The following is a 56,143-nucleotide window of genomic DNA, read 5'->3' as shown; positions in this document are numbered from 1 at the left end:
TACCGGTTCCTGCTGACGCCCCGCTGGTGGGGGATCAACGTCTTCGTGCTGCTCGCCATCCCGTTCTGCGTGTTCATGGGCTCCTGGCAGCTGGGCCGGTTCGAGGAACGGCTGGACAACCACCGCAGCGCCGGCGAGCGGGCGCAGGAGGACCGGCGGCAGCAGGCCCGGCCGCTGGCCGAACTGCTCCCCGTGGACAAGGCGACCTCCGGCGACCAGGCCACCGCCACCGGCCGCTACGCCCACCAGCTGCTGGTCCCGGACCGCGACCTGGACGGCAGGAGCGGCTACTACGTGCTGACGCTGCTGCGCCCCGACGAGGGCGGCAAGGCCCTGCCCGTGGTGCGCGGCTGGCTGCCCGGGACGCCCGATCCGGCGAAGGCCCCGGCCCCGCCGTCCGGCGAGATCACCGTCACCGGCGCGCTCCAGGCCTCGGAGACACCCGGCGACAACGGCGTGAGCGACCGGGGCGGCCTGCCGTCCGGGCAGACCGCCGCGATCAGCTCGGCCTCGCTGGTCAACCTGGTGCCGTACGGCGTCGAGGACGCGTTCGTCACCCTCAACCGGGGCGACTCCGGCATGACGGCGGTCCCCCCGAGGGCGGCGGCGCAGACCGGACTGGACGCCAAGGCGTTCCAGAACCTCGGCTACACCGCCGAGTGGTTCGTCTTCGCCGGCTTCGTCGTCTTCATGTGGTTCCGGCTGCTGCGCCGCGAGGCGGAGACGGCGCGGGACGCGGAGCTGGGGCTGCTGCCCGAGGACCCGCGGCCGACGGCCGCTCCCGGCACCCCGGCCACGGCGGACGACGCCCCGGCGCAGGACGTCCGGGCCTAGGCCCTGTCCCGCTGCCCCGGCATCCTTCCGTCGCCCGGATTTCAGGCCCTACGACCCCGACAGCATGCCCGTCCGGTAGACCGTCCCCGCGCAGGCGTCGGGCACGGTCGTGGACACGCTCGGCCCCCCGGCCTCGGCGGTGTAGGACACCCCGACGCTGCCCGCGGTGCCCCCGTCCTCGGTGAGGAGCTGCGTGGACATGCCCGGCTCCCCGGTCGTGGTGGTCCCCTCGGTGGTGCTGCCGGTGCTGTCGGTCGGGGTGGGCGTCGGCGTCGCTCCGCCGGTGTCGCCGCCCCCGGTGCCGCCGCCGCTGCCGGTCCCCGTGCCGCCGCCGGTGCCGCCGCCGCTCCCGGTGTCGGTGGAGCAAGCCTCGGAGGGCACCCAGGCGAACTTCACCTCGTAGGCCGCGCCGGGCAGCAGGACGAGCCGGCCGACCTCCAGGGAGGGGTCGGGCAGGCCGCCCGCCGCGTCCCCGGCGGCGTGGTTCGCGAGGGAGACGCGGGTGGGGTCGGTGGCGCCCTGTGCGACGGGGGTCACCGTGCCGGCGCCGCCGACCTGGCAGCTGCCGTCGGAGACGTTGGTGACGCGGAAGCCGCCGTAGACCGCGCCCGTGGAGTCGGGGGCGCCGGTCTGGCTGCTGGCGGAGAGCTGGTCCGCGGTGCACGCGGGCGCGTCCGCCTCGGCGCTGGCGGTCGGGTCGGCGCTGCTGCCCGAGCCGGGGGTGACGCCCTGCTCCTGCTCGTTCGAGGCGGTGTCGCCGTCGGGGCTGCCGTCGGTGCGTCCGCCGGTGCCGCCCCCGGAGGCGTCGCCGCCGCCCTGGCTCTCGCCCTCGCCCGCCCCGCCCTGGGCCGCCGAGCCGTGCCCGGCGATGGAGGGGTTGGCGTCGGGGCCGGCGACCCCGGTGACATGCACCAGCGCGGGCACGGCGGTGCCGAGGAACAGCGCGGCGGCGGCCATGCCGACGGCGGCCTGGCGCTTGCGCGCCCGGCGCGCGGGGACGGCCCGGCGCAGATGGTCGAGCGTGCCGTCGCGCGGTTCGACGTCCTGCACGGCGTCGTGCAGCATCCGGCGCAGGGCCAGCTCGTCCGACCCGAGCCCCTCGGAGCTCTGTTCGTCGAGATGGTCGTTCACAGTTCGGTTCCCAGCGTGCGGTTGCTTCGGCTCCTGCTCCGGTTGCGGAGCCCGGCCCGGCGCATGGTCCCCCGACCCATGACGTGACACGGCGTCCTCGCCGCGCTCCCTGCCCTCCCGGCCGTCCCGGCCGTCCAAGCTCTCGGCGTTCTCGCTCATTTCGTCGACGCCTCCATCGCGAGGCGCAGGGCCGCGATGCCGCGGGAGCCGTACGCCTTCACGGAGCCCAGGGAGATGCCGAGCGTCTCGGCGACCTGGGCCTCGGTCATGTCGGCGAAGTAGCGCAGCACCAGCACCTCGCGCTGACGGCGCTGGAGGCCCTTCATCGCCTTGATGAGGTCGCGCCGCTCCAGGGAGTCGTACGCGCCCTCCTCGGCGCTGGCCATGTCCGGCATCGGCTTGGAGAGCAGCTTCAGGCCGAGGATGCGGCGGCGCAGCGCGGAACGGGAGAGGTTGACGACGGTCTGCCGCAGATAGGCGAGCGTCTTCTCCGGGTCGCGGACCCGCTTGCGGGCGGAGTGGACCCGGATGAACGCCTCCTGGACGACGTCCTCGCAGGAGGCGGTGTCGTCGAGCAGGAGCGCGGCGAGTCCGAGCAGGGAGCGGTAGTGGGCGCGGTAGGTCTCGGTGAGGTGGTCGACGGTGGTGCCGGCGGCCACGGCCTCGTCGGCGCCGTCGCGCTGGCTGGGGATGCGGGCGGGCCGCGCTGCGGGCATGGGCGCGATCACCGGCATGCCGCGGGGCGCGCCGGACGCGCGGGGGCGTTGGGGCCGGCGGACGGGCGGCCGCAGGGCCGTGCCGCGCGGGGCCACACTGAAGTCGAGTACCTCTGCCACGCCAGTTGGACACGCTTCCCCCCGCGGGGGTTGTACGTGCCGGGCGTCACTTTTGCGCCGGCCGGTCTCCGTGACGGTGCGCCCGACAACGTTCTCACGCCGGCCGGCGCGGCCGACGGAGCCTCAGATGCCCACATGCGTCCCGCTCTTCCCCTATGTCCGAGCGAGCGGCCGTCCCCACGCCCGCTCTCGGCGTCCCCACGCCTGGATGAATGCGTCTCCACACCCGCAAGGGCGACCGCAAAGACGCTCCCCGCCCTCCGCGTGGTTGCGGTGGACGGGGAGAAAATCTTCGAACGCCCCCGGTATCCGGATCAAGTGGCCCGGACCATCGTCCGGATCACATGCTCACGCAGATCCTACAAATCGAACACAGAAGATCGACAGAGTTTTCGGGAGCGGGCGCCTACGACGGGAACTCCGCCGCGACCAGCTCGGCGATCTGGATGGTGTTCAGGGCCGCCCCCTTGCGCAGGTTGTCACCGCAGACGAACAGCTCCAGGGTGGTCGGGTCGTCCAGGGCCCGGCGCACCCGGCCGACCCAGGTCGGGTCGGTGCCGACCACGTCGGCGGGGGTCGGGAACTCCCCGGCGGCCGGGTTGTCGAAGAGCACGACACCGGGCGCGGTCGCGAGGATCTCGCGGGCGCCGGAGACGGTGACGTCCTGCTGGAAGCGGGCGTGGACGGTCAGCGAGTGCGTGGTGACGACGGGGACCCGTACACAGGTCACGGCGACCGGCAGCTTCGGCAGGCCGAGGATCTTGCGGGACTCGTCCCGCACCTTCATCTCCTCCGAGGACCACCCGTCCTCGCGCCAGGTCCCGGCCCACGGCACCACGTTCAGCGCGACCGGCTCGGGGAACGGCCCGGTGTCGTCCCCGACGGCCCGCCGTACGTCACCGGGGTGGGTCCCCAGCTCCGTACCGGCGACCAGGGACAGCTGCCGGCGCAGGGTGTCCACCCCGGCCTTCCCGGCCCCGCTCGCCGCCTGGAACGCGGTCACCACCAGCTCGCGCAGGCCGAACTCGGCGTGCAGCGCGCCCAAGGCGACGATCATGGACAGGGTCGTGCAGTTGGGGTTGGCGACGATCCCGCGCGGCCGCATCCGTACGGTGTGCGGATTGACCTCGGGCACCACGAGGGGCACCTCCGGGTCCATCCGGAAGGCCGCGGAGTTGTCGACGACCACGGCGCCGCGCGCCACGGCGACGGGCGCCCACAGCGCGGCGATGTCGTCGGGCACGTCGAACATCGCGATGTCGACCCCGTCGAAGACCTCCTCCGACAGCGCCAGCACCTCGATCTCCTCCCCGCGCACGGTCAGCTTGCGGCCGGCCGAGCGCGGGGAGGCGACGAGTCGGATCTCGCCCCAGACGTCCTTGTGGTGCGACAGGATCTGGAGCATGACCGTGCCGACGGCTCCGGTCGCCCCCACGACCGCGAGCGTCGGTCGTCCGGTCATCGCCCGGTGCCTCCATAGACGACGGCCTCGTCGCTGTCGGAGTCCAGTCCGAAGGCGGTGTGCACGGCGCGCACGGCCTCGTTGACGTCGTCGGCCCGCGTGACGACCGAGATGCGGATCTCGGAGGTCGAGATCAGCTCGATGTTCACGCCGGCGTCGGACAGCGCGGTGAAGAAGTCCGCGGTGACCCCGGGGTTGGTCTTCATGCCCGCGCCCACCAGCGAGATCTTCCCGATCTGGTCGTCGTAGCGGAGGGACTCGAAGCCGATGCCGGCCTTGGACTTCTCCAGGGCGTCGATGGCCTTGCGGCCCTCGGCCTTGGGCAGCGTGAAGGAGATGTCCGTCAGGCCCGTGGCCGCCGCCGACACGTTCTGCACGATCATGTCGATGTTGACCTCGGCGTCGGAGATCGCGCGGAAGATCGCGGCGGCCTCACCCGGCTTGTCCGGCACGCCGACGACCGTGATCTTGGCCTCGGAGGTGTCGTGCGCGACACCGGAGATGATGGCCTGCTCCACCGTCTTGTCCCCTTGCTTGATCGGCTCACTGCTCACCCACGTGCCCTGGAGCCCGCTGAAGCTGGACCGCACGTGGATCGGGATGTTGTACCGCCGGGCGTACTCCACACAGCGGTGGAGCAGCACCTTGGACCCGGACGAGGCGAGCTCCAGCATGTCCTCGAACGAGATCCAGTCGATCTTCTTGGCCTTCTTCACCACACGCGGGTCGGCGGTGAACACTCCGTCGACGTCGGTGTAGATCTCACAGACCTCGGCGTCGAGGGCGGCGGCGAGCGCCACGGCCGTCGTGTCCGAACCACCGCGCCCGAGGGTGGTGATGTCCTTGCTGTCCTGGCTGACTCCCTGGAAGCCCGCGACGATGGCGATGTTGCCCTCGTTCAGCGAGTCCCGGATGCGGCCCGGCGTGACATCGATGATCCGGGCTTTGTTGTGGACCGAGTCGGTGATGACACCTGCCTGGCTGCCGGTGAAGCTCTGGGCGCTGTGGCCCAGGCTTTTGATCGCCATGGCCAGCAGGGCCATGGAGATCCGCTCTCCGGCGGTCAGCAGCATGTCGAGCTCGCGCCCGGCAGGGATCGGGGATACCTGCTCGGCGAGATCGATCAGCTCGTCCGTCGTGTCGCCCATCGCGGAAACCACGGCCACCACCTGGTGGCCGTTCTTCTTCGCTTCCACGATCCGCTTGGCGACGCGCTTGATGCCCTCGGCATCGGCTACGGAGGAGCCTCCGTACTTCTGCACGACAAGGCCCACGTGCGCTCCTCGCTCAGTCCGTCGTTTTTCCCGCATATACGCCCGTGTACTGCGGGTCGGTTCAGTCTATCGAGCGCCCGAAATTCACCCTCGGGGTATCGCATGGTGAGATCCCGGCGCGCCGCTCAGGACCCTGCCCTGTGCGAGGCCCGGCACTCGGGAAAGTGGCTCAGCTCACTCGCGGGGTCGTGGGGGGGCGCAGGGCGGTGGCAACGGCGGAGGCGGCGGCCCGGTCCGGAGGGCCGCGCACGGTGACGAGAGTCCGGCCTGCGGGGATCGATGACGGGGACGTCGGTCGCGGGAACGTCGGCGGCCTCGGTCGTCACCTGCTGTGCGTCGCGCCGCGGGTCACTCCCGGCCGAGGCCCAGTGGGCCCGCGATCTCCTCCGTCATCACCCGGCCCGCCTCGAACTCCAGCGTCTCGTCGCCCATGGTCTGGTCGGTGTCGAGGCCGTCCAGTTCCTCGAGCGGCTGGTTGAGGCGGATGTGGGCGAGCACCGAGTGCAGTGCGCGCAGGGTCGCCGAAGCAGTGGAGCCCCAGTTGGAGAAGTAGGAGAACTGCCACCACCACAGGGCCTCGGTGGTGCGGCCCGCGCGGTAGTGGGCCATGCCGTGGCGCAGGTCGGTGATGACGTCGGTGAGGTCGTCCGAGATCCGGGCCGGGACGGGCGCCTTGCGGGGCTCGTAGGGGTCGAAGACCTCGGAGTAGACGTCGACCGGGTCCAGCATCCGGGCGAGGTTCTCACGGAGCTCGTCCACGTCCGGCTCGAAGCCGGGGTCGGGCTCGTAGCGCTCGTCGGGGACGATGTCCTCGTGGGCGCCGAGGCGGCCGCCGGCCAGCAGCAGCTGGGAGACCTCCAGCAGCAGGAAGGGCACCGCCGACTCCGGCTCGTCGCCCTTGGCCACCTCGGAGACCGCGACCAGGAAGCTTTCCACCTGGTCCGCGATCTGGACCGCGAAGTCGTCCGGGTTCTGGCCGGTCGCGTGCAGCGTGGCGTCAGACATCTAGAAGTCGTCTCCCCTCGAAGGCGCGGCCGAGGGTGACCTCGTCCGCGTATTCCAGGTCGCCGCCCACCGGGAGGCCGCTGGCCAGGCGGGTGACCTTGAGGCCCATGGGCTTGATCATGCGGGCGAGGTACGTGGCCGTGGCCTCGCCCTCCAGATTCGGGTCCGTGGCCAGGATCAGCTCCGTGACCGTCCCGTCGGCCAACCGCGCGAGAAGTTCTCGTATACGCAGGTCGTCCGGGCCCACGCCCTCGATCGGGCTGATCGCCCCGCCGAGCACGTGGTACCGGCCGCGGAACTCACGTGTGCGCTCGATGGCGACGACGTCCTTGGGCTCCTCGACGACACAGATCACCGTCGCGTCGCGGCGGGCGTCACGGCAGATGTTGCACAGCTCCTCCTGCGCGACGTTCCCGCACATCGCGCAGAAGCGGACCTTCGCCTTGACCTCCATCAGGGCGTGGGCGAGGCGCCGTACGTCGGCCGGTTCGGCCTGAAGCACATGGAAGGCGATCCGCTGCGCGCTCTTGGGACCGACGCCGGGCAGCCGACCCAGCTCGTCGATCAGGTCCTGGACCACGCCTTCGTACAACGGACTGCCGTCCTTCCTTGTGCCTTCACTACGTACGGTAGATGCCGTCCCCCTGTCTTAGAAAGGCAGACCGGGGATCCCGCCGCCGAGACCCTGGGCGAGCGGGCCGAGCTTCTGCTGCTGGAGCTGCTGGGCGTTCTCGTTCGCCGCGTGGACCGCCGCGACGATCAGGTCGGCGAGGGTCTCGGTGTCCTCCGGGTCCACCGCCTTGGGGTCGATGCGCAGCCCGCGCAGTTCGCCGGAGCCGGTGACCGTCGCCCGCACCAGACCGCCGCCCGCCTGGCCGTCGACCTCGGTCCTGGCCAGTTCCTCCTGGGCCTTCGCCAGGTCCTGCTGCATCTTCTGGGCCTGCTGGAGCAACTGCTGCATGTTGGGCTGGCCGCCACCGGGGATCACGATCTGCTCTCCTCTGTCGTCTCTGCGGACGGGGGCTTCTTCCCGTTCGGCACGAGCCTACGTGGTCGGCGAGGCCATCGCCCCGTCACTCTTTCGAGTGAGTCGGCTGTCGGTCCTATACCTGATCAAGGCCCACTTCCGGGCGGAAAAGCTGCGAAACCCTCCACTTCGCCACCCATTGGGCGGTAGGAAGGATCCGGCGCATCAGCATCACGTGTCACGTGAGCGCCGTCGGGGGTGTCCTCCACGCCGTGCGGACCGTGGGAGAGCGTCACGCACCGTGATCACCGTGATCAGTAGGGAGTGCCGGGTGGGTCAGCCGGAGATGCAGCCCGAGGGGCCGCCGCAGGACGGGCGCGGCGACGGTGCGGCGGCACTGCGGCCGGGCGATCTGACCGGCCGGATCTTTCCCCACGGGGACTGGGGGGAGCCCGCCGAGCGGCTCGACGAGCTGTACCGGTGGGTGGAGAAGGGTGCCCTGGAGACCGCCGCCTGGTATCTCGGCGACCGGGTGTGGAAGCGGCGGAGCGCCCGCGCGCTGCGGACGGGCGCGGCCGTGGGGGCGGTCGCCGGGGCGGCGCTGCCGCTGCTGGACCTCACGGGCGTGGTGGGCGGGGTCGCTCCCTGGGGCTATCTCGCCCTGCTGGTGGCGGTCGCCTGCGTGGGCGTCGACCGGTTCTTCGGCGTCACCTCGGGCTGGATAAGGGACGTGGCCACCGCCCAGGCCGTGCAGCGGCGGCTCCAGGCCCTCCAGTTCGACTGGGCCTCGGAGAGCGTGCGGGAGGTGCTCGGCCCCGCCGACGGCACCGCCGGGGAGGCCGCCGAGCGCTGTCTCGCCGTGCTGCGCCGCTTCTCCGAGGACGTCACCGAGCTCGTCCGCGCCGAGACCGCCGACTGGATGGTCGAGTTCCGTACGGGTCCGGCGCCCCTGGGCATCCAGTCCGCCGTCCCCGCCGGGGCCCGGCCGCAGGACACCAACGTCCTCAACGGCCGTTTCCCCCTCCCCCCGAACGGCCCGGCCCGCCCGAACATGCCCCGGCAGCGGCCGCCCGAGCCCAGGTGAGCGACGCCGGGCCCGGCACCCGGACGGGCCCGGCACGCGAGGCGCGCCCCCGCCCCGGACCTCGTCAGGCGCAGGCCTCCCGGCGGCTCGCGCACGGCAGATGGCCCTGGTCGCGGATCACCCGCAGGCTGACCGGCTCCGAGAGGTAGGCGAGGAAGGCGGCGGCCGGCGAGCCGGCCGGCGGCACGCCGTCGGTGTAGGCGTACTCCACGCCCCAGTACAGGTAGTGGCCCGAGTCGCGTTCGAGGCGGTCCACCGAGGGGGTCTCGCCGCCCAGCTCGACGCGGCGCACGCCCCGGTGGCCCTCCGCCAGGGTGAGCTCGCTGTAGCCGACCGCGCCCCGCTGCGCCGCCACCCTGTCCAGCACGGCCTCCGTCGTCGCCAGCTCGCAGCGGGTCACCGGGGCGTCCGGGCCGGGGGCGCGCGGCGGACGGCAGTCCAGCGAGGTGGTCGGCGCCATCTCCCACGCCCCGCTCAGCACCCGCTGCTGGAAGATCTGCCGCGTCCCCGAGTACGCGTCCCGGCTGACCAGCACCACCGGCACGTCCGGCAGCGCGGGGCTGCCCGGCCGGTAGCGGTTCAGCTCGCTCCAGCGGTGGATCTCGCCCCGGTACAGCCGGCTCACGTCCGTCACCGACAGACCGACCGGGCCCAGGTCCAGCCCGGCGTTCACCACCATCGTGAAGACGGACACCGCCACCGGGTCGCCGGTCAGCCCCAGACGCTCCCCCATCGCCCCGTCCGAGAACGCGATCACGGAGTCGGCCCGCTCCCCCGAGCGGCGGCCGAGCGCGGCCAGCTCCGCGACGCCCGCCTCGCTGCCCCGCGCCTCGACGGTGATGTCCGCGCCCTCGCAGTCCTTCTCGTACTGCTCGGCCAGCGTCTCGATCACCGGCGCGAACGCCGTCGACCCCGTCACCGTCAGTCCGCCCCGCTCGCAGCCGAGCGGCGGGTTCGTCCCACCCTGGCCGACGACGATCGCGGCGAGGGCCAGGACCGACACGGTCAGCAGGGCCGTGAACACCCGGGCCGGTGTGCTGAACAGCGGCGGCATCTCGTCCGGGGTGGCGCTGCGGTTGGGGTGCACCTCGCCGTCGCGCAGTCCGCCGCGCACCCGGATCTCCGCGCCCACGTCACCGCCCGACAGCAGCACGAGCAGCTTGAAGTGTTCGCCCCGGTTCAGCGGGACGCGCGGGATGCGCAGCACGTTGCCGTCGTAGCCGAAGCCGCGGGCCGGGGTGAAGTGGTCCATCAGATGGTCCGTGCCGGCCGGCTGGGTCACCGACACGCCCCGCACGAGGCGGTCGGTGAACACCGCGGTGAGGCCGTGCGGTTCCGGCCCGGTGTAGTCGTCGCCGTCGACGCCCTGGGAGCCGTCGTTCTCCACGCGCAGCAGCACCAGCGTCGCGTCGGCCATGACCGCGGCGTCGTCGAAGACCCCGAGCCGGACGTTGGGCAGGCCCGAGCGGACGTCGTCGCCTATCGGGTTGTCCATCTGGACGCGGTAGCCGATCCGCTTGCGCCGCGGCACCCGCCGCTCGTACCAGACCATCACGCCGGACGCGACGATGCCGAGAAGCGCGGTGCCCACGGCGACGACGTTCTCTGTGCTCAGCAACTCCACCGTGGGCGCCCCCGCCACTCCCCAGAACCTGACAGGGAGTCACGCTACGGCGGGCTGGCGGCGCGGTCCGCCGCCGTCCCCGGAAGTTCGCCCAAGCGTCATCCGCGGCGGTAGGTCAGCTCCTCCCCGGTGGACGTGTTCACCCGCCGCAGGGTGCCGTCGGACAGCAGCGTGACCTCGGAGGCCGCGCCGGGCGTGCAGGAGGAGGCGGGCTCGCCGACGGTGACCGTGGAGGGGCTGATCGCGAGCGGCCCGTCCGCGCCCGGCTCCTCGCTGAGCCGCGCCTCGAACACACAGCGGTAGGTGCCGCTCCCGGCGGGGCCCTCGGCGACCAGGGTCAGCACCGTGTCGCCGACCTCGCCCTGCCCGATGGTCAGTACGCGGGTGTTGTGGCCGCTCTCGTTGTCGATGGCCGCGGTCCAGGTGCCGACGTACTCCTCCGGGACGACGCCGTCGGCCGGGGCGGCGGAGGTCGGGCCGGAGGAGCCGGCGGACGGGGTGGGTTCGCCGGTGGTCGGTCCGGGGGTGGTGGGGGCGCCGGTGGCCGAGGGGGTGGGGCCGCCCTTGGCGTCGTCGTCGCCGTCGCCGCCGTTCATCAGGGCGTACACCGACCCGCCCGCGGCGAGCGCGACGACCAGGGCGACCGCGACGAGCACGGCGGTGGCCCGCCCGTTGCGGCGCCCGGGCCCGGGCTCGGGCTCGGGCGGCGGGGGGCCGTAGAGCGTCGGGCTCGTACCGCCGTGGGCGTTCCCGTGGGCGTTCCCGTGGCCGCCCCACGCCGGTGGCGCTGGGGGCGCGCCCCAGCCCGCGGCGCCTGGCCCGGGAGCGCCGTACCCGTGTCCGTCGGGGCCCGGCTGGGGATGGCCGTACGCCGGGGGCGGCGCGTACGCGGGATGCGGCGGGCCCGGCCGCGGCCCCGGCCCGGCGGCGGCCTGCGGGCGATCGGGCGGGGTGCCCGGCGGCGGCCCGAAGGGGGGCGCGGAGTCGTCACCGGCGGGCGCGTGCTCGGGCGAGGCGGGAGGGACGGCGCCCGGGGCACCGTGCGCACCGGCCGGTGAAGCGCCGGGCACGGGCGGGAGAGCACCCGGCGCTCCACCGGCCGGGAAGCCCCCCGGGAGCGCCGGGAGGGCAGGCGGTGCGGCGGGCGCGCCGGGAAGCGCGGGGGCACCCGCACCGCCCGGCGGCAGCGCGGGGGCACCGGGACCCCACGCGGCGACCGGCACCTCCGGATCCTCCGAGTCCAGCAACTGCACCGCGTGGCGCCCCAGTTGGGCCACCAGGGCGCCCGGCAGCCACGGGTCGCGCGACCGGCCGTCGGACACCGTGTCCTCCGCCCCGGTGCGCTGGAGGATGTGGTCGAGGGTGGGCCGGGCCCCCGGGTCCTTCCTCAGGCAGTCGCGGACGAGGTCGGCGATCCCCTCGGGGACGCCCGTGAGGTCCGGCTCGTCCTGGGCGATGCGGAACATCAGCGCGTGCACACCGCTGTCGGCGCCGCCGAACGGCAGGGTGCCGGTGGCGGCGTAGGCGAGGACGGAACCGAGGCAGAAGACGTCGCAGGCCGGGGTGATGCGGTCGCCGCGGACCTGCTCGGGGGCCATGAAGCCGGGCGACCCGATGAGCGCGCCGGTCCGGGTCAGCCCCGCGTCGGTGACGGTCTCCAGGGCGCGGGCGATGCCGAAGTCGATGACCCGCGGCCCGTCGATGGTGACCAGCACGTTGGACGGCTTCAGGTCCCGGTGGACGATCCCGGCGGCGTGGATGTTCCTGAGCGCGTGCGCGAGACCGGCCGCGAGGATGCGCACCGACCGCTCGGGCAGCGCCCCGTGGTCGTGCCCGACGACCCGCTGCAGGCTCGGCCCGGCGACATAGCCGGTGGCCACCCACGGCACCTCGGCCTCGGTGTCGGCGTCCAGCACGGGCGCGGTCCAGTACCCGCCGACCCGCTGGGCGGCCCGCACCTCCTGCCGGAACCGCTCCCGGAACTCCTCCTGGGCGGCCAGGTCCCGCTTGACGAGCTTCACGGCGACCGTGCGCCCGCGGTCGGACCGGGCGAGGTACACCTGCCCCATCCCGCCCGCGCCCAGCCGTGCCAGCAAGCGGTACGCGCCGATCCTCAGTGGATCTCCCGCCCCGAGCTTCTCCACCGCAGGCCCTCCCCCGGCCACGCCAGTGCGACAGCCCCACGATAGTGCGGCAAACGGCGAGGTGAACGGCCCGGTGTCTACGGTTCCGTAACAGCCGGTGCGCTCGTCGCCGCGCCCGCGGCCGGATGCCTCCCCGCGTCCGCCCCGGCACCGGGCCCCATCTCCTCCAGCACCCTCGACAGCCGCTCCAGCGTCTCCACGGCCGCGGCCAGCTCGCCCTCCCCGAAGGCCGCCGCGAGCCGGTCGGCGAAGGCCGCGTGACCTGGGTCGATACGGCCGACCGCGGCGAACCCGGCCTCGGTCGGCGCGAGCAGCTTGGCGCGGCGGTGCGCCGGGTTGACGCGGTACTCGGCGAGCCCGCGCTCCACCAGCAGGTCGGCCACGCGCTGGACGCTCTGCCGGGTGATGCCCATGGCCCGCGCGATGCCGGACACGGGCAGCGGCTCGCGCAGCACCGCGCCGAGCACCTGCCACCAGGCCGCCGTCAGCCCGGCGGGCGCGGCCAGTTCCTCGGCGATGCCCAGGAACTGGCCGTTGAGCCGGAACACACCGAGCGCCGCGCGGCTGAACAGGTCCTGGCGTTCCCTGCTCACGCCGCGCCCGCCTGCTCCAGGACCGCGTAGGCCTCGGCGTCGGAGTCGTGGAACAGCCGGTACCAGGCGTCGAGCACCTCGCCGTCGAAGACGCCGAGCAGACGCAGGATCTCCCGGGCGAAGGCGACGGGTTCGGTGGGGCCGGCGGTGACGAGCGCGCCCGCGCCGGACCGGTCGGTGACCGCGTCCGTGTCGGCGTACCGCTCGCCGCCGCCGTAGCCCGTGGCGGCCAGGTAGAAGGAGACGGCGCTGGTGTGCGCGCGGTCGTCGAGCAGCCCCTCGCGGGCGAGCCCCGCGGTGGCGCCGCAGATGGCGGCGACGGGGACGCCGGCGGCGAGGAACTCGCGCGCCTTGCGGGCGAACGGGGCCAGGTCGTCGGAGGTGTCCCAGAGGTCGGCGCCCGGGAGGATCAGCAGCGCGCTGTCCTCGGGCCGCAGCGCGTCGAGCGCGAGGTCGGGCCGTACGCGCAGTCCGCCGATGCTGCGGACCTCCTTCTCCGCGGCCCCGACCGTGCGGATCTCGTGGCCGCCCCGGGCCAGGTGGGCGGTGGCGTGACCGGTCTCCCAGTCGGCGAAGGTGTCGTAGACGGCGTGGTGCACGGGCTTGCGGACGGCGGTGCTCATGGTTCCTCCTCCGGGCCGTTCTGCTGATGACAGAAGACTGTCATGTCGACAGCTTCCTGTCAACCATTCCCGGGACTCGGTCACACGGCCTGCTCGACAACCTGTCGCGGAAAGCCCCGGCCCGCAGACAGGACGCCCATACCGGTTCCGCATCGCGGACATTTACGCTCCCCGGCATGACCCCTCAGCCCAACCCCGAAGCCGGCGCCGCAGTGAAGGCCGCGGACCGCGCGCACGTCTTCCACTCCTGGTCCGCGCAGGAGCTCATCGACCCGCTCGCCGTCGCCGGCGCCGAGGGGTCGTACTTCTGGGACTACGACGGCAGGCGGTACCTCGACTTCACCAGCGGGCTCGTCTACACCAACATCGGCTACCAGCACCCCGAGGTCGTCGCCGCGATCCAGGAGCAGGCCGCGAGGATGACCACCTTCGCGCCCGCCTTCGCGGTCGAGGCCCGCTCCGAGGCGGCCCGGCTGATCGCCGAGCGCACCCCGGGCGACCTGGACAAGATCTTCTTCACCAACGGCGGCGCCGACGCGATCGAGCACGCGGTGCGCATGGCCCGGCTGCACACGGGCCGCCCCAAGGTGCTCTCCGCCTACCGCTCGTACCACGGCGGCACCCAGCAGGCGATCAACCTCACCGGCGACCCGCGCCGCTGGGCCAGCGACGGCGCCGCGGCCGGGGTCGTGCACTTCTGGGCGCCCTTCCTGTACCGCTCCCGCTTCTACGCCGAGACCGAGGAACAGGAGTGCGCGCGGGCGCTGGAGCACCTGGAGACGACGATCGCCTTCGAGGGGCCCGCGACCGTCGCCGCGATCGTCCTGGAGACCGTCCCGGGCACGGCCGGGATCATGGTCCCGCCGCCGGGCTATCTCGCCGGGGTGCGCGAGATCTGCGACAAGTACGGCGTCGTCCTCGTCCTCGACGAGGTCATGGCCGGGTTCGGGCGGACCGGTGAGTGGTTCGCCGCCGACCACTCCGGCGTCGTGCCGGACCTGATGACCTTCGCCAAGGGCGTGAACTCCGGCTACGTCCCGCTCGGCGGTGTCGCCATCTCCGGGAAGATCGCCGACACCTTCGCCAAGCGCCCCTACCCGGGCGGTCTCACCTACTCCGGGCACCCGCTGGCCTGCGCGGCCGCCGTCGCGACCATCAAGGTCATGGCCGAGGAACGCGTCGTCGAGCACGCCGCGCACCTGGGCACGACCGTCCTGGAGCCCGCGCTGCGCGAGCTGGCCGAGCGGCACCCGAGCGTCGGCGAGGTCCGCGGCCTCGGCATGTTCTGGGCGATCGAGCTGGTCCGGGACCGGGAGACCCGCGAGCCGCTGGTGCCGTACAACGCCGCCGGGGAGGCCAACGCGCCGATGGCCGCGTTCGCCGCCGCCATGAAGTCCGGCGGGGTCTGGCCCTTCGTGAACATGAACCGCACCCATGTCGTGCCGCCCTGCAACATCACCGAGGCCGAGCTGAAGGAGGGCCTCGCCGTGCTGGACGCCGCGCTCTCGGTCGCGGACGAGCACACCCGGGTCTGACCCCGGCCCGAACGCGTAAGGTGGCGTGCTCACCGACGTGTCCGTACGGGCGTACGGACGCGCGCGGGCACGCCACCACCACGTGACGAGGGAGACACACCGACCATGTCCGGCAGCAGCGGCACCGGTGCCGCCGTCACGCGCAGCACCCTGCGGCAGCAGATCGCGGACGCGCTCCGGGACGAGGTGCTGGCGGGCCGGCTTCGACCGGGACAGGCCTTCACGGTCAAGGAGATCGCCGACCAGTACGGCGTCTCGGCGACCCCCGTGCGCGAGGCGCTGGTCGACCTGTCCGCGCAGGGCCTGCTGGAGGCCGACCAGCACCGCGGGTTCCGGGTGCGGGAGTACTCGCTCGCCGACTTCCGCGGGCTCGTCGAGGCCCGCAGCCTGGTCACCGACGGCATGTTCCACGCGCTCGGCAAGGGGCACCGCGGCTTCCACGACCCGGCCGACCCGCGCACGGCCGCCGCGCTCGCCGGGGTGCGCCGCCGCGGCGAGGAGGCGCAGCGGGCCGCGACCGCGGGCGACCTGATCGTCCTCATCGGCTACGACCTGCGCTTCTGGCGCGAGCTGTGCGCCCTGTACGGCAACGACTACCTCGGCGACTTCCTCCACCGGCTGCGTGTGCAGTCCTGGGTCTGCGCGGTCCAGCGGCTGCGGGGGCTCCCCGACCTGCGCGGCCGGCTGTGGGCCGGGCACACCGAACTGGTCGACGCCCTCACCCGGCGCGACACCGACACCGCGCGGGCCGTCGTGGCCGCGTACAACGCGCACTCGCTCGCGCTCATCGAGGGCGCGGCGGGGGACTGAGCGGGCGCACGCGGGGAACCATCCGTGCACCACACCGATTAGGCTTCCCGAGCGAGCCGCTGCACCCCGTACACCGTTCCGAGCGAGGAGCCTTCTTTGGCCTGTGACCTGTGGCTGGTACCTCTCGTCGACGTGTTGTGCCACACCCCGGACAACCCGTTCGCCGACGAACTCGCGCAGTACAACCGGGTGCTGGCCGAGGCCGGGCACCCACCGGTGCCGGTGTACCAGTACATGCCCGGGCTGTCCGGCGACGTCGCCCCGGTGGCCGGCTTCGACTACGACGCGCTGCATTTCCTGCGCCGCGTCTATCTGCTCCAGATGTGCGGACTGCCGGTCACGCCCGTGGACGAACTGGGCGGCGACTACGAGCAGTTGCTGGAGATGTTCGAGACGACGGCCCAGCAGTCGCACCTGGTGTGGCACTACGACCACGCGGGCGCGTACATCCCCGTCGACTTCCCCCACCCGCTCTCCGACGAGGACATGCTGGCCGGCGGTGGCCCGCTCGGCTCCTCCCAGGCCCTGCTGCGCGAGCTGGAGATGATCGCCCCGGCCATCGGCATCGACCCGGCCAACCCCCCGGCAACGCCCCAACCCCCGGGCAACCCCACCGGCTTGGAGGAACCGGCGATCCCCGCGCCGTACGACCCGAGCCCCTTCGCCCGCGAACGGCACGTCTGGCTGGGCCTGCACGCCGCGGCGACCCGTAGCCTCGCCCAGGGTTCGATGATCGTCTTCAGCTGAGCCGCGCCGTCAGCCGAGCTGGGCCAGGCCCTTTCGGAGGTCCTCGACGTTCATCACGGGGGTGTACTGCACCTCCGCGCCCAGTTCCATGAAGAACGGCTCGGCCAGCTTCGGCATGTCCGAGCTGTCCTGGATGTCGAAGACGAGGTAGCAGGTCCGCTTGCCGCCCTCCACGCCGAAGTAGGCCGCCTCGGGCCGGATCTTCTCCAGATGCGCCTTGAGCAGGCCCTCGATCTTCCCGTTGCGGATGAGCTCGTTCGACTTCTCGGTGTCCATCGAGGCCTTGAAGAGCATACGCATGGCAGCCACCTCTCCGTTTTCGATCACCCCTCCGCAATTTCACCCTATGCCCGGTGCGCGAGGTTCACCCGATGAGCCGGATCTCCGGCGGCCACAGCACCCCGTCGGCCAGCAGCAGGGCCGGGCCGAGGTGGACGGGGCACACGTGCAGCGCGGGGCGCCGGTGGCGGAGGACCTCGAAGCGGGCCCGCTCGCCGCAGTCGGTGCCCCGGACCTCTCCGCCGTACGGGCCCTGGCACGGCGCCTCACGGAGGGGCATGACCCGATTGGAACACGGAACGGGCGCCCCCGCTTGCCGGGAGCGCCCGCACGTGCATCGGCCCGAGAGGGCCGCGGCACCAGAGGTCCGCGGCCGTGTCCCGGCCTACAGGAACGAGTTGATCTCGATCGTCTCGTCGCGGCCCGGGCCCACGCCGATCGCGGAGATCGGGGCGCCGGACATCTCCTCCAGCGCCTTGACGTAGTTCTGGGCGTTCTTCGGCAGGTCGGAGAACGACTTGGCCTTGGTGATGTCCTCGGACCAGCCCGGCAGGGTCTCGTAGACCGGCTTCGCGTGGTGGAAGTCGGACTGCGAGTAGGGCAGTTCCTCGACGCGCTTGCCGTCGATCTCGTAGGCCACACAGACCGGGATCTGCTCCCAGCCGGTGAGGACGTCGAGCTTGGTGAGGAAGAAGTCCGTCAGGCCGTTGACCCGGGTCGCGTAGCGGGCGATCACCGCGTCGAACCAGCCGCAGCGGCGGTCACGGCCGGTGGTGACACCCCGCTCGCCGCCGATCCGGCGCAGCGCCTCGCCGTCCTCGTCGAACAGCTCGGTCGGGAACGGACCGGCGCCGACGCGGGTGGTGTACGCCTTCAGGATGCCGATGACCCGGCTGATCTTCGTCGGGCCCACGCCCGCGCCCGTGCAGGCGCCGCCCGCGGTCGGGTTGCTGGAGGTGACGAAGGGGTACGTGCCGTGGTCGATGTCCAGCAGCGTGCCCTGGCCGCCCTCGAACAGGACGACCTTGTCGTCGTCCAGCGCCTGGTTGAGGACCAGGACCGTGTCGGTGACGTACGGAGCGAGCTTCTCCGCGTAACCGAGCAGCTCCTCGACGACCTGGTCGACGGCGATCGCGCGCCGGTTGTACAGCTTGGTCAGGAGCTGGTTCTTGCCGTCGAGCGCCGCCTCGACCTTCTGGGTCAGGATCGACTCGTCGTAGAGGTCCTGGACCCGGATGCCGACCCGGTTGATCTTGTCGGCGTAGGTCGGGCCGATGCCGCGCCCGGTGGTGCCGATCTTCCGCTTTCCGAGGAAGCGTTCCGTCACCTTGTCGACGGTGACGTTGTAAGGCGTGATGATGTGCGCGTTGCCGCTGATGAGGAGCTTGGACGTGTCGACGCCACGCTCGTTGAGCCCGCTCAGCTCGGAAAGCAGGACCGACGGGTCGACGACGACGCCGTTGCCGATGACCGGGGTGCACCCCGGCGAGAGGATGCCGGAGGGGAGAAGGTGAAGGGCATACTTCTGGTCGCCCACGACGACCGTGTGGCCGGCATTGTTGCCGCCCTGGTAACGGACCACATAGTCGACGGATCCGCCGAGCAGGTCGGTTGCCTTGCCTTTACCCTCGTCACCCCACTGAGCACCGAGCAGCACAAGTGCGGGCACGCGCGTACACCCCTTCCGGGCGGGGCATGTCCAAGGTCAGGGGCGTACGCGACACGGCTGTGCCTCGTACCCCGGCGACCTTCGTCGGCCGCAACCCGTCGGACCGGATGCCCCGGAATAGACGAAGCCCCTGGCGCAATAGCGCAAGGGGCTCTTGCACAAAGATGCTACCCGAGGAAGCGAGGCATGGCCGAGGTGGCGACTTTCGCGACGTCCGATCAGCTGCTGGTGGTGATCGATCCGGTCGCCCGGAGGATGGACGGAGAGTCCGTACGGATCGCGAAAGACGTGCTCAGCGCGGGTGCGGCGACCAAGGTGTGCCTCCCGGACGGGCCGGACGAGTTCGCCCGTGCCCTGGCGCGCCGCGGCTCGCGCCGCCCGGTCGTCGTCGGTGACGACAGCGCCCTGGTCCGCGCGGTGTCCCTGCTGCACCGGCGGCGGGAGCTGACCGACTGCGTGCTGTCGGTGGTCCCGGTCGGGGCGATGCTGACGCTGGCCGGTTCGCTGGGCGTGCCGACCGGGGCGGTGGCCGCCGCGCGGGCCGCGCTGGACGGGATGGAACGGCGGCTGGACGTCCTGGTCGACGACAGCGACGGGGTGGTCCTCGGGGGGCTGCGGATCCCGCCGGTCCACGCGGTGGGCGCGGGTGCGGGAGCGCCGGAGGGCGCGGAGAGCGGTGTGCCGTGGCTGCGGTCGGCCCGGTCGCTGGTGCGGGCGCTGGGGGCCACCCGGCCGTCCCGCGAGCCCGCCGTCGCGCCGCCCGCGGCGGGTCCGGCGCGGCTGCGGGTCGAGGTCGACGGGGTGACCCTGGTGGACCTGGACCAGCCGGTGCGGGAGGTCGCCGTGGCGCCGGGTCCCGTCGGGTCGGCCGCCGTGGAGATTCATCCGGTCTTGGTGGGCGCGGAAGCCGTGCCCCTGCGCGCGACGGGCCGCCAGATCACCGTCTCCGGCGCCGACTTCCGCTACCGCGCCGACGCGACGGTCTCCGGCCCGGTCCGCCGCCGCACCTGGACCCTCAGAGAGGGAGCGCTGGGCCTGATGCTCCCGGGCTGACCCGCACACCGGCACAGGGACAGCCGCCGACGGCGGTCGGCGGCGGTCGGCGGCGGTCGGCGGCGGTCGGCGGCGGTCGGCGGCGGCTACTTCCCGAACGTCCGGTCCCGGTGTTCCCGCCACCGCTCCATCATCGCCGCGATCTCCACCTCGATGAACTCGAAGAACTCCAGGGTCTCCCCCAGCCGCCGCCCCGCGGGAGTCCCCGGCCCGAGACTCACCACCCCGTCCCGAAGCGCCTCCTCCCACCGCTTCAGCACGGCCTCCCGGTTGGTCAGCGCCTCGTACCACTGATCGGCGTGCACCCGGTACCGCTCGCGCCGCGACCCCGGCTCGCGCTCCCGCGACACCATGTGCACCTGCGCCAGGTACCGCACGGCCCCCGACACCGCCGCCGGACTGATCCGCAGCCGCTCCCCCAGCTCGGCGGAGGTCAGCACCCCCTCGTCGGAGGCGAGCAGCGCCCCGAACACCCGCGCCGGCATCCGCGGCATCCCCGCCTCCACCAGCCGCGCGGCGAAGGACTCCACGAACCGAGACACGGCCTCGGCGTCCCGCTCCACCTCCACAGGCTCCGTCATACGACCACCCTACCCACGCTTCACACTCTTCCTTAACTTCACAAACTTCTGAAGAAAGCGTACGTTCGGAACATGACGAAGGCCATCACCGTCTCCGGACTGCACAAGTCCTTCGGCGGCACCCACGCCCTCGACGGCCTGGACCTGGAGGTCGAAGCCGGAGAGGTGCACGGCTTCCTCGGCCCGAACGGCTCGGGGAAGTCCACCACGATCCGCGTCCTGCTGGGCCTGCTGCACCCCGACGCGGGCGCCGCCCAGGTCCTCGGCCGCGACCCCTGGGCCGACGCGGTGGAGCTGCACCGGCACCTCGCCTACGTACCCGGCGACGTCACCCTGTGGCGCAACCTCTCCGGCGGCGAGGTCATCGACCTCTACGGCCGGCTGCGGGGCGGCCTGAACCGCGCCCGCCGGGACGAGCTGACCGACCGCTTCGAGCTGGACCCGACGAAGAAGGGCCGCACCTACTCCAAGGGCAACCGTCAGAAGGTCGCCCTGGTCGCCGCGTTCGCCTCGGACGTGGACCTGCTGATCCTGGACGAGCCCACCTCGGGCCTGGACCCGCTGATGGAGGAGGTCTTCCAGCGCTGCGTCGCCGAGGAGCGCGAGCGCGGCCGCACCGTCCTGCTCTCCTCGCACATCCTCAGCGAGGTGGAGGAGCTCTGCGACCGCGTCAGCATCATCCGCAAGGGCCGCACCGTCGAGACCGGCTCCCTCGCCGACCTGCGCCATCTGACCCGCACCAGCGTCTCGGCCGAGCTCGCCGGCCCGCCCAACGGCCTGTCCCGCCTCCCCGGCGTCCACGACCTCGACGTCCAGGGCCACCGTGTCCGCCTCCAGGTCGACACCGACAAGCTGGACGCCGTCCTGCGGTCGCTCGGCGAGTCCGGGGTGCGGTCGCTGACCTCGAAGCCGCCGACCCTGGAGGAACTGTTCCTGCGTCACTACCAGGACGACCTGGGCGAGGCGGCCCGATGACCGCCGCCGTCTTCGCCGCCCGCCCGCGCGGCTCCCGCCCGCTGGCCGGGACGGGCGCGCTGCTGCGCTTCGCCCTGCGCCGCGACCGCGTGATGATCCCGGTCTGGACCGGCGTGAACGCCCTGATGGTCCTGTCCATGCCGAACACGATCAGGAGCCTGTACGGCACCCCGGAGGAACGCGCGAACCTCCTCCAGCAGATGGCGGCCAACTCCTCGCTGCGCGCGATGACCGGCCCGGTCCTCGGCGACTCGTACGGCGCCCTGACCGTCTGGCGCGTGGGTGTCTACGCCGGTGCCCTCGCGGCCGTGCTGAGCCTGCTGCTCGTCGTACGCCACACCCGCGACGAGGAGGAGAGCGGCCGTCAGGAGCTGATCTCCTCGGCGATGGTCGGCCGCCGGGCCCCGCTGACCGCGGCCCTGCTCACGGCCGCCGTCGCCGCCGCCGGCCTGGCCGCGCTGATCACCGTGGGACTGTTCCCGCAGGGCGGCACCGGGGCCCTGGCCTTCGGGCTGGGCATCGCGGGAGTCGGCCTGCTGTTCGCGACGACGGCGGCGATCGCCGCGCAGCTCACCGAGAGCGCGCGGCTCGCGCGCGGGCTGACGGCGGCGGTCCTCGGAGCCGCGTTCGTGCTGCGCGCGGCGGGCGACGCGGCGACGGACGACGGCTCCTCGCCCCTGACCTGGCTGTCCCCGCTGGGGTGGCTGGAGAACCTGCGGCCCTACGCGGACGAACGCTGGTGGGTCCTGGCGCTGTTCGCGGCGGCGATCCTGGTGCAGGCCGCGATCGCCTACGAACTCGCCGGCCGCCGCGACGTCGGCATGAGCTTCCTCGCCACCCGGCCCGGCCCGGCCACCGGCCGCCTGGGCACCGCCGGCGCCCTCGCCCTGCGCCTCCAGCGGGGCGCCCTGCTCGGCTGGAGCGGCGCGTTCCTGGTCGCCGGGGTCGTCTACGGCGCCATGACCGAGGGCGCGGCCGACCTGGTCGGCGACAACGAGCGGGCCCGCGAGATCTTCCGGCGCATGGGCGGCCAGTCGGCCCTGACGGAGGCCTTCCTGGCCTCCATGGCGGGCTTCTTCGGTCTGGTCGCCACGCTGTTCGTGGTGTCGTCCGTGCTGCGCCTGCACGGCGAGGAGACCTCGGGACGGGCGGAACCCCTGCTGGCCGCCCCCGTCGGCCGGATCCGCTGGGCGTCGGGCCATCTGCTGATCGCCTTCGGCGGCAGCGCCCTGATCATGCTCCTGGCCGGCCTCGGCCTCACCGTGGGCTACGGCAGGCAGGCGGGCCCGATCCTGGCGGCCTGTCTGGTCCAGCTCCCCGCCGTCTGGACGGTCGGCGGCCTGGCGGTCCTGCTGTACGGCGTACTCCCCCGCACGGCCACGGCCGCCTGGGCGGTGGCCGGGGCGGTCCTCCTGATCGGCTGGGTGGGCCCGGCCCTGGACGTCCCCGGGCTCGTCCTGGATCTCTCGCCCTTCGGCCATCTGCCCAAGCTGCCGGGCGGCGAGATGGACTGGGCGCCGGTGACGGCCCTGACGCTGCTCGCCGCGGCGCTGGTGGGCGCGGGCCTGGCGGGGCTCCGGCGACGGGACCTGCTCAGCGGCTGAGCGGGTCCCGGACCGCGGCCGGGGTGCCGCGCGCGCCTCACTGCACCTCGACCGCGAGTCCCTCCAGCCCCCGGATCACGAAGTTCGGCTTGCGCCGGGGCTCCTCGGCGAGCCGCAGTGCCGGGGCGCGCTCCAGCAGGGCCGTCATGGAGGCGGCGAGCTCCAGCCGCGCCAGCGGGGCGCCGATGCAGTAGTGGATGCCGGCGCTGAAGGAGATGTGCGGGTTCTCGGCGCGGGTGAGATCGAGGCGCTCCGGGTCGGCGAACACGGCCGGGTCGTGGTTGGCCGAGCCGAAGAGCAGGGCGAGTTCCGCACCGCGCGGGACGACCGTCCCGTCGATCTCGACCTCGTCCAGCACCCAGCGCTCGAACAGCTGGAGCGGGGTGTCGTACCGCATCAGCTCCTCGATCGCGGCGGGCACCAGGGTGTGGTCGGCGCGCAGCGCGGCGAGCTGGCCGGGGTTGCGGAACAGCGCGTACCAGCCGTTCACCGTGGCGTTCACGGTGGCCTCGTGACCGGCGTTCAGCAGCAGGACGCAGGTCGAGATCATCTCCTGCTCGGTGAGCCGGTCGCCCTCGTCGTGGGCCGCGATCAGACCGGAGATCAGATCGTCGCCGGGCTCCTTGCGGCGCTCGGCGATCAACTCCCGCAGATACTCCGAGAACTCGACGGACGCCCGTACCGCGCGGGTGGCCGCGTCCTCGGAGGGGTTCAGCTCGTACATCCCGCAGATGTCCGCCGACCAGGGCCGAAGCGGCGCACGGTCCGCCTCCGGCACCCCCAGCATCTCCGCGATCACGGCCACCGGCAGCGGCTCGGCCACGTCCGCGAGCAGATCCCCGCCCCCGGCGGCGACGAGCCGGTCCACCAGCTCACCCGCCAGCCGCTCGACGTACGGCTTCAGCCGCTCCACCGTCCGCGGCGTGAACGCCTTCGACACCAGCCGCCGGATCCTGGTGTGGTCCGGCGGCTCCAGGTCGAGCATCCCGTGGTCGTTCAGCGTGTGGAACGGCTCGTGCGCCGGGTCGGGCGCGGTCCGCCCGAACTCCTCGTGCGTGAACCGGTGCTGGTACGTCCGCCCCAGCCGTCTGTCCCGCAGCAGCGCCGACACGTCCGCGTGGTGCGGCACCAGCCACTGCCCGGTGGGCTCGAAGTACAGAACCCGGCCCTTGTCCCGAAGCTGGGCGTAGGCGGGGTACGGGTCCGCGAGAAACGCCGGGTCCCAGGGGTCGAACGCGAGATCAGTACGGCCTGACATGCCCGGACGGTAACCCGCCCGTCCGCTCCCTGACCAGGGGGCTCGCGCCGGACGCCCCGCCGTTCGCACCGCCCGCGGGAAAACACCCTCCCCAAGATCCACACACGCCTCTACGATCACGCCATGCCGATCACGCCACCGTCCGTCCCCGTGCTGCGGGGCCGCGGGAACACCTCACTGGCCTTCGAGGGCTCGGCCCTGATCCTGCGCCGGCGCGACGAGGAGATCGAGATACCCCTGGCGGCCGTCGCCCGGGTCCACGGTGCGCGGCGGGTGGTCGAGGTCCAGCTGAGGTCGCCGGGCGGGAAGCCGGTCGCCCATCGGGTCAAGGACGTCGGCGACGCCGCCGCCACCGCCTTCGTCGCGGCCGTCAACGCGGCCCTGGCCACAGTCGCCGAGCCGGCCCCGGACGGGTCCGCGCTGGTCACCGTGCGCACCCCGGACTCCGGGAGCTGGAAGGCCAGGAAGCGGCGGACGGTCCGGCTGGTCTGGGCGGCGCTGCTGCTCATGCTCTGCGCGGAGACCGTGACCGTCACCCTCGCCGGCGATCCCGTGGCCTCGGTCGTGGTGTGGATGCTCGGCCTCACCACCGGACTGCTGGCCCACGCGGCGGTGGTCACACTGCCCTTCGGCCACCGGATGTGGCGGCTGCCCAAGCACGGCGTCACGGTCGTCGCGCAGTACGGGGGCTACATCGACGGGATGCACATCTACGACTTCGCAGACCTGAACGGCAACAGGTTCGCGTACACCCCGGCCGGATACCGCGGGGACCGGGTCGAGGTCGTCTACGACCCCGCCGACCCCCTCAACGGCAGCGCCCGTGACCTGCTCGTCGGGCGGGGGACCATGCTGGTGCTCCCGGTGCTCTCCGGCTTCTTCGCCCTGCTCGGGCTGGTGCTGACCCTGGGGGTCGTCCCCCTGGCGATCCACACATGACCGGGGCGGCGGCCCGGCCCCCGGCTCACCCCGGCACGACCAGCCGCGCCTCGTACGCGAACACCGCCGCCTGCGTCCGGTCCCTGAGCCCCAGCTTCACCAGGATCCGGCTCACATGCGTCTTGATCGTCGACTCGGCGACCACCAGCCGCTCCGCGATCTCGGCGTTGGACAGCCCCTGGGCGATCAGCACCAGCACCTCGGTCTCCCGCTCGGTCAGCTCGCCGTAGGCGGCGCCCGCCGTCTGCGCCGCCCGGCGCGGGGTGTCCGACATCTTCGCGAACTCGCTGATCAGCCGCTTGGTCACCGAAGGGGCCAGCAGGGCCTCGCCCTCGGCCACCACCCGCACCCCGTCGGCCAGTTGGCGCGCCGAGGCGTCCTTCAGCAGAAAGCCCGACGCCCCGGCCCGCAGCGCCTGGTACACATACTCGTCCAGGTCGAACGTGGTCAGCACCAGCACCCTCGCGGAACCGTCCGCCGCCACGATCTCCCGGGTCGCCTCGATGCCGTTCAGCTCGGGCATGCGGATGTCCATCAGGACGACGTCCGGGGCGAGTTCACGGACCTTGGCCACCGCCTCGCGGCCGTTGACCGCCTCCCCCACGACCTCGATGCCCGGCATCGCGTTGAGCAGGACGGAGAAGCCCTCCCGCACCATCATCTGGTCGTCGGCGATCAGTACCCGGATGGTCATGCCCCGGCCCCGCTCGCCGCCGCGACCGGCAGGAACACCGTCACCTCGTAGCCGCCCTCGGGGGTGGCCGCCGAGGTCATCTCGCCGTTCAGCATGGTGACCCGCTCACGCATACCGGTGATGCCGTGCCCGGCGCCCGGCGAGGGCTTCACCAGCCCCGGCGCGGGCGGCGGGCCGTTGACCACGCGCAGACCCAGACCGCCGAGCACATAGCCGATCTCCACCCGGGCGGTCGCGCCCGGCGCGTGCCGCAGGACGTTGCTCAGCGCCTCCTGCACGATCCGGTACGCCGACAGCTCCACACCCTGCGGGAGTTCGCGGGCCGCGCCGGTGACCAGCTTCTCCACGTCCAGGCCCGCGTCACGGACGTTGGCCAGCAGGGCGTCGAGGTCCGCCAGGGTGGGCTGCGGGGCGTCCGGGGCCTCGTAGTCCTCGGCGCGGACGACACCCAGCACCCGGCGCAGCTCGGTGAGGGCGGCGACCGCGTTCTCCCGGATCGTGACGAACGCGCGCTCCAGCTCCGGGGGCGGGTTCTGCACCCGGTAGGGGGCGGCCTCGGCCTGGATGGCGACGACCGACATGTGATGGGCCACCACGTCGTGCAGCTCGCGGGCGATGGTGGTGCGCTCCTCCAGCAGGGTCCGCCGGGAACGCTCCTGCTCGGTCACCGTCTGCTGGGCCGTCACCTCCTGCGCGGCCTCGCGCCGCACATGCAGCAGCGTCACCAGCAGCAACGAGACCGCCGACAGGAACAGCATGGCCGTGGTGTCGGAGTCGTAGTACGTCTGCCGAGTGACGTCGGCCGCCAGGGCGTACCCCGCGGTCAGCAGCCACATCCAGGCGGCGGCGCGCGGCCGCGTGCGTATCGCGACGATCGTCAGCACGAACAGGTGCGCGGTGAAGCTGGCCGGCTGCCAGGGCCAGCCGTCCCAGGTGTCGCCGATCACCCCGAGCACCGGCGTCGAGACCAGCGACACCCAGAACGCGCCGACCGGCCGGACCAGGGTCAGCAGCACCGCCGCCGCGGGGATCAGGGCCGCCACGACCGCGGGCGGATCGCCCACGTCCCGGCCCGTCGTGATCCCGGAGGTCAGCGTGATCCACGCCAGCACCGCCACCAGAGCGTGCGGTGTCCACACCGCGTACCGGCGAAGGCGCGGCGGCAGCTTGCCGATCCGCAGGCCGTCCGGTGAGAGGGCGGGCAGCGGACGGTAGGCGAAGGCGTCGTGCGTCAGGTCCTGCCGCATTCCGCGCAGCGCCGCCATCGCCGCCCGGAACTCGGGGCTGCGCGGCTTGTAGGGCTGGTACGGGTTCTCCGGCGCGGTCGGCCGCGTCCCGCCGCCGCCCGTGTGGGTCGTCTCGGTCACGTACAGAACGGTAGGCCCGGCCCCCGGCCGCCGTCGTCACCAGTGAGGCGGGTACTCCGGCGTCCCTCTCAGGTACTACGGGCTCTTCGGCGGACGTCCGGCAGGCAGAACCGTTTTCCCCTCACCGTGCGTGACATCCCCGTGTCCGCGCACGTCACCGGCCTGATACCGTCCCCGCCAACGGCCGGATCACACACCCGGCCGCTCTCACCTGGTCCGCCAATTCCGTATCGCCGCTGAGAGGTTGGAGCATGCCGGACGACGCCGCAGCAGAACGGGCCGCCGCCGAGGAGGAGTCGGCCTTCTCGCACCCGCCCGTCGACCCCGACGTCACCGCCGCGTACGGCGGCCACCCCGACCAGGTGATCGACTTCTACGCGCCGCGCGACGAGTGCCCGCCCGGCACGGCGCCCCTGGTCGTCGTCCTGCACGGCGGCGCGTGGCGGGCACCGTACGACCGCGCGCACATCAGCCCGTTCGCGGACTTCCTGGCCCGCCGGGGCTTCGCGGTGGCGAGCGTGGAGTACCGCCGCGGGCCCGCGGAGCCGCAGGCCGGCGGCACGCCCGTCGCGGGCCGCTGGCCGGACACCTTCGACGACATCGCCGCCGCGCTGGACGCGCTGCCCGCCCTCGCCCACGAGGCGCTGCCGCAGGCCGACCCGCGCCGCACGGTGATCACCGGCCACTCCGCCGGCGGCCACCTCGCCCTCTGGGCGGCGGCCCGGCACGTCCTGCCCGCCGACGCGCCCTGGCGCACCGGCGGCCCCGCCACGCTGCGCGGAGTCGTCGCCCTCGCCCCGATCGCCGACTTCACCGTCGCCGAGAAGCTCGACGTCTGCGGCAACGCCTCACTCCAACTCCTCGGCGGGGAGCAGCGGTTCGCGGAGCGGCTGCCGTACGCCGACCCCGCGTTCCTGCTGCCCACCGGCATCGCCACCACGCTCGTCCAGGGCCGGGCCGACGACGTCGTCCCGCAGGCCGTCGCCGAGTCCTACGCGGACGCGGCGGCCAGGGCGGGCGAGGTGGTGGGCCTGACCCTGCTGGAGGAGGTGGGCCACTTCCCGCTGATCGACCCGGCGGCGGACGCGTGCGCGGTGGTGGTCGAGGAGATCGCCCAACTGGCCTGGTAGGACGGGGCCGGACCCGTCACCGGGACCGGCCCCGCACGACGACCGGGATCAGGACGAAGGTCCGGCGAGAACCTCCCCCAGCACCCGGGCGGCCCGCTCGACGTCCGCGAATCCCACGTACAGCGGCGTGAACCCGAACCGCAGGACGTCCGGCGCGCGGAAGTCGCCCACGACACCGCGCTCGACGAGCCGGCGCATGACGTCACCGGCGTCGTCGCAGCGCAGGGCGACCTGGCTGCCGCGCTCCGCGTGGGCCACCGGGGTGAGGCACTCGACCCGCCCCGCCGGCACGTACTCGGCGACGCACTCCAGGAAGAAGTCCGTCAGCGCGAGGGACTTGGCGCGGACGGCGTCGACCGACACGCCGTCCCACACCTCCAGCGCGGCTTCCAGGGCCAGCATCGACAGGATGTCCGGCGTACCGACGCGGCCGCGCGGGGAACCCGAGGCGGGTTCGTACGCCGCCCGCATGCCGAAGGGCTCCGCGTGGGAGTTCCAGCCGGGCAGCGGGGAGTCGAAACGGTCCTGGAGTCCACGCCGTACATACAGGTACGCCGGTGAACCGGGCCCGCCGTTCAGGTACTTGTAGGTGCAGCCGACGGCGAGGTCGACGCCGTGCTCGTCCAGCCCGACGGGCAGGGCGCCCGCGCTGTGGCAGAGGTCCCAGACCGACAGCGCGCCCGCGGCACGCACGGCCGCGGTGAGCGCGGGCAGGTCGTGCAGCCGGCCGGTGCGGTAGTCGACGTGGTTCAGCAGCACCGCGGCCGTACGGTCGCCGAGCGCGGACGGCACCTCGGCCGGGGTCACGGGCCGCAGGGTGCGGCCGGTCATCCGGGCGGCGGACTCGGCGATGTAGCCGTCGGTCGGGAAGGTGGTGGCGTCGACCAGGATCTCGTCACGCCCCTCCCCGGCCATCCGCACGGCGGCGACCAGCGCCTTGAAGACATTGACGCTCGTGGAGTCGCCGACCACGATCTGCCCGGCCCCGGCACCCACCAGCGGGGCGATCAGGTCGCCGATCCGCTCGGGCGCGGTCCACCAGCCGCTCTCGTCCCAGGAGCGGATACGCAGCTCGCCCCACTGCCGGCGCACCACGTCCTCGACCCGTCCCGGGACGGCGACGGGCAGGGCACCCAGCGAGTTGCCGTCGAGATAGACGACATCATCGAGCACGAACTCACCGCGCTTGGCGGCGAGTTCGTCGACGGCATCCGCCTTCTCGGCCCTCTCCCTCAGCTCAGACATGGGACCTCGCCGTCCACAGCTCGGGGAAGACGTTCTTACGGGCCCGCTTCTCCAGCCAGGCGACCCCGGCCGAACCGCCGGTGCCGGCCTTGGAGCCCATGGCACGCCGGGTGGCGACGAGGTGGTCGTTGCGCCAGCGCCAGACCAGTTCACCGACGTCCGTCAGGGCCTCGCCGAGGCGGGCGACCTCGTCGTCCTGGTCACCGGCGTAGACAGCGGTCCACACGGCCTCGACCTCGTCGGTCGGCTCGTAGCGCAGCGCGACGTCACGCGTCAGCACGGACGCCGGTATCGCGTGGCCGCGCCGGGCGAGCAGGCGCAGCACCTCGTCGTACAGGCTCGGCTCGTGCAGGGCCTTCTCCAGCTCCGCGTGGACACGGGGGGCGCCGCGGTGCGGGACCAGCATCGACGCGGACTTCTCACCGAGCAGGAACTCCATGCGGCGGTACATCGCCGACTGGAACCCGGAGCCCTCGCCCAGGGCGCCGCGGTAGGCGTTGAACTGGGCCGGGGTGAGCTGGCCGAGCGGCTTCCAGGAGGCGTTCAGCGCCTCCAGCTCACGCACCGACCGCTTCAGGGCGGCCCGCGCGGTGGGGACGTCGTCGCCGCGCAGGGCGCGTGCGGCGGTCTCCCACTCGTGCACGATGACCGTGAACCACAGCTCCATCACCTGGGTGGTGACCAGGAAGACCATCTCGCCGGGGTCGTCGGAGAGGGTGTGCTGGAGGTGGGTGAGCACGTCCGCCTTGACGTAGTCCTCGTACGGCGTCGTGCCTTCGAAGTCGAGATGCGGAGTCTCGGGCTCGTGGGCCTCATGAGCCTCTTGGGACATCGCTGTCTCCTGTTTGTACTCCGGGTAGCGGTCCGCCCCTGCCGATTCCGGCACGGGGGCCCCGGTCCCCACCGGCATCCTCCGCAATCCCACCCTTTTCGCGCAAGGCCCGCCCGAACATTCGGGCGGGCCCGCGGGACGGCTAGCCCAGGGTCTGGGCCGCCGTCGGGGAGGAGTCCTTCAGGAACTGCGAGCAGCGCTCGTACTCCTCCTGCTCGCCGATCGACCCCGCCGCGCGGGCGAGGCCGTGCAGGGCGCGCAGGAAGCCGCGGTTCGGCTCGTGCTCCCAGGGGACCGGGCCGTGCCCCTTCCAGCCGTTGCGGCGCAGGGCGTCCAGGCCGCGGTGGTAGCCGGTGCGGGCGTAGGCGTACGACTCCACGACGCTGCCCCGCTCGTACGCCTCGTCCGCGAGGCGGGCCCAGGCGAGGGAGGAGGTGGGGTACTTGGCGGCGACTTCCGCCGCGGGGGTGCCTGCGGCCAGCATTTCCCGGGGCTCGGGGTCGTCGGGCAGCTGCGTCGGGGGCGGGCCGCCGAGGAGGTTCTCGTGAATCGTCATGACTTCCAGTCTGGTACATCCACGGCGGTGAGCGCGCGTGGTGGGTGTACGGAGGGCAGCTCGGCGTCGTGGCCGGGGCAGGGTCGTCTCGCAGCTCGACGTCAGCGACGTACCGCCCGGCGGTTGCTGAGGCGGGGGCGGTGCGCAACTCGGCGTCGGCGAGGTGCCGCCGCGCCCACCCGTGCCGCCCCGAGCGGCACGCATGCCCGCGGCGGCGGCGCGCAGCCCGAGGCGACGGGCGACAGACGACAGGCGACGGGCGACGGGCGACGGGCGACGGGAAGTCGCGTACGGCGGCAAGGGGACGGGGCGGGGGGTGTCCGCCCGCAGCGGCCGCCGTCGAGCAGCAGAACCCCCGTAGGGAACCAGCCCGGCGGACCGAGGACGGATACCCCCCGGCCCGGCCCCGCACCACCCCCGAACCGACCGCGCTACCGCAACCCCCACCGGACGCGAGCAGGCCGCCGCAGGCACCGTCACGACAACCGACGGCGAACCGGCTCGCCCTCCAGCGGCGGTGACGACACCGCGGCGAAGCGACGGCATTCGGGGCGACGGCAGCCGGGATCCGGCCGCCGCACGGTCGCGAAGGCCACCACCGCCCCCACCACCAGCACCCCCGCACACCACGGCATAGCCCGCCGGAACGCCGCGTCGAACGCCTCGGCCGAGCGATACGCCTCCGGCCCCATGTCCGCCAGCAACGGCAGCGCCGCCACCGCCACCAGCCCCGCCGCCCGCGCCGCCGCGTTGTTGATCCCACTGGCCAGCCCCGCCCGGGCCACGTCCACCGACGCCAGCACGGTCGCGGTCAGCGGCGCCACCAGCGCGACCATGCCCAGCCCCAGCACCAGCAGCGCGGGCAGCACATCCGTCACATAGTCCGCGTCCTCCCCGACCCGCAGCATCAGCAGCATCCCCGCCGCACACAGCAACGGTCCCACCGTCAGCGGAATCCGGGGCCCGATCTTCTCCCCCAACTCCCCCGCTCGCGCCGAGAACAGCAGCATCAGCACCGTCGTGGGCAGCAGCGCCGTCCCCGCCTCCAGCGCGCTGTACCCCGACACCACCTGGAGCTGGAGCACCGACAGGAAGAAGAACCCGCCGAACGCCGCGTACACACACAGTGTGACCACGTTGACCGCCGTGAACTGCCGCGAGGCGAAGATGTCCAGCGGCATCATCGGATCGGCCCGGCGCCGCTCCACGTACACGAACGCCACCCCGGCCGCGACACCCCCCACCGCCGTGAGCACCACCGTCACGCCCCCGACCTGCGCCTCGATCAGCGCGTACGTCACGAGCGCGAGCGACGCCGCCCCCAGCAGGGCGCCCAGCACGTCGAAGCGCCCGTGCTTGCGGCCGTCGCCGGACTCGGGGACGTGCCGCAGGGCCACCGGCACGCACAGCAGGGCCAGCGGGACGTTCAGCAGGAACACCCACCGCCAGCCCGGCCCGTCCACCAGCCAGCCGCCCAGGAACGGCCCGACGGCCGCACCGATGCCGCCGAACCCGGACCACAGACCGACCGCCCGGGCCCGGTCGTCGGGATGGAAGGACGCCTGGATCAGCGCGAGGGACCCGGGAGTGAGCAGCGCGCCGCCGACCCCCTGCAGCGCGCGGGCCACGATGAGCACCCCCGCGTCGGGCGCGAGCCCGCACAGCAGGGACGCCACGGCGAACCACACGACACCGATCACGAAGATCTTCCGGCGGCCGTAGCGGTCGCCCAGGGAGCCGCCGAGCAGGATCAGCCCGGCCAGCGTGACCATGTACGCGTTGACGGTCCACTGGAGGACGGCGAGGTCGGCGTCCAGGTCGCGGCCGATGGCCGGGAGGGCGACGTTGACGACGGTCGAGTCCAGCAGCGCCATGCTGGAGCCGAGCACGGTGGTGAGCAGGATCCAACGGCCCTGCGACGAGACCAGCCGGACATCGGGCATGACTTCAGTAAACAGCGGCCCCGGAAGAACGAGCGACCGCTGGAAGAGAGGCGCGGCCACGACGAAAAGCCGGAAGCCGAAAACCCGAAACCCGAAACCCGGAAGCCGAAAGCCGGAAGCCGGAAGCCGAAATGCCGCCCACCCCACCACCGCACCACCCCACCCGAGAACGCCGACGAGCCCGGCACCCACCAAGGGCACCGGGCTCGCCGCACAGCACGAGCGAGGGGACCTCACACAGAGGCCACCGCACAGCAAGGGCGAGGGGCCTCACACGGAGACCCCGCTCCCCTTACTTGATCTTCGTACCGGAGGACCGCAGGTTCGCACAGGCCTGCACGACCCGCTCGGCCATCGAAGCCTCGGCCAGCTTGCCCCAGGTCCGCGGGTCGTAGGTCTTCTTGTCGCCGACCTCGCCGTCGACCTTCAGGACGCCGTCGTAGTTCTGGAACATGTGCGCGGCGACGGGACGGGTGAACGCGTACTGGGTGTCCGTGTCGATGTTCATCTTCACGACGCCGTTCTCCAGCGCGGTCGCGATCTCCTGCTCGGTGGAGCCGGAGCCGCCGTGGAAGACGAAGTCGAACGGGGCGGCCTTGCCGTACTTGGCGGCGACGCCGTCGTTCAGCTCCTTCAGCAGCTCGGGGCGGAGGACGACGTTGCCCGGCTTGTAGACGCCGTGGACGTTGCCGAAGGACGCGGCGAGCAGGTAGCGGCCCTTCTCGCCCAGGCCGAGGGCCTCGACGGTGCGGATGGCGTCGTCGACGGTGGTGTACAGCTCGTCGTTGATCTCGTGGGTGACGCCGTCCTCCTCGCCACCGGTGGGGGTGATCTCCACCTCGAGGATGATCTTCGCGGCGACGGCGCGCTCGAGCAGCTCCTGCGCGATGGACAGGTTGTCGGCGAGGGTCTCCGCGGAGCCGTCCCACATGTGGGACTGGAACAGCGGGTTGCGGCCGGCCTTGACGCGCTCCTCGGAGACGGCGAGCAGCGGACGGACGTAGCCGTCGAGCTTGTCCTTCGGGCAGTGGTCGGTGTGCAGGGCGACCGTGACCGGGTACTTCTCCGCGAGGATGTGCGCGTACTCGGCGAGGGCCACCGCGCCGGTGACCATGTCCTTGCTGTACTGACCGCCCAGGAACTCGGCGCCGCCCGTCGAGATCTGGATGATGCCGTCGCTCTCCGCCTCGGCGAAGCCGCGCAGAGCCGCGTTCAGGGTCTGGCTGGAGGTGACGTTGATGGCCGGGTAGGCGAACTTGCCTGCCTTCGCCCGGTCGAGCATCTCGTTGTAGACCTCGGGGGTTGCGATGGGCATCTGTCCGCTCCTTGTATGTGCGGGTGGGCGTTAAGGGTGCTTACGGCCCTGACCTAGACCATGGGGTGGGGGCGACGTCATCGTCGGCCCACATCTTTCCAGACTCGGCCGGTAGGTCCAGGCGTGGTCCGAGGGGCGGTCGCTACTGATCGGTAGCGCGATCAGTCCAGCCCGAGCTCGTCCTTGGAGAAGGCGAACAGGTACGGCACACCCGCCCCGGCCTGGATCTTCTCGGCGGCACCGGTGGCCCGGTCGACGATGGTCGCCACGGCCACGACCTCCGCGCCGGCCTCGCGCACGGCCTCGACGGCCGTCAGCGGGGAGCCGCCGGTGGTGGAGGTGTCCTCGACGACGAGCACCCGGCGGCCCTTGATGTCCGGGCCCTCGACACGGCGCTGGAGGCCGTGCGCCTTGGCGGCCTTGCGGACGACGAAGGCGTCCAGGCGGCGGCCGCGGGCGGCGGCGGCGTGCAGCATCGCGGCGGCGACCGGGTCGGCCCCCATGGTGAGACCGCCGACCGCGTCGAAGTCGAGCTCGGCCGTGAGGTCGAGCAGCACCTGGCCGACCAGCGGGGCGGCCTCGCCGTCGAGGGTCACGCGGCGCAGGTCGACGTAGTAGTCGGCCTCCAGACCCGAGGAGAGCGTCACTTTGCCGTGCACCACGGCCTTGTCCTTGATCTGCGCCAGCAGTGCGCCACGAGCATCCGTCATGCCGACCAGCTTAGAGCCGCCGCCAGCTCCAGGTGGTCGTGGCCTCCAGCGGCTCCAGGGGCGTGACCAGGCGCGGGAGGGTGTTGAGGCCGTTGGGTGGGCCGGTCTGCGGCTCCACGCACACGGCGGCCTCCTGCTCGTCGTAGACGACCACCCACTGCTCGGGGCTGGTCACCTTCAGCTCCAGCAGCCCCGGCCAGGTGAGGGTGACGTCGACGCCGTCGGGCATGCCGAAACAGTCGTCCCAGGGGCCGGACTTGGGGTCGACGCGATGGCCGGTGGGCAGGTGGTCGTCGCCGCGTTCCTCCTGCCAGGCGGCGTCGAAGGCGAGGTCGGCGTCGGTGCCGTTCAGGGTCCGGTTGAACCAGGGGTGCCAGCCGATCTGCGCCGGGAAGGACGAGTCGTACGTCTCCACGGACATGGTGAGGGTCAGGGAGCCGGGCGCGAGGGCGACGGCCTGGGTGACGCGGCCGGTGTAGGGCCAGGGGTCGGTCAGGTCGTAGGTGATGACGGCCTCGTCCGCCGTGACACGGGCGACGGACCAGGCGCCGTCCCGGGCGGTGCCGTGGATGGCGTGCGGCGGGGCGTTGAGCGGCAGGCGGTGCTCGACCCCGCCGTTGAGGAACCGGCCCTCGCGGGTGCGGCCGCACCAGGGGACCATCGGGAAGCAGCCGTAGCGCTCGCCCTGCCTCAGCAGTTGGACGCCGTCGACGCGCAGGCCGCTCACTCGGCCGCCGCCGGCGGGGGTCACCGTCACTTCCGCTTCGCCCGCGGTCAGCGTGATCTCGTCGTTACTCACGAGGTGACCCTACTTCGGCGATCTCCCAGGTGGGCGACGGTGGCCGATTGTGGGCCCCCCGGGGGCCGTATCGGACCGGTACGGAGGTTCCGCAGAACCCCAGGGGGCCGGCGGGACCACGGCCCCGACGAGTCCTAGAAGCGGCGGCGGTGGCGCAGCGCCCTGCCCGCCACGATCACGGTGGCCACCACCAGGGCCGCCGCGGGGGCGGCCCAGCGCAGGGCGGAGCCCTGGGCGATGGTCTGGGGCGCCGGGACCGGCGCGTAACGCCCGCGCGGCGGGGCGTGGTCGACCTCCTCCGCGCTGCGGCCGATCATCGTGCGGCGGGCGTGGGCGGCCTCGGCGGGCGGCCCGTCCGGTTCCTCGACGTCGTCGGCGAGCGGGTCCAGGGAGGACGCCGGGACCTCGGTCTCGAACACGGACGCGGACACCTCGGCCGCGGACTCCGTGTCCTCGGTGGCGCCCTCGGCCCCGGCCCCGGAGGGCTCCCCGGCCGCGGGCCCTTCCTCGGGCCCCGCCTCGGACGCTTCCGCCGGCTCCCCGCCGTCGAGCTGCTCGGCGAACCGGTTCAGCAGCCGCGTCACCGCCGTGGCGACCACGTCGTCCGGGAGGCCGGCCGCCCGGCCGTCCACGGTGCCCGTGCCGCTGAAGGCGACGGCCGCGCCGTCCTCGGTGTCCCGCACGCTCAGGGTCAGGGCGAACTTCACCGCACCCGTGCCGCGGGACTCGACCGCCTCGCCCTCGACGGCGTACGTGCCGTCCTCGCGCGCGGTCACGGAGGCCGTGCCGCGGTAGGTGATGGTCGTGCCGCCGATCCGGACCTTGAGGCGGCCCGCGACGGGCTCGGCGCCCGCCTCCTGCTGGAGCCCGGGGAGCGCCCGGGCCACCCGCGCGGGGTCGGCCAGGGCCGCCCGCACCCGCTCGCCGGAGACCGGCACACGCACCTCATGCTCCATGTCGGCCGAGCCTACCCAGCCGGGGCCCGAAAACACCCTCCCCGACGGGGCCGGGTCACTCGCTCGCGTCGCCCTGGCCGGGGACGGGCCCGCAGCCCGTGGGGGCCCTAGGCCCTGTCGTCAAACCCCCGCCTGCCCCGCCGGGCGACGACGGGAGTTTGACGACAGGACCTAGTACCTGGGGTGGACGAGGGTGGACACCGGCGCGTCCGTGATCCGGGTCCGTTCCGCCGCCCGCGCGCCCTCTGCCAGCGCGGCGGGGCCGGGCGCGCCCGGGGTGCCGTCGGAGCCGAGGGCAGGCGGGCCGCCCGCGGCGGCGAGGACGAAGCCCCAGTCGCGCGGGGCGCGCGAGGCGCGGGCGGTGCGGTCCGGGCCCGCGGCGAACCCGGCGGCGCGGCCGTCGACACGGTAGGGCGAGGTGGCGAGTCCCGCGGCGCGCAGCGTCGCGTCGACCGTCCAGAAGGCGTCCGGCCGGGTGGCGGCCGGGCCCGCGTGCACGACCAGCCGGCCGCCGTCCGCGAGGGCGCGGCGGGCCAGGCCGTAGAACTCCTGCGAGTACAGCTTGGTGCTGGCCGTGATGCCCGGGTCGGGCAGATCCGAGACGATCACGTCGTACGCCGACGAGGGCGCCCCGCGCAGCCAGCCGAAGGCGTCGGCGGTGCTGACGTGGACACGCGGGTCGTCGTACACACGGCCGTTGAGGGCGGCGAGAGCCGGGTCGCGGCGGGCCAGGCGGACGACGGCCGCGTCGAGTTCGACGATGTCGACGCGGACGACGCCGGGGCGGCGCAGCACCTCGCGGGCGGCGAGGCCGTCGCCGCCGCCGAGGATCAGCACGCGCGCGTGCGGGCCGTTCATCGCGGGGTGGACGAGGGCCTCGTGGTAGCGGCGTTCGTCGCTGCCGCTGACCCGCAGCCGGCCGTCGAGGAAGAGGCCGAGGGGCCGGCCGTGGGTGCCGCCGGTGAGGACGACCTCCTGCACCCCGGACTTGAGCGCGACCCGCACGTCCCGGCCGTACACCGCCTGCCGCGCGGCCCGTTCGAAGTCGTCGACGAGGACGGCCGCGGTGGCGAGGACGCCGAGCACGGTGACGTTGATGACGATCAGCAGCCAGCGGGAGCGGCGGGTGAGGTCGCCGCGGAAGAGGCCGAGGACGAGGGCGCCGCCGACGACCACGTTCACCGCGCCGGTCAGCATGGCGCTGGTCAGCTGGCCGAGGAAGGGCAGCAGCAGAAAGGGGAAGGCGAGGCCGCCGACGAGGGCGCCGACGTAGTCCGCGGCGAACAGGTCGGCGACGGCGCCACCCGCGTCCTGGCGGCGGATGCGCTGTATCAGCTCCATCAGCAGGGGGACTTCGGCGCCGATGAGCAGGCCGGTGGCGAGGGAGAAGGCGACGAGCAGGGTGCGCGGGCCGGCGGCCCAGAGCCCTCCCCAGTTCCCGGTCCAGGCGAACATCGCGTACAGCGCCATCGCGCTGCATCCGCCGACGAGCGCCAGTATCGCCTCGATCAGGCAGAAGCCGACGGCCGCGCGCGGCCGCAGCCGTTTGGCGGCGAGCGAGCCGACGCCCATCGCGAAGACCATCACGGACAGCACCACGGAGGCCTGGGTGACCGAGTCGCCGATCAGGTACGAGGCGAAGGCGACGAGTTCCAGTTCGTAGACCAGAGCGCAGGCCGCGCAGACGAACACGCACGCGAGGACCAGGAAGCGCCCGGTGCCCTGCCGGACGGGCAGCGGCGCGGGGTGGCGCCAGGAAGGCGGGGCGCCGGGCGGCGCCGGTGCGTGCGGATCGATCACGACTGCGACGTTACGTCACACATCCGGCACGCCTGGTCACCCACACGTGTGGAACTGGGAGTTGGGCGTACGAGGGACGTTTCGACACCGCGCGGGCACCCGGGCACGGCCGCGTGCGCCGCGGCGCACGACCGTGCGCCCGGCGCGCCGCCCGCTCGCGTCACGCGGCCGCGGCGGGTTCCCGTACGCCCACGCGGGTGCGGGTGGCCACCAACTGCCCGTCCTGCGGGTACGCGTGCCAGGTGCGCCACTGCACCTGGCCCTCGTGCCGCTGGGCCAGCAGGGCGGTGAAGGCGTGCGGGCTGCCCGGGAAGACGCCCGCGAGGCCGTTGGGATGGTCGGAGACCAGGGCCAGCAGTTCGGAGGCCCGGCCGGCGAAGGAGCCCGGGGAGAGCACCTCGACGCGGGCGGCGAACTCGTACTCCCAGTCGCCGACGCGTTTGGCGACGCCGAGCGGCAGGGGGGTGCTGCTGCCGGGGATGCACGCCACCGTTTCGGAACAGGTGACCTGGTCCTCCTCCAGCAGCACCTGGTGCGACGCTCCGAGGAGTCTCAACTGGAGCTTCGCACCGGTCAGTTCGAGGTCGAGGGTGGCCAGGGCGGGGAGCGGTTCGCGTCCGAGGGCCCAGGCGAGGTCGGCCGCGCGCGTGTCGGTGTAGGAGGTCTTCAGGGTCGTGAGCATGGATCGGCTCCGCTAGCACGCAGAAGAAAGGCGGTGTGTGGGTCCGGCGGCCCCGGTCGCACCGGGAGTTCGGCGTCACACCGGGAGTTCGGCCCCGTCAGCCCGGTCGGGGAGGGTCCTGGGGGACGTCCGGGGGCCGCTCAGGTGATTCAGAGGGAATCATGAACCGCAGCCCCGCCACAGCGTTTTTACCCAAGTTCGTGCGGTTTCCATCCCTCAGAGGGCCCCACAGCTCAACTGTTCAAGCAGGGCGTACGCCTGAACGGTTGCCGAGCGCGCCCGGACGGCCCGGAACGGCCCGGTTCAGGAACCTGAAAAGACAGCGCCCGCCGGGGTCGTTCCCCCGGCGGGCGCTCGGCGCGGATGCGTTCCCCCGTTCGAAGCTCAGCTGCCCCGTGTCAGCTGCCTCCGCCGCATCCGCCGCCGCCCCCGCCGCACGACGAGCCCCCGCCCCCGCACGACGACGAGCCGCTGCTGCACGACGAGGATCCGCCGCACGAGCTGCTGTCGGCCCCGCCGCCACCGGCCCACCACCCACTGCTGCCGCCCCCGCTGCGGCGACGGTTCGTGGTCGTGCGCCGGAAGTCGTTGCGGTGCCGGCTCTCGCTCACGGAGGCGACTATCCCCACCACCACGACGACCGCGACCACCGCCAGGATGATGCCGAGAATCATGGCGTCACCCTCCTTCCGATTCCCCCGAAGCGGCCCCCCGTGGGCGCCTCGTTCCTTGCGTGACTCGGGGATGCCCGCCCCGTGTACGCGCCAAAGCAGAGTTGAGGAACTTCAGAGGGTTCTCAGGGGGCAACGACCCCTGACCTGCGTAGAAGCGCAGCTCAGGGGCCGTCCGGCCCTCACTGGGCCGTCTGTGGGCCGTGATCTTCCGCAGAGCTGCGCTGGAACACGGTATCGATGGCGCGCCGGGCACGCTCGCGGCTGTCCGGCATCAGGTGGGCGTAGACCCGCAGCGTCAGCCCCGGATCGGCGTGCCCCATGTACTCGCTGACGGCCTTGATGTTCTCGCCGGCGTCCAGCAGCGCGGACGCGTAGAAGTGCCGCAGGGCGTGCATCCCGTGCTCGCGCGCCGAGTCGTACTTGCCGCCGTCGCCCGGCTCCGGGATCAGGCCCGCAGCGGCGAGAGCGGGCTTCCACTCCTTGCCGTTGAAGTTGCTCCGCCACACGATGCCCTCTTGTTCGGCCGTGAAGATCAGCCGGGCGGACACCTTCGGCCCCTCAGGCACGCTCCAGGGCAACGTGATCTCCACGGGCTTGCAGACGTCCGCGTGGGCCCGGAGCGCCTCCGCCACGGAGCCAGGCAGCGGAACGTCCCGCTTCTTGCCGCCCTTCGGGAGATCGAACACCGGATGCCCTTCCACGTGTTTGATCTGCCGGACGACATGGAGGGTCCGCCCGTCGGCGCTGAGGGCGTCCTCGGCCAGGCCGAACACCTCCCCTTGCCGCAGGCCGCACCCGGCACCCACGTCGACCATGGCCCGGTACCGCTCCAGCAGAGCCGCTCGAACCGCGAACACCTGGTCGGGCACCCACGGAACCACCGGATGAGCGTCCGCCTTGGGCCGCCGCACGGTTCGCGCGCTGCACGGGTTGCGGGACAGCAGCGAGTCGTCGACCGCAGCCGACAGAACCGACTGGACGTCCGCGAAGATGTTCCGGGTGTAGGCGGGGCCCACACCGCGCTTCGCTTCGAGCGCTGCCAGGAGCTCCCGGATGTGCTCGGGCCGGAACGTCCCGACCGGCCGGGTGCCCAGCACCGGGTAGACGTGCAGCCGCAGGCGTCGGCCGAGTTCCTTCCGGGTCATCGGGCTGGACGTCTTGGTGTCCAACCACTTCTCGGCGTACTGCTGGAACGTGATCCGTACGGACTTGGGGTCGGTGTACTGACCGCGCGTCATGTCGGTCTCGATCGCGCTCAGCCACTTCTCGGCGAGCCGCTTCTGTCCGTCGCGGAAGCTCTTGGACTTCTCGGTGCCGTCGGGGCCGACGTAGCGGGCCCGGTAGCGCAGGCCGGTTCCGTGGCGGTCGCTCTTGACGCGGGTGGTCTTGCCGTCGGCGGTGGTCTCGGTCTTGAACCAGCGGTCTTGGATGTGGCCAGCCATGCGCGGCTGACTCCTTCCCTTCAGCGGGGTGATGTGATGACTCAGGGAGGCAGAGACAGGTGGTGTCGGGTGCCTTCCAGAGGGGGTTTTCGGGGGTGCCGCAGGCGTGCCTCCCTGCCTCCCTGACGGGGTGTCTGTGCTGGTCAGGCAGAGGGAGGCAGGGCAGGGAGGCGGTTAGGGAGTTCTCCCTGCCTCCCTCGGCCGGCGGGCCGTTCCTCCCTGCCGCGCGCGGGCCGAGGGAGGGTTCGGTGGGGAGGCAGAGGCAGGGGGTTGGAGGGGCACGCAGAGGGGGTTCTCAGGCCGATTCCGGCGGCGCCTCCCCGCCTCCCCAAATGACTGTCTGCGCTGCTCAGCGCGGGGGGAGTCGGGCCGGGGAGGTGGTTGGGGAGTACTCCCCGCCTCCCCGGCCAGGCCGAGGCTGCCTCCCCGCGCCGACGGGGTCAGGCCGCGTCGTCGAGGGCAGTCTGTTCCGCCTCCCACGCTTGTACGGCTGCGGGGTTGAACCGGAGGTAGCGGCCGACGCGGAAGCCGGTCGGGCCGATGCGCTTGCGGCGCCACTGGTAGACGGTCTCGACGCTCGGGAGGCTGAACATGGTGACCAGGTCTTCGGGCGTGAGATAGCGGTCGGGGAGGCCGCCGCGCAGGGTGGCGCGCGGGTCGGTGTGCTCGGGGGTGGCCATGGCTTGGTGGCTCCTCGTGTCCGTTGGCGCGGTGCGTGGGAGTGGTGCCGGTAGCCGTTCTAGAGAGTTGGTGTATCTCAGCGTCCGCAGCGTCCGAGCGTCCGTGCGGTCCCGTTACCGCAGGCCAGGCGGGGTGAAGGTTGCGGACGCTGGTGTGGACGCTGCGGACGCTGGACGGCTGTAGCGTCCGCAGCTTCGACGTGTCCGGGCCGCTGATGTGCGGCCCGGCCCGGCGGGTCTTCCGGCTACGTCAGGGCTGTTCAGGCAGGGTTCTGCCGTCTCCGATGGGGGCCACGTCCGGCCAGAGAGAGCCTTGGTCGGGTGCGGACGCTGTCTCCTGCTCGTCGGATGCGCGGGACAGTTTGAGGAGTCGGTGTCGGTGCCGGTCGGCGCTACGGTGCGTGTCGTCCACGGTGATCCCGATGGACCGCAGCAGCGGGGCGAGCCGCTTGACGCGTCCGCTCGCGCGCGTGGCGTCCTTGGGCCAGTTCGGCGGCCGGACCAGCGGGGCGGGCAGCACTTCGAGCAACTGGGCCGCTGTGCCCTGCCACGTGCCCGCCTGTTCGACCAGGGCAGCAATCGCCATGGCGAACAGGTCGCCCTCCATGGCGTCCGTGGCCACGTTCGCCGAGGTGGCCAGGTAGTCGCCCAAGGTGTTCCAGCGCTGGGTCTGATCGACGGCGGCGAGCACTCGGGCGAAGTCCGCCATGCGCGGCATGGACTCCAGCCGCACGGACGGCAACACCGCGAGCACGCACGCCAGCACGTCGAACAGGGCCCCGAGCACCGCGGGCCGTACCGCCTCGAAGGTGGCGTCCAATTCCTCCTCCGAGCGGCGCTGGGTGGAGTCGATGAGCTGCAAGTCGAGCATGAGGACGCGTTCGGCCAGGTCGCCCGCGAGAGCTCCCGCGTCGATCGTGGTCATGGCCAGCACCCGCTTGAAGGTGAGCACCACGACGTCGTCGTCTGTGTACAGGGCCCGGTCGACCACACCGTCACCGGTCACGGCCTTGCACAGGGTGTCCGACAGCCACGGCGGGATCGTGGAGACGTTGTCCAGGCACAGCGCCCAAGAGCTGAACGCCTGCCGCGACCAAGCCTTTTCGTCCCGGGGCTGACTGCGCTTGGCGGCCGGGGACGGGTCGACGAGGTTGATGAACATCTGTGCGGCCTTGGACTTGCCCGTGCCCTGCTCGCCCTTGCAGACCACGGCCGGGTGCGGGATGTCGGGAATCCACGCGGCGACCAGCCAGGCCACGAGCTGATGGAACGCGGACTCATCCATGTTCAGCAACGCGTGCAACTTGGCCAGCCCGTCACCGTCCAGCACCGGTTCCGGCATCGGCGCCATGGCACCGGAGCGACGGAAGAGCACCGGGGCTCGGTCGACCACCTGCCAGCCGACACCGGAGACGACGACCGCGCGACCGTCGGCGCTGCCGAGATCGACCACGACCGCGCCGGACGGATCGCGGCCCACGCGCAGGTTCACGACCACCGGATCGGTGTCTTCGGCGATACCTTCCAAGACCGTCATCGCGTCCGCGAGCGCGGACTGTGAGGCGACCTCACCGGGGTAGGCGTCCGCGAACTGGCGCGCCAGACGCTGCCGTAGTCCTGCCTTGCCTCGCAGCGGGAGCGCGATGTTCGGGCCGTCCAGGGCCACCGCATAGGGGCGGCCATCGGTGGACATGACGAACCGGTACTCCTCCCGCGCCATGGCCACGATCCGCGCGGCGGCCGGCGGGGGCTTGCCGTCTCCGTCGGCGTGCGGGGCCCGTGCGGGAGTGTGGCCTGCCCGTGCGGGCCGTCCGTCCGCACGGGCAGGCGTGCGGTCGACCCGTGCGGGCTCGGTGTGCGGATCGGTGTTCAGGGAGCCGTCCGGCCTGTTCACGGGTCGGGCGGTGCCGTTCATGGGTCGGGTCGATCCGTTCACGGGAGTGTTCATGGTGTTCACGCGGGGACCGCCTCTCCGGTCGACCCTGCACACGGCCGCAGACGGCGAGGGGTGTACAGGCAGACGGGTCGGGCCGACGGCCGCCGCGGGGGGTGGCCGTGACGGGTCGATTCGTGCAGATCAGGGGTGGACTGGTCGTCGCAGGCGTCGGGCGACCACCAGGCCGTGAACACCGGCTGATGGGCGTGAGCGAGTCGGGCCAGCAGTCGCCACAGCTCGATCCTGGACAGGCCCGTAGCCGTACTGGTGTCCACCCGGACAGTCGAGGTGTCCACGTGGACAGCAGCCGGGTCGACGGGCGTCGGTTCTGCACCGACGCGGGGTGTGACGGGGTCCGTGACGCGGGAAGTCACACAGCTCAAAGACGTGATGCCGCTCTCCGAGTCGACCAGCGTCGGGCCGTCGTTGACGCCCGCCGACGCGACCACCGAGCACAGCAGGAGCGCGAGCGACAGCGGAAGCCGATCGGCCTTGGCCTGGTTGCAGTCGAAGCAGGCCAGCATGAGCGAGGTGACCGACCACGTGCGCCACAGCGAGAGCGGCGCCACGTGGTCGAGGGTGGCCTCACGCAGGTCGGAGAACGGGCTGCGGCAGTAGGCGCAGCGCTGCCCGTACCGACGGGCGAGCTGTTCCTTGCGCAGCCGCCGCCGGGCGGAGTTGAGGGGATGGTGCTCTCTCATCAGCGGGCCGCCTGGTGGGCACGGTGGAACGCGGCGATCTGGGCGCGGCGGTGAACCGGGCACAGAAGCTCGTACGACGCGTCCGGGTCGGCGCCCCACACGGCGATCCCCCCAGTGCCCTGGCAGGGGCATTCGCCGTCGACGGAAGCGGCACCATTGCGCGTTCGGGCAGCGTCGCTCATGCCGTCGAAGCAGCAGACGCTCCCGGCCCCGGCCTGGTCAGCCAGCAGCAGACGGCGAGCCTTGGGGAAGCGCTGCTCGTGACGGGCCTGTACTTGAGCCGTCATCAGCCGGTTCACGTTCAGCAGCCGCCACCCGTGGAAGTACTCCGCAGAGATGCGCAACTCCTCCAGCCCGAGCCGCTCAAGACCCTGCACGATCCAGTCACGAACCTGCTGACTGGTGTGATGGCGCCGGGCGTTCGGCATGTCCGACGCGTATAACGCCACTGCCCGCTCCGCGCCCGTCAGGTCACGAACGTCAAGGGGCGCTGTGGCCTCAACCGTGACCGGTTGGACGTGCTGTTCCGTGATGGTTCCAGGCATGATGGGTGTACCCCTTCGAGGGTCGAGGAGCGGCTATCTGCTTGGCGGTAGGGAGCCGCTCCTTGCTGTTTCCTGGCCTTGACCAGGTCTTTTGACGGAAGTCCTCTCGAAATCGAGCGACGTCGTCGCTAACTAGCTTGCACTAGTCTGCTGTGGTTCACAACCCCTGCGGGGTAGTGTGCACTAGTTCGCTGTGGTGGGTACGCTCAGGTCATGACTGTCACAGGAGGGCCCAAGCCCAAAGCCGTACAGGTCGCGGACGCGCTTCGTGTGGACATCAAGCGGATGAAGCCTGGTGACAAGCTCCCGTCACAACGAGAGCTGATCGAGCGATTCGGGTTCGCGAGCCAGACGATCCAGAACGGCTTGGCCGTGCTCCGCTCCGAGGGGCTCATCGTGTCGGCCGGCAACCTCGGCAACTTCGTCGGGGACGGGACCGTTCCGCAGAACGACGTGCGCGACGAGATCAATGAAATCCGCTCCCTGATTCAGGCGTTGGCTGAACGAGTGGAAGCACTCGAAGAGCGCTCCGCCGTCGGTGGTGCGTGATCTGCAACCAGCATGCGCGGAACGGAGCGTGTGCGGTAAGTGACATCCAGGGGGGCAGACGCCAAGACCTGGGGACATGTCCGCTGTCCCCTCGTTGTCCCCTTCCCTGTCCCCAGGGGCGACGCGCGAGACTCGGCGGGTAAGCACTCGGAGGAGGGCGTATGAGCGACGACAGGCCCGCGTGGGCGCAGCGCATCGCTGCTGAGCGGGCAGCTCGCGACTGGTCCCAGCGAGACGCGGTGAAGGCGCTTCGAGCTCACGCGAAGGAAGAGCTCCCGGCCGATGACAGCCTGATCCGACAGTGGAAGCGATGGGAGTCCGGACAGATCCCCAACGAGTTCTATCGGCCGCTGCTCGCGGCGGTCTTCGGCACTGTGACGCACGCGCTCTTTCCCGCGCCGGCGCGGCGAGACGGCGGTACGGAGATCTTGGCGGTGAGCGGTATGGAAACCCTGGAGATCGTGAGCCGTCTCAACCGGTCCGACGTCGACTCGGCCACTCTTGACGCGCTGCGGATCACCACCGATCGGCTCTGCTCGGAGTACCCGTTCATGCCGAGCGCGCAGCTCCTGATCGAGGGACGGCAGTGGCTGCGCCGCGTCGTGGAGCTGCACTCGAAGAGCCTCACGCTCTCGCAGCACCGCGAGGTGCTCGCGCTCTCTGGATGGCTCGCGCTCCTCGTGGGATGCGTGGAGTACGACATGGGCGACCGGCACGCCGCGGAGTCCACCCGCCGGGCCGCGCTCTCGCTCGCAACGGAGTCTGACCACGCGGAAGTCGCCGGTTGGGCACACGAGATGCGGGCTTGGTTCGCGCTCACCACGGGCGACTACCGCGGAGTTATTGCGGCAGCGCAGGCCGGTACGGAGGTTGCCGCCCATCAGGGCGTTGCCGTGCAACTCGCAGCGCAGGAAGCGAAGGCTTGGGCCCGGCTCGGTGACCGTCGACGGGTCGAGGTGGCGCTGGACCGCGGGCGCACCCTCCTCGAAGGGATGCCGCACCCGGAGAACCTTGACAACCACTTCGTGGTGGACCCGGCGAAGTTCGACTTCTACGCCATGGATTGCTACCGGCTTGTGGGAGAGGACAAGTTGGCCCGGACGCTCGCTGAGGAGGTTCTCAGGACGGGCACGGATTTCGACGGCACGGAGCGGGCGCCGATGCGCAATGCAGAAGCCCGCGTCACGCTGGGCGTCACGGCCGCGCGGGAGGGCGACATGGAACAGGCCCTCATCATGGGTGAGCGCGCCCTTGAAGGTGATCGCCAGTCGGTCCCGTCGCTCATCATGACGAGTCGCGAACTGGCGGCCGAGATGAGGAAGCACTACGCGTCTGAGCCTGCTGCGCAGGACTACCTCGCACGCCTGCGCGACCTGGGACAGACCACGCCGGGCTTCCTGCCTCAGTAACAAGGGCATTGAGGGTGCAGCCTACGGCCGCGCGACTCCTGGCAGCGAGCTGCGCTCGCGCGCGAGGGCGGCCCTTCCTGCTGGGCTCCGTCGCGCGCTTCGGCACTCTGCTCGAAGGTTGACGTGGACATCTGAGCAGGTGTGACAGGCCGGTGTGAAGTGGCGTCACAGCAGGTCTGCCTAGGGGTTTGGGTGTGACGCGGCCGTCACGTGTGACGGCGTGACGCGGCGCCCACATAAGCAAGAGGAGCACGCCCCCGCGTGTGCTCCTCTTGCTTACCTCAGCCTGAGCGTCCGACTGGTGGGACAAAGAAGCCACCCCGGCAGCAGGGGTGGTCTCTTCTCATTCGGTCATCTCAGCGTCCGCACCCGCCTCTCCCTAAGAGCGGTCCGTGACCTGCGGAAACCTGCTCTTAGTAAGAGGGCGTGGCTGGACGCTATGGACGCTGATGGACGCTATACATTTTGTTTAGCGTCCATCGGAACAGTGCAGGTCAGAGATGGCGAGCTGTACCCGGCGGACGCTGCGGACGCTATCTCCTCCCAACTCTTTAGATGGGGAGAGGAGGGCTCTTCAGGCGGAGGGGCGCGGTAGGCACGACGCCTGCCCCCGCCTGAAAAGCCGCCGGTGCCACGCCAGAGCGGCTCCCGGCCCGACGCTGCTTGCCCTCGGCTGCCGTCTGCACCCCGGAAGGCGCCAGGCAAGGCATTCCAGGGTTGCAGGGGGAGGTGTCACGACCAAGCGTCTGAAGGCATCAGCCGCGCTGTCAGGGAGCGTGACAGTCGCGCCTGCCTAGAGGTTTAGGTGTCACGTGAACATGACTGTCAGGAAGTGTCAGGGCACCGCACGCCTGGGAGTTCCCGCCGCCGGTCTCAGTGTCGCCGCGTCCCGCGTACAGCGCTCAGCCCCAGTGGCGGTCGGCGCGCGAGCGGAGCGAGCCCGAGCATGCGCGGCCGTAGGCCGCTCCTTCTTGCCCTTCCGCAGGCGACTGCCGCCGGGCTCCTTGTCGCTTGTCGCCTTCCCACATGTACCGCCCCGGGAGCCGGGGGCTAAAAGCGTTCTGACCTGCGAGCCGACAAGCGACAAGACAAGACAAGCGACAAGGCAGACGACAAGCCACGCGACAAGCACGCCATGACCACCGACAAGGCAAGAGGAGCACCACGCGCGAGCGACGTGCCCCCCTTGCTGTTCCCAGGGCCCCCACGGTTCACTCGAAGGGACCGCCCAGCCAGCCGGGGTGTCCCTTCAGTGTCCGAAGCGGTCAGCATCCGCAAGAAAGTGCAGGTCAGAGCGAGTGGGTAGCGACCAACGGACGCTGACCACTCCGACCGTCGAGAATGTAATTGATTATGGACGAAACGCGGATTATCCGGCCAGCGTCGAGCGCCACGCATCTAGGCGCGCGCTGACTACGCCTTCCACCGCGCTGGCCACTTCAACAGCAACTTCCGGGTCGATTCGGTCTGGGAACAGTGCTACTGCGTAGCCTGGAATCTGCGGAGTCTGCACTTCCTCCGCTCCAGCGGCCACCAGCGCTTCGGTAACCGTTGCCCACCGGTCGGAAGCGATCTTGACTACGACACGCACGCTCACAGGCGTCTCCCTCCGTCAGGCCACGGCATCCGAGTGACTTGGATGCCGCAAACCTAACATCCGGCCTGATGCAACGCCGCTGCCGCGTCGACTATTCCATGTCCGAAAGCGTGGTTTGGGGTCCGCGCAACCGCGCTGCTCTGGACGGGCCGCGCACTGCCACAAATGATCTCCCTTACATCCGCGGCAGACAGGCTTGGGCGGCCAGCGCGGAGGAGGGCCGCAACGCCGGCGACATGCGGCGCCGCCATGGAGGTGCCATCTAGCTCTGCGTAGGTATTCCCAAGGAACGTACTCCAGATCTTCGCGCCCGGAGCAGAGACATCAATGTGAGGCCCACTGTTCGAGAAGTCCGCCTGCTGATCGGTCATCGTCGTGGCCCCAACCGCAATGACTCCCGGGTACGCCGCAGGGAAGCATGGTTCTGCAATCCCATCGTTACCCATTGCGGCGACGATCACGACATCGTTTCTGACCGCATTCTCTATCGCTTCCTCCTCCCAAGGTGTGGGCTCGTAGCTTCCTAGGCTCAAGTTCAGGATTTCAGCACCATGCTCCACCGCCCACCAAATACCCGAGGCAACGTCCACGCTGGTGCCGAAGCCAGTGACTAGATCGTCGCTGAGCCGACGCATGCGAGCCATGACGCGGACGGGCAGGAGACTGCACTTCCACGTAACTCCCGCGATATGCATGGTGTTGAGGGTGGGATCGCAGGAGATGGTCCCGGCAACGTGCGTTCCGTGACCCACCTCGTCCTCGGGGTCGCCCCCTGGCTGCTCATAGACCCCCTCGAAGACCCACCCGGGTTCAACTGGCGGGTCGCTGCCCAGGGCTACAAGGTTTGCCCCACGCAGGAAAGTTAGATCCGCATGGTCTAGATCAACACCGGTGTCGATCACAGCCACGGTGACTTCGGCTGCTCCGACATTGCGCTGCCACACGGTTGGGCAGGAGATCCTGCTCAGCCCCCACTGATTCGTGTTGTGCGGGAAAGATACCGAAGCCGGGGAAGCGAAGGTCTCACGCCAGCGATTGGGCGCAGCGAGAGCCACTTCACCGAGGCGTCCCAGGCGATCAACTGCCTTTTCGAGAGGCTCTTTTGAAGAGAACCGGATCCTCAAATAGTCCGACGTCAGATCCGTGGGCCCCCGGGAGAACATGTGGAGCCCTGCCGCTCTTGTCGGCGGCAAGGGATGGAGAGAGCTGATCGATCTGGCCCCAAGGCGGGTAAGGACTTCATCGACCGCCGGAACACCGAGGGTCGGGCGGGTGTCAAATGTGCCGTGAAGAGGAGTTCGCTTTACTGCTGGAGTTTCGACAACGTCGGGATCCAGCCTGATGACTACCTCACCCTTCACTCGGTTGTCCGAGCCCGCCGCGTAAAGATTCGATCCTTCGTAAGGAGCACCGTTTGACTCGGTCATGGCCGTCTCCTCTATGGCAAGTCGCAGTTGCGTGGTCGCCATCAGCAACAGAGACACGCACACGTTGCCAAAACACTCCGTACCCGCACATACCTCTCGGCACAGGGTTCACAGAGCAACTTCAGCGAAACACTCTAAGAGGCTGTCCAGCGACAGCATTTGACAGAGTGTCACTAGAACTGAGCGACGACCATCTCACATCGCCATATAGAGCCAGTCTATTACCGTAACTGAGCTGTCGCATCCTGGTGAGCATGCGCTACAGGGCAGTTAGAAGTACTGCGCCATGCATTCACTCGATAACAGATAGCAATGAGATTGACCCCAGGGGTACTCCTGTCGCCCGACGACCCTGAAGGGTTAGGACGGACACCCTCCGAACTGCTGCAAGTTCGTTGACTGTTCATCTTCTAGGGCCTCGAGCCGGGCCGTCTGTGGGCCGTCCGAGGGTGGCCGACGGCGACAGACGACGACAGTCGACGACGGCTCCACTCCTGGTCAGAGATGCCCCGTTGAGCACTCCCCCAGGCCCGAATCAGCGAACGCTAGTTGAGGAACTCCAGAGGTTCGGCGCAGGATGGCCGCCATGACCTCCACCGCGCGCCCGCTCCTCAACCGTCGGCTCGCCGAGTTCGGGACGACGATCTTCGCCGAGATGTCGGCCCTCGCCCTGCGCACCGGATCGATCAACCTCGGCCAGGGCTTCCCGGACACGGACGGCCCCGAGGAGGTCAGGGAGGCCGCCGTACGGGCGCTGCGCGACGGGCGCGGCAACCAGTACCCGCCGGGCCCCGGCGTCCCCGAGCTGCGCACCGCGATCGCCGCGCACCAGCAGCGCCACTACGGCCTGTCCTACGACCCCGACACCGAGGTGCTGGTCACCGCCGGGGCCACCGAGGCGATCGCCGCGTCCCTGCTGGCGCTGCTCGAACCGGGGGACGAGGTCGTCGCCCTGGAGCCGTACTACGACTCCTACGCGGCCTGCATCGCGATGGCCGGCGGCACCCGTGTGCCGGTCACCCTGCGCCCGCACGGCGGTGCCTTCCGGCTGGACCTGGACGAGCTGCGCGCCGCGGTCACCGACCGCACCCGGCTGCTGCTGGTCAACACCCCGCACAACCCGACCGGCACGGTCCTCACCCGCGAGGAGCTGACCGCGATCGCCGAGCTGGCGGTGGAGCGGGACCTGCTGGTGGTCACGGACGAGGTGTACGAGCACCTGGTGTTCGACGACGCCGGGCATCTGCCGCTGGCGAGCCTGCCGGGGATGCGGGAGCGGACGGTGACCATCGGGTCGAGCGGGAAGACGTTCTCGTTCACCGGCTGGAAGGTGGGCTGGGTGACGGCCGCGCCCGCCCTGGTCACGGCCGTACGGTCGGCGAAGCAGTTCCTGACCTACGTGTCCGCCGGTCCCTTCCAGTACGCGGTGGCGGAGGCACTGGCGCTGCCCGACAGCTATTTCGCGGCCTTCCGCGAGGACATGCGGGCCAAGCGGGATCTGCTGGCGGCGGGGCTGGCGGACGCCGGGTTCGAGGTGTTCCGGACCGCGGGCACCTACTTCATCACCACCGACATCCGGCCCCTCGGCGAGAGCGACGGCTTCGCCTTCTGCCGCTCGCTGCCGGAGCGGGCGGGGGTGGTGGCCATCCCCAACGCGGTCTTCTACGACCACCGCGAGGCGGGCGCCCCCTTCGTACGGTTCGCCTTCTGCAAGAGGCGCGAGGTGCTGGCGGAGGCGGCGGCGCGGCTGAAGGGGCTGGCGGTACGGGGGTGAGGGCAGCCGCGACCTGCGCTGCCAGGGTGCCGGTGCCCGCGCCCGCGCCCACGCCCGGAAAAGTTACCCACAGGCTGTGGACGGGCGCCGGGCGGCCCGCAGCGACCGGCCCCGGTCACGGCACGGCGAGAGCCCGGCCCCGGCACGCCACCGTGGGGTGGTCCGTGCCCTGGCCGGGCTCTCGTACGGATACGCGCGTATCCGGTCCTGGTGGCGCACCCGCCACCGGGACCGCTGCGACCGCGCACGCCCCCGGGGGGCGGGCAGGCCGACGCGGCCGGGCCGCGCTCGGGGAAGCGGACCGGCTCCGGGGGCTACTCGCCCTCGCCGTCCTCCGGCTTCTCCGCGCCGTCGACGTCCTGCTCGAGGCCGAGCTGCTCGACCAGCCAGCGGTCGAACTCGATGGCCGCGCGCACCCAGCTCACCGTCGAGGACACGAAGTGCTCGAGGCTCACGCCCGTGCCGATCAGCATCTGCGCCTCGCCGATCAGACGGACCGCGCCGTCGTCGTGCGTGTGCGTGTAGACCTTCGGCCACAGGGTGCGCCGGTTCCAGTCGTCGATCGACTCCAGGAGCTGCGGCTTCTCCCCGATCTCGTGCGGGCGGTCGTAGAACGTCCGCACCGAGAAGACCTGCTGCTCCCCCTCGCCGCGGAACATGAAGTACGTACGGAACGTCTCCCACGGCGCCGCGAGGTCGCCCTCTTCGTCGATGACGTACTTCAGCTCCATCTGGTCCAGGAGCTGCTTCACAAGGTCCTGATCCGGGACGACGGGGCCCGCCGGTCCTTGGGACGGCTGGGGCTGGCCCCCGAAGTTCGGAATCGAGGACGGGTCGATGCTCACCGTGAATTTCCCTTCGTACGGATTCCGTCATCCTCCCCCATGCGGGGAGGGGCGTGGCAACCCCCGACTACCCCTGTCAGCCCTCGGCGGACACGATCCGGCCGATCGCAGCACAGCGCGGCCCGCCCCCGGGTGAGGGGGCTGGCCACGCGATGCCGGACGGTCACTCTCCGTTCACTTCCTCAGAGGGACTTCCCGCTCGCCGGGCCGACGATCAGCCCCTCGCCGAAGGTGTCGACGCGGACCGTGTCGCCGTCCTTGATCTCGCCCGCCAGGATCTCCCGGGCGAGGCGGTCGCCGATGGCGCTCTGCACGAGGCGGCGCAGCGGCCGGGCACCGTAGGCCGGGTCGTTGCCCTCGTCGGCCAGCCAGGCCAGGGCCTCGGGGGTGATCTCCAGCGTCAGCCTGCGCTCGGCCAGCCGACGGGCCAGCCGGTCGATCTGGAGCCGGGCGATCCGGCCCAGCTCGTCCTTCGACAGGGCGGAGAAGACCACCAGGTCGTCCAGGCGGTTGAGGAACTCCGGCTTGAAGGAGGCCCGCACCACCTCCAGGACCTGCTGCTTCTTCTCCTCCTCGGAGGTCATCGGCTCGACCAGGTACTGGCTGCCCAGGTTCGAGGTGAGGATCAGGATGGTGTTGCGGAAGTCGACCGTGCGGCCCTGGCCGTCGGTGAGGCGGCCGTCGTCGAGGACCTGGAGCAGGACGTCGAAGACCTCCGGGTGCGCCTTCTCCACCTCGTCCAGCAGGACCACGCTGTACGGGCGGCGCCGGACTGCCTCGGTGAGCTGACCGCCCTCCTCGTAGCCGACGTAGCCGGGGGGCGCGCCGACCAGACGGGCGACGGAGTGCTTCTCGCCGTACTCGGACATGTCGATGCGGACCATGGCCCGCTCGTCGTCGAACAGGAAGTCCGCGAGCGCCTTGGCCAGCTCGGTCTTGCCGACGCCGGTCGGGCCGAGGAAGAGGAAGGAGCCGGTGGGCCGGTCCGGGTCGGCGATCCCGGCCCGCGAGCGCCGTACGGCGTCGGAGACCGCGCGCACGGCCTCGGTCTGGCCGATCAGCCGGTGGCCCAGCTCCTCCTCCATGCGCAGCAGCTTCTGGGTCTCGCCCTCCAGCAGGCGGCCGGCCGGGATGCCGGTCCAGGAGGCGACGACGTCGGCGATGTCGTCGGAGCCGACCTCCTCCTTGACCATGGTGTCCTTCGCGGCCTCCTCCTCGGCCTCCGAGGCGGCCTCCAGATCGCGCTCCAGCGTCGGGATCTCGCCGTAGAGCAACTTGGAGGCGGTGTCGAAGTCGCCGTCGCGCTGGGCGCGTTCGGCCTGGCCGCGCAGGCCGTCGAGCTTCTCCTTCAGCTCGCCGACCCGGTTGAGGGACTGCTTCTCCTTCTCCCAGCGGGCGTTGAGCCCGCGCAGCTCCTCCTCCTTGTCGGCGAGGTCGCGGCGCAACTTCTCCAGCCGCTCGCGGGAGGCGGCGTCGGTCTCCTTGCCGAGGGCGAGCTCCTCCATCTTCAACCGGTCGACGGCGCGCTGGAGTTCGTCGATCTCGACCGGGGAGGAGTCGATCTCCATACGGAGCCGGGAGGCGGCCTCGTCGACCAGGTCGATGGCCTTGTCGGGCAGGAAGCGGGAGGTGATGTAGCGGTCGGAGAGCGTGGCGGCGGCGACCAGGGCCGCGTCGGCGATCTGGACCTTGTGGTGGGCCTCGTAGCGGCCCTTGAGCCCGCGCAGGATCGCGATGGTGTCCTCGACGCTCGGCTCGGCGACCAGCACCTGCTGGAAGCGCCGCTCCAGCGCCGGGTCCTTCTCGATGCGCTCGCGGTACTCGTCCAGCGTGGTCGCGCCGACCATGCGCAGCTCGCCGCGGGCCAGCATCGGCTTCAGCATGTTGCCCGCGTCCATGGCGGAGTCGCCGCCGGCGCCCGCGCCGACGACGGTGTGCAGCTCGTCGATGAAGGTGATGATCTGCCCGTCGCTCGCCTTGATCTCGGCGAGGACGGTCTTCAGGCGCTCCTCGAACTCGCCGCGGTACTTCGCGCCCGCGACCATGGCCCCGAGGTCCAGCGCGACCAGCCGCTTGTTCTTCAGCGACTCGGGCACGTCGCCCTTGACGATCCGCTGGGCGAGGCCCTCGACGACGGCGGTCTTGCCGACGCCGGGCTCGCCGATCAGGACGGGGTTGTTCTTGGTGCGCCGGGACAGCACCTGCACGACCCGGCGGATCTCCTGGTCCCGCCCGATGACCGGGTCGAGCTTGCCCTCGCGGGCGGCGGCGGTGAAGTCGGTGCCGAACTTCTCCAGCGCCTTGTAGGAGCCCTCGGGGTCGGCGCTGGTGACGCGCCGCCCGCCGCGGGTCTTGCGGAAGGCCTCCAGCAGCTTCTTCGCACCGGCGCCCTGAGCGGTGAGCACGTCGGCGGCGGCACCGCCCTTGGCGGCGACACCGATGAGCAGGTGCTCGGTGGACAGGTACTCGTCACCGAGGTCCTTGGCGCGGGACTGCGCGTCGGCGATGACGGCCAGCAGTTCCCGGTTGGGCTGCGGGGGCGCGACGGTGGACCCGGTCACGCGTGGCAGCGAGCCGAGCACCTTCTCGGCTCCGGCCCGCACGGCGGCCTGGTCGGCGTCGACGGCCGCGAGCAGGTCGGTGATGTTCTCGTTGTCCTGTCCCTGGAGCAGAGCCAGGAGCAGATGGGCAGGGGTGAGGTCCGGGTTCCCCTCGGTCACGGCGCGGTTGCTGGCCGCGTTGATCGCGTCCCGGCTCCGGTTGGTCAGCTCGGCGTCCACGTTCGCCTTCTCCTCCTTGCGTCAGCCGTCAGTGCCACGTCTCCCAGTGCTGACTCAGGTAACGTACACAAAGTTGAGTCTATTCCACTCAAGGGTGAGCGGGGGCGGTTCCCTGGGGTTAGGTTCCCGGCATGACGACGAAGAGCGCGCGCACACCCCGGGGGACGCACTCGCAGGACCTGGCCGTTCCTGACCCCGAGTACCTCGCCTTCTGGCGGGAACGCCATCTCTCCACCTTGACAACCCTGCGCCCGGACGGCACCCCGCACGTCGTACCGGTCGGGGTGACCTACGATCCCGGGGCGCGGCTCGCCCGCGTGATCACCGACGGCGCCAGCAGCAAGGCGAGGAACGTGCTGGCAGCGGGCCCGCAGGGCGCTCCGGTCGCGGTGTGCCAGGTGGACGGCCGGCGCTGGGCGACGCTGGAGGGAAGGGCGTTCGTGCACGACGACCCGGAGCGGGTGGCCGAGGCGGTACGGCGCTACGCCGAGCGCTACGAGCGGACGCCGTCCTCGAACCCCACTCGGGTCGTGATCGAGATCGAACTGACCCGGGCGCTCGGGAGGGGCTGATTCCAGCCACGGCGAGGCCCCGGCGCATGTCGCCGGAAGTCCGCGTAAATCCCGTAAAACTGCAGCGGGGGGGGGGGGGGGGGGGGGGGGGGGGGGGGGGGGGGGGGGGGGGGGGGGGGGGGGGGGGGGGGGGGGGGGGGGGGGGGGGGGGGGGGG

The 56,143-nt window shown here is 71.8% G+C and carries 51 protein-coding genes (1 of these 51 cut by a window edge); 14 read left to right on the top strand and 37 right to left on the bottom strand.

All coding sequences use genetic code 11. The annotated features are described in order from the left end of the window. Window positions 1–834, top strand: partial view of an SURF1 family protein gene (locus ACZ6SQ_RS18085; protein ID WP_469562801.1) — the 3' portion only. 3 nt of this gene lie to the left of the window's left edge; only the last 834 of its 837 coding nucleotides appear in the window; its start codon lies off the left edge, out of view; its stop codon occupies window positions 832–834. 48 nt (window positions 835–882) lie between these two features. On the opposite strand, the gene ACZ6SQ_RS18080 is transcribed toward ACZ6SQ_RS18085, so the two are convergent. From ACZ6SQ_RS18080 to ACZ6SQ_RS18050, 7 genes are all read right to left on the bottom strand, one after another. Further along, window positions 883–1,965, bottom strand: coding sequence for a hypothetical protein (locus ACZ6SQ_RS18080; protein WP_469562798.1), 1,083 nt, complete (start codon window positions 1,963–1,965; stop codon window positions 883–885). Between the two features lie 155 nt (window positions 1,966–2,120). Beyond that, complete coding sequence (locus tag ACZ6SQ_RS18075; protein WP_469563107.1) at window positions 2,121–2,699, bottom strand: SigE family RNA polymerase sigma factor; 579 nt, start codon at window positions 2,697–2,699, stop codon at window positions 2,121–2,123. A 508-nt stretch (window positions 2,700–3,207) separates the two neighbouring features. Continuing rightward, the gene (locus tag ACZ6SQ_RS18070) at window positions 3,208–4,263 is read right to left on the bottom strand and encodes an aspartate-semialdehyde dehydrogenase (RefSeq protein ID WP_386386448.1); all 1,056 of its coding nucleotides are present in this window, start codon (window positions 4,261–4,263) and stop codon (window positions 3,208–3,210) included. Next, entirely contained in the window at window positions 4,260–5,537 is a 1,278-nt protein-coding gene (locus ACZ6SQ_RS18065; protein ID WP_386386450.1) for an aspartate kinase, read from the bottom strand. Before ACZ6SQ_RS18065 ends, ACZ6SQ_RS18070 begins: the two co-directional genes overlap by 4 nt. A gap of 348 nt (window positions 5,538–5,885) precedes the next feature. Then, window positions 5,886–6,542 carry a DUF5063 domain-containing protein gene (locus tag ACZ6SQ_RS18060; protein ID WP_469562794.1) on the bottom strand — a complete coding sequence of 219 codons (657 nt, stop codon included), beginning with the start codon at window positions 6,540–6,542 and terminating at the stop codon, window positions 5,886–5,888. Beyond that, window positions 6,535–7,134 (bottom strand): recombination mediator RecR, encoded by a 600-nt coding sequence (gene recR, locus ACZ6SQ_RS18055; RefSeq protein WP_386386453.1) that lies wholly within the window; start codon window positions 7,132–7,134, stop codon window positions 6,535–6,537. The genes ACZ6SQ_RS18060 and recR overlap by 8 nt, the downstream gene beginning before the upstream one ends. A gap of 57 nt (window positions 7,135–7,191) precedes the next feature. Then, window positions 7,192–7,530, bottom strand: a complete 339-nt coding sequence (locus tag ACZ6SQ_RS18050; RefSeq protein ID WP_469562790.1) for a YbaB/EbfC family nucleoid-associated protein — start codon at window positions 7,528–7,530, stop codon at window positions 7,192–7,194. Between the two features lie 310 nt (window positions 7,531–7,840). On the opposite strand from ACZ6SQ_RS18050, the gene ACZ6SQ_RS18045 reads away from it, so the two are divergent. Then, on the top strand, window positions 7,841–8,593 hold the full coding sequence (locus ACZ6SQ_RS18045) for an SLATT domain-containing protein (protein ID WP_469562786.1): 753 nt from the start codon (window positions 7,841–7,843) through the stop codon (window positions 8,591–8,593). Window positions 8,594–8,657: 64 nt separating this feature from the next. Here ACZ6SQ_RS18045 and ACZ6SQ_RS18040 read toward each other — a convergent pair whose 3' ends face one another. From ACZ6SQ_RS18040 to ACZ6SQ_RS18025, 4 genes are all read right to left on the bottom strand, one after another. Further along, window positions 8,658–10,217 carry a PstS family phosphate ABC transporter substrate-binding protein gene (locus ACZ6SQ_RS18040; RefSeq protein WP_469563104.1) on the bottom strand — a complete coding sequence of 520 codons (1,560 nt, stop codon included), beginning with the start codon at window positions 10,215–10,217 and terminating at the stop codon, window positions 8,658–8,660. Window positions 10,218–10,315: 98 nt separating this feature from the next. Continuing rightward, the gene (locus ACZ6SQ_RS18035; RefSeq protein ID WP_469562783.1) at window positions 10,316–12,361 is read right to left on the bottom strand and encodes a serine/threonine-protein kinase; all 2,046 of its coding nucleotides are present in this window, start codon (window positions 12,359–12,361) and stop codon (window positions 10,316–10,318) included. Between the two features lie 77 nt (window positions 12,362–12,438). Beyond that, window positions 12,439–12,954, bottom strand: a complete 516-nt coding sequence (locus tag ACZ6SQ_RS18030) for a MarR family winged helix-turn-helix transcriptional regulator (RefSeq protein ID WP_469562780.1) — start codon at window positions 12,952–12,954, stop codon at window positions 12,439–12,441. Beyond that, window positions 12,951–13,577, bottom strand: a complete 627-nt coding sequence (locus ACZ6SQ_RS18025; RefSeq protein WP_469562777.1) for a DJ-1/PfpI family protein — start codon at window positions 13,575–13,577, stop codon at window positions 12,951–12,953. Before ACZ6SQ_RS18025 ends, ACZ6SQ_RS18030 begins: the two co-directional genes overlap by 4 nt. Before the next feature lie 176 nt (window positions 13,578–13,753). On the opposite strand from ACZ6SQ_RS18025, the gene ACZ6SQ_RS18020 reads away from it, so the two are divergent. From ACZ6SQ_RS18020 to ACZ6SQ_RS18010, 3 genes are all read left to right on the top strand, one after another. Next, window positions 13,754–15,112, top strand: a complete 1,359-nt coding sequence (locus ACZ6SQ_RS18020) for an aminotransferase class III-fold pyridoxal phosphate-dependent enzyme (protein ID WP_469562773.1) — start codon at window positions 13,754–13,756, stop codon at window positions 15,110–15,112. Window positions 15,113–15,217: 105 nt separating this feature from the next. After that, a complete protein-coding gene (locus ACZ6SQ_RS18015) occupies window positions 15,218–15,922 on the top strand; it encodes a GntR family transcriptional regulator (protein WP_469562770.1) in 705 nt (234 codons plus the stop codon). A gap of 96 nt (window positions 15,923–16,018) precedes the next feature. Beyond that, complete coding sequence (locus tag ACZ6SQ_RS18010) at window positions 16,019–16,669, top strand: phospholipase D-like domain-containing protein (protein ID WP_469562767.1); 651 nt, start codon at window positions 16,019–16,021, stop codon at window positions 16,667–16,669. 9 nt (window positions 16,670–16,678) lie between these two features. Here ACZ6SQ_RS18010 and ACZ6SQ_RS18005 read toward each other — a convergent pair whose 3' ends face one another. From ACZ6SQ_RS18005 to ACZ6SQ_RS17995, 3 genes are all read right to left on the bottom strand, one after another. After that, on the bottom strand, window positions 16,679–16,969 hold the full coding sequence (locus tag ACZ6SQ_RS18005) for a DUF3303 family protein (RefSeq protein WP_469562764.1): 291 nt from the start codon (window positions 16,967–16,969) through the stop codon (window positions 16,679–16,681). Window positions 16,970–17,033: 64 nt separating this feature from the next. Continuing rightward, the gene (locus ACZ6SQ_RS18000; RefSeq protein WP_469562761.1) at window positions 17,034–17,228 is read right to left on the bottom strand and encodes a hypothetical protein; all 195 of its coding nucleotides are present in this window, start codon (window positions 17,226–17,228) and stop codon (window positions 17,034–17,036) included. A gap of 105 nt (window positions 17,229–17,333) precedes the next feature. Continuing rightward, the gene (locus ACZ6SQ_RS17995) at window positions 17,334–18,617 is read right to left on the bottom strand and encodes an adenylosuccinate synthase (RefSeq protein WP_469562758.1); all 1,284 of its coding nucleotides are present in this window, start codon (window positions 18,615–18,617) and stop codon (window positions 17,334–17,336) included. Between the two features lie 186 nt (window positions 18,618–18,803). Here ACZ6SQ_RS17995 and ACZ6SQ_RS17990 point away from each other — a divergent pair, with 186 nt between their 5' ends. After that, window positions 18,804–19,670 (top strand): diacylglycerol kinase family protein, encoded by an 867-nt coding sequence (locus tag ACZ6SQ_RS17990; protein ID WP_469562755.1) that lies wholly within the window; start codon window positions 18,804–18,806, stop codon window positions 19,668–19,670. 86 nt (window positions 19,671–19,756) lie between these two features. Here ACZ6SQ_RS17990 and ACZ6SQ_RS17985 read toward each other — a convergent pair whose 3' ends face one another. Further along, a complete protein-coding gene (locus ACZ6SQ_RS17985) occupies window positions 19,757–20,251 on the bottom strand; it encodes a GbsR/MarR family transcriptional regulator (RefSeq protein WP_469562752.1) in 495 nt (164 codons plus the stop codon). A gap of 72 nt (window positions 20,252–20,323) precedes the next feature. On the opposite strand from ACZ6SQ_RS17985, the gene ACZ6SQ_RS17980 reads away from it, so the two are divergent. After that, window positions 20,324–21,226 (top strand): ABC transporter ATP-binding protein, encoded by a 903-nt coding sequence (locus tag ACZ6SQ_RS17980; RefSeq protein WP_469562749.1) that lies wholly within the window; start codon window positions 20,324–20,326, stop codon window positions 21,224–21,226. Next, window positions 21,223–22,830, top strand: coding sequence for an ABC transporter permease (locus ACZ6SQ_RS17975; protein ID WP_469562746.1), 1,608 nt, complete (start codon window positions 21,223–21,225; stop codon window positions 22,828–22,830). Before ACZ6SQ_RS17980 ends, ACZ6SQ_RS17975 begins: the two co-directional genes overlap by 4 nt. 37 nt (window positions 22,831–22,867) lie before the next feature. Here ACZ6SQ_RS17975 and ACZ6SQ_RS17970 read toward each other — a convergent pair whose 3' ends face one another. After that, entirely contained in the window at window positions 22,868–24,088 is a 1,221-nt protein-coding gene (locus tag ACZ6SQ_RS17970; RefSeq protein WP_469562743.1) for a cytochrome P450, read from the bottom strand. A gap of 123 nt (window positions 24,089–24,211) precedes the next feature. On the opposite strand from ACZ6SQ_RS17970, the gene ACZ6SQ_RS17965 reads away from it, so the two are divergent. Next, entirely contained in the window at window positions 24,212–25,027 is an 816-nt protein-coding gene (locus tag ACZ6SQ_RS17965) for a hypothetical protein (protein ID WP_469562740.1), read from the top strand. Window positions 25,028–25,052: 25 nt separating this feature from the next. Here the strand turns inward: ACZ6SQ_RS17965 and ACZ6SQ_RS17960 are convergent, their stop codons facing one another. After that, a complete protein-coding gene (locus tag ACZ6SQ_RS17960) occupies window positions 25,053–25,721 on the bottom strand; it encodes a response regulator (protein WP_469562737.1) in 669 nt (222 codons plus the stop codon). Beyond that, on the bottom strand, window positions 25,718–27,088 hold the full coding sequence (locus tag ACZ6SQ_RS17955; RefSeq protein ID WP_469562734.1) for a sensor histidine kinase: 1,371 nt from the start codon (window positions 27,086–27,088) through the stop codon (window positions 25,718–25,720). Before ACZ6SQ_RS17955 ends, ACZ6SQ_RS17960 begins: the two co-directional genes overlap by 4 nt. Before the next feature lie 251 nt (window positions 27,089–27,339). Here ACZ6SQ_RS17955 and ACZ6SQ_RS17950 point away from each other — a divergent pair, with 251 nt between their 5' ends. After that, window positions 27,340–28,218, top strand: a complete 879-nt coding sequence (locus ACZ6SQ_RS17950) for an alpha/beta hydrolase (RefSeq protein ID WP_469562732.1) — start codon at window positions 27,340–27,342, stop codon at window positions 28,216–28,218. Window positions 28,219–28,266: 48 nt separating this feature from the next. Here ACZ6SQ_RS17950 and kynU read toward each other — a convergent pair whose 3' ends face one another. The 15 genes from kynU to ACZ6SQ_RS17875 all read right to left on the bottom strand — a co-directional run bounded on the left by kynU (window position 28,267) and on the right by ACZ6SQ_RS17875 (window position 45,034). Further along, entirely contained in the window at window positions 28,267–29,463 is a 1,197-nt protein-coding gene (gene kynU / locus ACZ6SQ_RS17945; RefSeq protein ID WP_469562728.1) for a kynureninase, read from the bottom strand. Further along, window positions 29,456–30,295: a tryptophan 2,3-dioxygenase family protein gene (locus tag ACZ6SQ_RS17940; protein ID WP_389330283.1), complete on the bottom strand. Its 840-nt coding sequence runs from the start codon at window positions 30,293–30,295 to the stop codon at window positions 29,456–29,458. The genes kynU and ACZ6SQ_RS17940 overlap by 8 nt, the downstream gene beginning before the upstream one ends. Window positions 30,296–30,437: 142 nt before the next feature. Beyond that, complete coding sequence (locus ACZ6SQ_RS17935; RefSeq protein ID WP_469562726.1) at window positions 30,438–30,851, bottom strand: DUF3151 domain-containing protein; 414 nt, start codon at window positions 30,849–30,851, stop codon at window positions 30,438–30,440. Between the two features lie 476 nt (window positions 30,852–31,327). Further along, entirely contained in the window at window positions 31,328–32,794 is a 1,467-nt protein-coding gene (locus ACZ6SQ_RS17930) for an MFS transporter (protein WP_469562723.1), read from the bottom strand. A 292-nt stretch (window positions 32,795–33,086) separates the two neighbouring features. After that, window positions 33,087–34,109, bottom strand: coding sequence for a class II fructose-bisphosphate aldolase (fbaA, locus tag ACZ6SQ_RS17925; RefSeq protein WP_386386151.1), 1,023 nt, complete (start codon window positions 34,107–34,109; stop codon window positions 33,087–33,089). Between the two features lie 161 nt (window positions 34,110–34,270). Then, on the bottom strand, window positions 34,271–34,819 hold the full coding sequence (pyrE, locus tag ACZ6SQ_RS17920; RefSeq protein ID WP_386386153.1) for an orotate phosphoribosyltransferase: 549 nt from the start codon (window positions 34,817–34,819) through the stop codon (window positions 34,271–34,273). 10 nt (window positions 34,820–34,829) lie between these two features. Further along, window positions 34,830–35,618, bottom strand: coding sequence for an aldose epimerase family protein (locus ACZ6SQ_RS17915; RefSeq protein ID WP_469562718.1), 789 nt, complete (start codon window positions 35,616–35,618; stop codon window positions 34,830–34,832). Window positions 35,619–35,752: 134 nt separating this feature from the next. Beyond that, on the bottom strand, window positions 35,753–36,574 hold the full coding sequence (locus ACZ6SQ_RS17910; protein ID WP_469562715.1) for an SRPBCC domain-containing protein: 822 nt from the start codon (window positions 36,572–36,574) through the stop codon (window positions 35,753–35,755). A gap of 171 nt (window positions 36,575–36,745) precedes the next feature. After that, complete coding sequence (locus ACZ6SQ_RS17905) at window positions 36,746–38,374, bottom strand: polyamine aminopropyltransferase (protein ID WP_469562713.1); 1,629 nt, start codon at window positions 38,372–38,374, stop codon at window positions 36,746–36,748. A 160-nt stretch (window positions 38,375–38,534) separates the two neighbouring features. Continuing rightward, window positions 38,535–39,056: a DUF2617 family protein gene (locus ACZ6SQ_RS17900; RefSeq protein ID WP_469562711.1), complete on the bottom strand. Its 522-nt coding sequence runs from the start codon at window positions 39,054–39,056 to the stop codon at window positions 38,535–38,537. A gap of 853 nt (window positions 39,057–39,909) precedes the next feature. Next, window positions 39,910–41,172 carry a tyrosine-type recombinase/integrase gene (locus ACZ6SQ_RS17895; RefSeq protein ID WP_469562709.1) on the bottom strand — a complete coding sequence of 421 codons (1,263 nt, stop codon included), beginning with the start codon at window positions 41,170–41,172 and terminating at the stop codon, window positions 39,910–39,912. 440 nt (window positions 41,173–41,612) lie between these two features. Further along, on the bottom strand, window positions 41,613–41,852 hold the full coding sequence (locus ACZ6SQ_RS17890) for a helix-turn-helix transcriptional regulator (RefSeq protein WP_469562707.1): 240 nt from the start codon (window positions 41,850–41,852) through the stop codon (window positions 41,613–41,615). Between the two features lie 250 nt (window positions 41,853–42,102). Then, window positions 42,103–43,767, bottom strand: a complete 1,665-nt coding sequence (locus ACZ6SQ_RS17885; RefSeq protein ID WP_469562705.1) for an ATP-binding protein — start codon at window positions 43,765–43,767, stop codon at window positions 42,103–42,105. A gap of 38 nt (window positions 43,768–43,805) precedes the next feature. Then, complete coding sequence (locus ACZ6SQ_RS17880) at window positions 43,806–44,489, bottom strand: HNH endonuclease (RefSeq protein WP_469562704.1); 684 nt, start codon at window positions 44,487–44,489, stop codon at window positions 43,806–43,808. Next, entirely contained in the window at window positions 44,489–45,034 is a 546-nt protein-coding gene (locus tag ACZ6SQ_RS17875) for a hypothetical protein (RefSeq protein ID WP_469562702.1), read from the bottom strand. The genes ACZ6SQ_RS17880 and ACZ6SQ_RS17875 overlap by 1 nt, the downstream gene beginning before the upstream one ends. 213 nt (window positions 45,035–45,247) lie before the next feature. On the opposite strand from ACZ6SQ_RS17875, the gene ACZ6SQ_RS17870 reads away from it, so the two are divergent. Beyond that, complete coding sequence (locus ACZ6SQ_RS17870; protein ID WP_469562700.1) at window positions 45,248–45,583, top strand: GntR family transcriptional regulator; 336 nt, start codon at window positions 45,248–45,250, stop codon at window positions 45,581–45,583. A gap of 161 nt (window positions 45,584–45,744) precedes the next feature. After that, the gene (locus ACZ6SQ_RS17865) at window positions 45,745–46,992 is read left to right on the top strand and encodes an XRE family transcriptional regulator (RefSeq protein ID WP_469562697.1); all 1,248 of its coding nucleotides are present in this window, start codon (window positions 45,745–45,747) and stop codon (window positions 46,990–46,992) included. 1,369 nt (window positions 46,993–48,361) lie between these two features. Here the strand turns inward: ACZ6SQ_RS17865 and ACZ6SQ_RS17860 are convergent. Beyond that, window positions 48,362–48,589, bottom strand: coding sequence for a hypothetical protein (locus ACZ6SQ_RS17860; protein ID WP_469562694.1), 228 nt, complete (start codon window positions 48,587–48,589; stop codon window positions 48,362–48,364). Window positions 48,590–48,642: 53 nt separating this feature from the next. Next, on the bottom strand, window positions 48,643–50,016 hold the full coding sequence (locus ACZ6SQ_RS17855) for a S8 family serine peptidase (protein ID WP_469562693.1): 1,374 nt from the start codon (window positions 50,014–50,016) through the stop codon (window positions 48,643–48,645). 577 nt (window positions 50,017–50,593) lie between these two features. Between ACZ6SQ_RS17855 and ACZ6SQ_RS17850 the strand changes: the two genes are divergently transcribed. Continuing rightward, complete coding sequence (locus ACZ6SQ_RS17850) at window positions 50,594–51,790, top strand: pyridoxal phosphate-dependent aminotransferase (protein ID WP_469562690.1); 1,197 nt, start codon at window positions 50,594–50,596, stop codon at window positions 51,788–51,790. Between the two features lie 314 nt (window positions 51,791–52,104). Here ACZ6SQ_RS17850 and ACZ6SQ_RS17845 read toward each other — a convergent pair whose 3' ends face one another. Then, window positions 52,105–52,635 carry a YbjN domain-containing protein gene (locus ACZ6SQ_RS17845; protein WP_386386195.1) on the bottom strand — a complete coding sequence of 177 codons (531 nt, stop codon included), beginning with the start codon at window positions 52,633–52,635 and terminating at the stop codon, window positions 52,105–52,107. A gap of 182 nt (window positions 52,636–52,817) precedes the next feature. Then, the gene (gene clpB / locus ACZ6SQ_RS17840) at window positions 52,818–55,415 is read right to left on the bottom strand and encodes an ATP-dependent chaperone ClpB (RefSeq protein ID WP_469562689.1); all 2,598 of its coding nucleotides are present in this window, start codon (window positions 55,413–55,415) and stop codon (window positions 52,818–52,820) included. Between the two features lie 131 nt (window positions 55,416–55,546). On the opposite strand from clpB, the gene ACZ6SQ_RS17835 reads away from it, so the two are divergent. Next, window positions 55,547–55,987, top strand: a complete 441-nt coding sequence (locus ACZ6SQ_RS17835; protein WP_469562687.1) for a pyridoxamine 5'-phosphate oxidase family protein — start codon at window positions 55,547–55,549, stop codon at window positions 55,985–55,987. Window positions 55,988–56,143 lie beyond the last annotated feature (156 nt).

This window comes from Streptomyces sp. NPDC048600 (assembly GCF_055587025.1).
This window is presented reverse-complemented; position numbering and strand designations above follow the sequence as displayed.

Coding starts and splice junctions, on each gene's coding strand:
- ACZ6SQ_RS17970 (WP_469562743.1), bottom strand. CDS start 24,088: ATGTCAGGCCGTACTGATCTCGCGTTCGACCCCTGGGACCCGGCGTTT.
- ACZ6SQ_RS18000 (WP_469562761.1), bottom strand. CDS start 17,228: ATGCCCCTCCGTGAGGCGCCGTGCCAGGGCCCGTACGGCGGAGAGGTC.
- pyrE (WP_386386153.1), bottom strand. CDS start 34,819: ATGACGGATGCTCGTGGCGCACTGCTGGCGCAGATCAAGGACAAGGCC.
- ACZ6SQ_RS18075 (WP_469563107.1), bottom strand. CDS start 2,699: ATGCCGGTGATCGCGCCCATGCCCGCAGCGCGGCCCGCCCGCATCCCC.
- ACZ6SQ_RS17975 (WP_469562746.1), top strand. CDS start 21,223: ATGACCGCCGCCGTCTTCGCCGCCCGCCCGCGCGGCTCCCGCCCGCTG.
- ACZ6SQ_RS18070 (WP_386386448.1), bottom strand. CDS start 4,263: ATGACCGGACGACCGACGCTCGCGGTCGTGGGGGCGACCGGAGCCGTC.
- ACZ6SQ_RS18015 (WP_469562770.1), top strand. CDS start 15,218: ATGTCCGGCAGCAGCGGCACCGGTGCCGCCGTCACGCGCAGCACCCTG.
- ACZ6SQ_RS18005 (WP_469562764.1), bottom strand. CDS start 16,969: ATGCGTATGCTCTTCAAGGCCTCGATGGACACCGAGAAGTCGAACGAG.
- ACZ6SQ_RS17865 (WP_469562697.1), top strand. CDS start 45,745: ATGAGCGACGACAGGCCCGCGTGGGCGCAGCGCATCGCTGCTGAGCGG.
- kynU (WP_469562728.1), bottom strand. CDS start 29,463: ATGTCTGAGCTGAGGGAGAGGGCCGAGAAGGCGGATGCCGTCGACGAA.
- ACZ6SQ_RS17935 (WP_469562726.1), bottom strand. CDS start 30,851: ATGACGATTCACGAGAACCTCCTCGGCGGCCCGCCCCCGACGCAGCTG.
- ACZ6SQ_RS17940 (WP_389330283.1), bottom strand. CDS start 30,295: ATGTCCCAAGAGGCTCATGAGGCCCACGAGCCCGAGACTCCGCATCTC.
- ACZ6SQ_RS17950 (WP_469562732.1), top strand. CDS start 27,340: ATGCCGGACGACGCCGCAGCAGAACGGGCCGCCGCCGAGGAGGAGTCG.
- ACZ6SQ_RS17895 (WP_469562709.1), bottom strand. CDS start 41,172: ATGGCTGGCCACATCCAAGACCGCTGGTTCAAGACCGAGACCACCGCC.
- ACZ6SQ_RS17835 (WP_469562687.1), top strand. CDS start 55,547: ATGACGACGAAGAGCGCGCGCACACCCCGGGGGACGCACTCGCAGGAC.
- ACZ6SQ_RS17930 (WP_469562723.1), bottom strand. CDS start 32,794: ATGCCCGATGTCCGGCTGGTCTCGTCGCAGGGCCGTTGGATCCTGCTC.
- ACZ6SQ_RS17960 (WP_469562737.1), bottom strand. CDS start 25,721: ATGACCATCCGGGTACTGATCGCCGACGACCAGATGATGGTGCGGGAG.
- ACZ6SQ_RS17880 (WP_469562704.1), bottom strand. CDS start 44,489: ATGAGAGAGCACCATCCCCTCAACTCCGCCCGGCGGCGGCTGCGCAAG.
- ACZ6SQ_RS17990 (WP_469562755.1), top strand. CDS start 18,804: ATGGCCGAGGTGGCGACTTTCGCGACGTCCGATCAGCTGCTGGTGGTG.
- ACZ6SQ_RS18025 (WP_469562777.1), bottom strand. CDS start 13,577: ATGAGCACCGCCGTCCGCAAGCCCGTGCACCACGCCGTCTACGACACC.
- ACZ6SQ_RS17855 (WP_469562693.1), bottom strand. CDS start 50,016: ATGACCGAGTCAAACGGTGCTCCTTACGAAGGATCGAATCTTTACGCG.
- ACZ6SQ_RS17985 (WP_469562752.1), bottom strand. CDS start 20,251: ATGACGGAGCCTGTGGAGGTGGAGCGGGACGCCGAGGCCGTGTCTCGG.
- ACZ6SQ_RS17965 (WP_469562740.1), top strand. CDS start 24,212: ATGCCGATCACGCCACCGTCCGTCCCCGTGCTGCGGGGCCGCGGGAAC.
- ACZ6SQ_RS17870 (WP_469562700.1), top strand. CDS start 45,248: ATGACTGTCACAGGAGGGCCCAAGCCCAAAGCCGTACAGGTCGCGGAC.
- ACZ6SQ_RS17900 (WP_469562711.1), bottom strand. CDS start 39,056: ATGCTCACGACCCTGAAGACCTCCTACACCGACACGCGCGCGGCCGAC.
- fbaA (WP_386386151.1), bottom strand. CDS start 34,109: ATGCCCATCGCAACCCCCGAGGTCTACAACGAGATGCTCGACCGGGCG.
- ACZ6SQ_RS17910 (WP_469562715.1), bottom strand. CDS start 36,574: ATGGAGCATGAGGTGCGTGTGCCGGTCTCCGGCGAGCGGGTGCGGGCG.
- ACZ6SQ_RS17890 (WP_469562707.1), bottom strand. CDS start 41,852: ATGGCCACCCCCGAGCACACCGACCCGCGCGCCACCCTGCGCGGCGGC.
- ACZ6SQ_RS18020 (WP_469562773.1), top strand. CDS start 13,754: ATGACCCCTCAGCCCAACCCCGAAGCCGGCGCCGCAGTGAAGGCCGCG.
- ACZ6SQ_RS17885 (WP_469562705.1), bottom strand. CDS start 43,767: ATGAACGGCACCGCCCGACCCGTGAACAGGCCGGACGGCTCCCTGAAC.
- ACZ6SQ_RS17875 (WP_469562702.1), bottom strand. CDS start 45,034: ATGCCTGGAACCATCACGGAACAGCACGTCCAACCGGTCACGGTTGAG.
- ACZ6SQ_RS17850 (WP_469562690.1), top strand. CDS start 50,594: ATGGCCGCCATGACCTCCACCGCGCGCCCGCTCCTCAACCGTCGGCTC.
- ACZ6SQ_RS18060 (WP_469562794.1), bottom strand. CDS start 6,542: ATGTCTGACGCCACGCTGCACGCGACCGGCCAGAACCCGGACGACTTC.
- ACZ6SQ_RS17980 (WP_469562749.1), top strand. CDS start 20,324: ATGACGAAGGCCATCACCGTCTCCGGACTGCACAAGTCCTTCGGCGGC.